This window comes from Paenibacillus qinlingensis, from assembly GCF_031455095.1.
Classification (GTDB): Bacteria; Bacillota; Bacilli; order Paenibacillales; family NBRC-103111; genus Paenibacillus_E; species Paenibacillus_E qinlingensis_A.
In genome coordinates this window covers 230,686-288,356 of record NZ_JAVDSB010000004.1, presented here as the reverse complement: position 1 = coordinate 288,356, position 57,671 = coordinate 230,686, and the positions used below count along the sequence as shown (strand labels likewise).

The window sequence follows — 57,671 nt, the reverse complement described above, 5'->3', positions numbered from 1 at the left end:
TAAATTGAGTGTTTATGTGAATAAAGCTGCCGGAAAAACAATGAAAGCGAAACTAAAGCTGGGTGTACCTGTGGAGACCGTTTCGTCCCTCCAGTTGGATAGCACCTCCTACGAGTTAGCGGTAGGGCAAACCCACCAATCGGTTGTAACGGCTGTCTACAATAACCAAGTGCTAGGTCCTGTAACCAATGGTGTGCGTTATGTTTCCTCCAATCCAGCCATTGCTACCGTGAGTGCCACTGGTTTAGTTACCGCTATAAGCAGCGGGCTTGCGGAGATTACGGCGATTTACGAATGGAAGTCAGTGAAGGCCATTGTCGTTATCCCAGGCAGACTGACCGATGAACTCAATACTTTTAATCTGCTGTATAAGAACGGAACCGATATGAAGATTGACACGGCAAATAGTGATAAGATGTACGGAGATATGGGGCGACTCACTAGGAGAACGAGCACGGAAGAAGCGATTGTCTATCGAACACCACTCGAAATGACCTCCTATCAGATTACGAGTTACTTCTGGCAAGGAGAACCAACGGTTGACTTTAGCGTGTACGGATCGGCGGATGGTATTACTTATCAGCCGCTTTCCATGGAAAAGATCAACGTTGGACCACAACTTCCGGATAGCACCTACTGGAGTAAGATCGTGTATCAATCCACCTCGATTCCATCGGGGCTGTCTTATCTAAAGATTGCTTTCCGCAACACAAGTGTAAATCCGTGGAACCCGCAAATTGGAAAAGTAGAGATTGATTTCGGAAGGAATAATTGAAGTAAATGATTTCATAGGGTGCCTCCTGAATGCTGGGGGGCACCCTCTTTCATTTTTTTAAATGAGAAGCTATTTTACTTAAAAATAATGCTAATAATTCGAAACAATGTGAAGGTAAGTAGGGGCAACATCGCGGTAAAATGAGACTATCTAATCGAAGGAGGAATTACTCTTATGGTAGAACAAACAATAGATATCCAGGCACTGGTTCAACAATTTCAAACGGACGGATATGTCATATTACGCAATGTGCTTAGTGCAGAGAAAGTAGAGCTTCTCAATTCAGCGGTGGATCGGTTGATATCAGCGGAAGAGGAGAGCTTAAGCTATAATTGGTATCATTCGGTAGCTAGAGACAAGGAGTTTCTCTCACTAATCGATGAGCCTACGGTGACGAAGTTGATGGCCAACATACTGGGGTACAATATTCAGTTGCATATTTCCCATCTGACTGTGCGCAAGCCGAATCCCAATGATCAGAAAACGGGAACAGCGAGTTTCATTGATTGGCACCAAGATGGACCTAGTCCGCATTTCCCTTCCATCGCAGGTTTGACTTCCTTGTACTATGTGAAAGCTTGCTATATCTTAAGTGACATGAGCCAACCTAATCGAGGAAACACCAAAATCATCCCAGGCAGTCACAATAAAGCAGGATACAAACCTGTACAGGGAGATGTGAATGTTCCTTTGGACGGTGAAGTTCAGGTTTGCGGTAAACCTGGTGATGTATTTATCTTCGGTCAAAACTTGTGGCATGCCGGCGCCCCGAACCGCTCAGAACATACGCGTCGCCAACTGTTTATGGGATATAGCCCGATTTGGATGCGACCTATCGACTACCATAAGGCTTCGGATGAACTGCTGGAAGGAGCTAATCCGATACAACGTCAGTTATTAGGGGACATCAGTAGTAATTACTTCAAATATTACGTGCCCGAGCCATCCATGGTGCCCGTGAAGCAGCTGTTGCTGGCCGAGGACAATGATAAGAGCGTGTATATGTAAAATAGTATGAACCATGCGTCGCACGCTAGCGCACAAAAATTGTGCGCAAGGGAAGTGACACGGTCGCCCGTCGCACGCTAGCGCACAAAAATTGTGCGCAAGGGAAGTAACGCGGTCGCCCGTCGCACGCTAGCGCACAAAAATTGTGCGCAAGGGAAGTGGCGCGGTCGCCCATCGCACGCTAGCGCACAAAAATTGTGCGCAAGGGAAGTGGCGCGGTCGCCCATCGCACGCTAGCGCACAAAAATTGTGCGCAAGGGAAGTAACGCGTTCGACCGTCGAACGCTAGCGCACAAAAATTGTGCGCAAGGAAAGTGACGCGTTCGCCCATCGCACGCTAGCGCACAAAAATTGTGCGCAAGGGAAGTAACGCGTTCGCCCATCGCACGCTAGCAGAGGAAGCAGGTTCATCACTCTCCTAAGTGATGAACGAAACAAAGAGGATGTTTCCAAAAGTCTAATTGTCTTTTGGAACATCCTCTTTGTACTTAAATACGATCTCTAGTCACGCCCTCTATACTGCTTCGGGCTCATACCAGTATGCTGACGGAACACTCTGGAGAAATAATTAGAGTCATTGAAGCCGCACTGATGTGCGATCAGAGTAATCGAATAAGTTGTGATGTCTAACAAGTTTTTTGCTTTTTGAATTCTTAATTCTTTGATATATTCGGTGATCGTTGATCCGGTGGTTTCCTTGAATTGATGGCTTAGGTAAGTTTCGCTGCAGAAGCTGATACCTGCCAGAGCGCTTAATGTGATTGGGTAGGTAAAATTTTCTTTAATATAGTGAAGGGTTCGACTCACGATAAAGCTTCGTTGATGAGCTTCAGCGCGCTGATCCATGCTTTGTCCGTGATGGGTGTTTAACAGGAAATTCTCGTAAAGAAGAATCAAGTATTGGGTCAGCATCCCGATATGGGTATGCAACTCCCCGATATTAAGATCGAGTGGACGAGTGGCAGTAAGAAATCGTTGCTCGAGTTCGTTAGGATTTAAGCCATACTTGGCTGCCTGCGTCTTTAGACGTTGTGAGGCGGCCTCGAGATCTGTGCTGAATTGTCCAACGCACAGGAAGGCAAGTAATCGTCCCTTCCAATGAATAGGGAATCTTAGTTCTTCAATACCCATATAACAAGAGCCGTATAAAGGTGTGGCTGACCTTGTACACATACGGCATAATACTTTTTTGTTGCGGGCACATGCTTGAAAGGTAGCCTCAAACCTCTTCACGTAATTACAGAAGGGATTATTGTGATATAGATAAGGCGAGAATACGATGGATAGCGAGCTATCCATTTCGCTAAGCCCAGCGATGTCGTGCAAGTTCAAACCGACAGAATAACGATCGCAGACGAATTGAAAATAGGTTTTAATCCGCTCGGCCGCCGACATGTCTACTTGAGCCAGCTGATGATTCAGCTTCTCAAACTGCATTCAAGTCCCCTCCTGTCTAGAATTATAACCATTATAACAAGCGATAATCCCCTTGAGTAGTATGAACAACAAACAAAGCGCCATCCAAGGAACAAGGAGGCGCTTTGTTTGTTAATGGCGTTAAGAATCAGACATGACTATGACTTAAACCAGCAACTTGGGGCAAGTCGTACAGTATTCCTTGATACTGGAGACCTCATAGTAGAAGCAGCAAGTTTGGCGAACCCGTATAGGCGTAGTAGAAATGGATGAGGTAGTCGGTTTACGAAAAAAGCGGCCCAATGGATTTTCTTTTTCCCCGAATAATGCACCAGGAGCCTGATGAATCAGATACTCGAAGTCTGCGCGGAACGGCTCAGGTTGTCCCCCTTGTACCCCGATTCGTTTCTCGTATAACGAGTACACACGAACCGCAACATTTTCCCATAAGATCGATTTAGGTACGTTGGCCACGCTAGACATGACTGCTATTATTTTCCCTATATTCTCTGCAAAAAGGGATGAAATAACCTCATTGCGCCAATTAGGCCGTTGGTCAGCTTCTGGCAGTGTAACGTCAGTATCGGAAAGACTGACATACGCAAGCCAGGAGTGACCAGGTGAAGAGGCGAGAGAGCAATTGTCGGCAGATAAATCGAGTCCCTTGTTGTACACAGTCATGGCGTAAAGCAGCGGAATAGCGGTTAAGGCGGCATATCTTTTGAAAAATTGCGAAGCTGTGATCATCCTCGATGGGGACTGTAGAAGCACTGTCAGATGGTCCAAATAATTGGAGCATAACTCCTTATCGAGCAAGTCCAAGGCTCTCACCGAATAAGCAGGACGGGATGCCTCATATTCACTCAAGCCAAATTGCCCACTCAAGTAATCCCATTCACCCTGCGCAAGCCGTGACTGCTTGTTCATACTCAACCTCCTAGGTCTCTCTGTTTAAAATGATTTATTTAAGCGCAGCAGCGATCTGATCCACAATTAAATTGATGGCAATGGGTCCATAATAACCGATCCACTGCGCTGTGTTTTCCGAATAGACGTGGTTATCCTTAACGGATTTCAGGTTTTTCCAGATCGGCGTATTCTGAAATTGCGTCGTTAGCTCCAGATTCGTCTCGTCTTGAAGCAGGAACATATGATCAGCATTCAACTCAGGGAGAACTTCAAAAGAAATCATGACACTTGTCTCTTTCGCGTTAACGGACATTTGAGGAGGAGTCAGGCCAAGATCGTTGTATAGGATTTGTGAAGTTCGATGTGCAGTCGTTTGCAGACGAATCAACTTATCTCTAGGACGGACCAAGGCAACCGTTTGACCATTCATTTTCTTTGCCAATGTTGTTTTTAGATCGCTTACTTTTTGCTTATAGTTAGTAACGATTTGTTGAGCTTCTTGCTGCTTATTCAAAATTTGCCCGAATTTCAATAGTACGGTCTGCCAGTCCTCCGTGCGCTGTAGGACAATCGTCGGTGCGATTTTCACTAAATTATCGTAGATCTTATTATGAGCATCCGTAGCGATGATGAGATCCGGTTCTAATCCAACAATTGCTTCCATATTTGGTTCCAAATAAGTGCCAAGTAACGGGATATTGCTCATTTTATCGCCCAAATAGGGAGGGAGACCGTTGTCGGTTTCGGCAATTACGCTGCCCGTCGGCTTAAAACCTAACGCTAGCATTTGATCAGCGAACTGAACGTCAAGCACGACAATTTTCTTTGGAACTTCCTTGAGTGTCATTTCACCCTTTAAATGCTGAATGGTTACCGGTGCTGCAGGGACGGATGGCGTAGCAGTAGCAGCTGGATTCGTCGTCGTTCCTGTGCCAGCATTGTTGCTGCTTTGCGTGGAGTTGCTGGCGCATGCGCTCAAAAAGATAACGAAACAGAGTAATAAGCTAAAGGTCGATATAAACTTCATTTTTGAAAACATATGATATTATTCCTCCAATTTGTTGAGAATGAGACTCATCGTCATCTACAATACTATAACGATTCATTCAGTGATCTTCCATGGATATTTGCGCCAATCTGCATGGATTGTGGCGACACCAAAAAACACTGTTGTTAGGATCAGCACATCCTGAACGAACAGTGTTTGTATGTGTAAGGAATTACTTGGCATCTAAGAAAGCTTTCGCTACGGAATCAACCACGTGATTCATCGCGATCGGGCCGTAATAAGCAATCCATATGCTTGATTTGGCGTGATATATGTGATGCTGCTTTACGGCGCGTAGACCTCTCCATGTCGTCGTAGTCTGAAGCTCATCCGACCAAGATTTATAGTGGTTGTTGGTCAATACGAAATAATGGTCCGCATCCACTTCTGGCAAACCCTCCAAAGAAATCAACGAGCTCGTCCTTTTGCGGTCAATCGCTTGTTTAGGCGGATTCAGCCCCAGATCAGTGTATAGAATCGCCGCCGTACGATGGGCACATGTGTGCAGTCTAATCGCATTGTCTAACGGCCTGATCAATGTTACCGACTGTCCAGACATCTTGGCTGCAAGTTGCGATTTCAGCCCATTAATTTTGTTTTTATAGAGCTGTATGACCTGTTCCGCCTCCAACTTCTTACCCAGGATCCGCCCGATGGTTCGCAACGTTTCTCTCCAGTCGCGATTTCGCTTCAGCATAACGGTCGGCGCTATCTGCGTGAGGCTGGCAAAAATGTGGCTCTGGATCTCGGTGCAAATGATCAGATCGGGTGCCAAGGAACGCAGCGCTTCCAGATCAGGACCATGCATTGTGCCCAAGACTGTCACCTCACGAGGCTTTCCGAACAGATACTCTGGAAAGTTACTTAGATCATCTGGGTCCATGACGCTGCCGGCGGGCTGTTCACCTAACGCCAGAAAATGGTCCAAAAACTGGGGATCCAGCAGAGCGATTTTCTCAGGCTGTCGCTGGAGTATCAGTTCACCTTTTAGATGGATAATCGTCGGTTGTGAGCGATGGAAGGGAGCATGCATCGGACTGCTAACCGTTAAGGCTTGTTGCATGGATTCTCGATACATGCTTGGAGAAACGCCAGTGTAGCGTTTAAATAATCGGCTGAAATAGTAGTTATCCAGATAACCGACAGCTTCGGAAATATCCTTGAGTCCTGCCTTCGTACCGCTAAGCAATTCCTTAGCCTTGTCGATACGTATCTGCATCAGGTAGTCAATCGGCCCAAGACCCAGTCGCTTATTGAACATCCGTTGCATGGTTCGCGAACTGCTGTTGAATAGCATAGCAAGTGTGTCGGCTGTAATCGGTTCGGCATAGTGTTCATCTATATATCTAACAGCTTGCAGAACCATATCTGGTGAATCCTGCTCCATTTGCTGATGCTGCAGTTGTCCCATTAGCTCGCAAATCAACTGATAAAATAACGATTTAACCTGCAATCTCCCCATAGCTTCAGGCTGTTCCCATTCTTGCTCCATACGGGATAAAGTGTTGAGCAGCGGAGCTGCATGACTGACGACACAAGCATATTGGCTATCAAACGGTTTTGTACGAGCCAGCAATTGAATCAGATCTTGACTGCATGGCAGCGGTAGAGAAGCTTTATACATAATGAGGTAATATTCGAAAGAATCAGTGATGTCGGTGATAGTAAGCACAGTGCCTTTGCCTGCGTGACACACATAGCCATTCTCCACATGATGCTCATTCCCATCCAGTAGGAGCCGAGCACGACCTTTTACGATGTATAAAATTGCACTTGACGCAAGCTTGGATGTCTGCAAATATTCGCTGATCGGTCGTTCGGACCGCTGAACATCAATTATTTTTAACAATGCCTGGTTCCAAAGTATAAGGTGATTTTCCACAATCATAACATGATGTCAGCTCCTGTTAGGTCCATCTTTATTCCTTTGAGATATGCTATCATCTTACCACTATCCGAATGAGCATAGTACATGTTCCTTGCCAAAAACAAATGAAAGAGTGCCGAAATTTTGAGATGTTCGGCAGGTTGCGGAGCAGTAGACTAAAGAGGTGGAAAGGAGCGTGTGTGTATGCCGTCTCTATTGGGGCATAACCTGCGATGAGGGCGCTGTCATCGTACTATTTTGTGCAAGCGCTGCTCACGGTCATTGCTCTGTATTATTTGCCTCTGTTCCTCCAGCATGAGGGCTATACGGTTGTACAGGTAGGGTTGCTCGTATCCGCGGGCGCTATTGCCTCGATCGTGGCACCGCCTCTGTGGGGAGTGGTGGGAGATCGCTGGCGCAAGTTGAAGCCGCTGCTTCTTATCCTGCTGGCGTTGTCACTAGCTGCAGGAAGCCTGATGTTCCGCATGGAAACGCTGATATCGGTTTTCGTCGTTTACGCCTTATTCATGTTCGTGTATTCTCCGCTTACACCGTTGGCGGATACGATGGCGATTGCCTACTCGGCACGCAGGGGCACGAGCTATGGGAGCATTCGGCTGTGGGGCTCCGTCGGGTTATCAGTAGGCAGTCTGTTCTTCGGAACGATCTTCAGCTATTGGGGCATCGCTACGCTTCCAGCTGTATTTGCGACAGTGATCGTACTGTTGATTTTCGTCGGGACACAGCTTCCGAGCGAGGGGAATCACCAGGTGAAGTCGATGCAGCTTCGTCATCTCAGGGAATTACTGAGCGACCGAACGTATCTGGGTTTTGTGGCTGCAGTGACAGTCATGGTCATTCCTTTTCGTATGAATGATCAGTTGTTCAGTGTTTATATGAAAATGCAGGGCGCGACGGATTTTCAGATCGGTCTAGCTTGGGGGGCAGCCACGTTATGCTCGATTCCAGCCTACTATGGCTCGGGATGGCTGCTCCGGCGGTATGGGGAAACGCAGCTGCTGGTGTTTGCCGGGTGGATGTTCGTCCTTCGCTGGATCACTCTGGCATGGATGAAGGATCCGCTGTGGCTGATACTTCATCAAGCGATGAATCTTGTGACCGTCCCCATCCTCTATGTCGCAGTCGTGCTGCAAGTTTCCAAGCTAGTACCGCAGCATCTGCAGACTACGGGTCAAGCGGTGTTCACAGCGGTATTCGCTGGGGTAGCCGGATTGATCGGAAGCACAGTTGGAGGTTGGGGAATGGGACGCTTCGAGCCTAACGTCGTGTATTTGGCAGGCGGAGGACTCGCTTGTATCGGTACACTACTAACAATGGTGTGGTCAAAAAACAGAGGCGAGAGGAGAGTTGTACATGGCACAGAAAGCATTTTGTGAGAAACAGGATTTTGAAACGGCAGGGGATCGCGGTTACGCGGTGTACCGAATTCCGGGGTTAATTACAACAAAGCGAGGAACCGTAATCGCCTGGTATGATGCCCGCAAGGGTAGAGGGAGTGACTGGGATCCGATAGATATCGTCATGCGGCGCAGCTTTGATAACGGTGTCACTTGGGAGGCACCACAAATTCTTGTCGGATATGAGCGCTACAGTGTGAAGGAGCCGATCAACAATCTGGTGTTGTTTGCCGACATGGAGACAGGGGACGTGCACTGCTTGTACTGCACGAATTATGAACGACTCTATGCGATGAAATCCGACGATGAAGGGTCATCGTTTAGCGAGCCTGTCGAGATTACTTCTGTCATGGAGACGTATCGTTCCGAGTACGACTGGAAGGTTATTGCTCCCGGTCCAGGACACGGCATCCAGCTCACGAGCGGACGTCTTGTCATACCGGTATGGTTATCTCTAGGTACGGGGGAAGAGTTTGGAAATGGAAAAAAAGGTCATCGTCCATCCGATGTCGTCTCCATCTATAGCGATGATCACGGGAAGACGTGGCATCCGGGACAATTCGTTGTGCGCTCTTCGGACGCCGTGCTGCATCCGAATGAGACCGTGCCGGTGCAATTATCAGACGGCAGCGTATTATTCAACGTGCGAACCGAATCCGATACGTTCCGTCGCTTGATTACTACCAGTCCGGATGGGGCGACGGCATGGTCTCAGCCTTATTATGACGAGGCGCTGCCGGATCCGATCTGTTTCGGGTCCATTATCAAACTGCCGGAGCAGCAAGGGGTTGACGTCGCGCCGATTCTGTTCGCTAACTTGTCTGATTTGACGGGACCCCAGCGGACAACCAAGGTCAGTGAGCAGCTGACCGTTCATCCATACGCTCGCAGGGGCTTAACCATCAAGGCGAGTGTGGACGATTGTCAGACCTGGACGGCGTGTAAGTCGCTGGAGCCAGGACCCGCGCAATATTCTGACCTAGCGGTAGCAGCCGACGGTTCGATCCTGTGTCTGTATGAAAGAGGAGCGAAGACCGAGCAGGCGGATGAGCGAAAAATGACGTTAGCCCGGTTCAATTGGGCTTGGGTCATGGAGACGTAGAAGGTTTCATGCTTGACGCTTCCGCCGATACTCCAACGGCGTGCAGTCCTTCAGTTGGCGAAAGATACGGGAGAATGTCTGCAGTGATCCGAAGCCAACCTCCAGTGAGATGGCGGACACAGGCAGTTCGGTCGACCAGAGCAAGCTGCTGGCATGACGAATGCGGACTTCGTGCAGAAAATGAACAAAGTTCTGTCCGAGCTGCTTTTTGAATAATTCGCTCAGATGGGTGGCGTTGAAGTGAAACTGCTGGGCAAGCTCAGTTAGCGTTAAAGGCTCCCGGTAGTTGGCATGGATATGCTGAATCACTGGCCAAATGTTCTTGCGGTTGGAACCGGTGCCAGCCATGACAGGTACTGCGGTCGACTTCTCTATTAGCGGCATGCTCTTCAGACGGAGTCGATCGAATTCAACGATGATTTCAATCAGCATCGCTTTCAGCTTATATTTGCGCCAGGGACTATCGCTCATGTATTCGTCGTACATCGCTGCGAAGAGTTCCGTCATTCGGCATATGCCATTCGGATCTAGATAGATGTAGGGGGCCTGAGCCTCGGACTGCGCATCAAGCCAAGCTTGGAAGCCCCAATCGGCTTCATTGCTTCCAGACAGCAACTCGATGTCGAAGTTGCAGGTATACATCATAGGCAGTACTGTAGGCTCATATTGAAGTTCGTGAATTTGATAGGGGAGTAGCATCATCATCGTGCCTGGCTTTAACGTGTGACGCTGGCCATTGATGGTTTCTACACCGCCGCCTTCCACAAACAAGCTGAGTTCGAGAAAATCATGCCGGTGAGGCGTAATATGGGTTTGCTTATGTCGGTCAATTTTCATGAAGAATGGAAATGTCGAGTCAGCATTCGGATATTCAGTTAAATAACGAGGATATTCCGCCAAGAATAAAGCATCCCTTCCTAATGGAGCTATGATGTCATCATTATAACAAAAATAGAGTATACAGGAGTGAATTCCCATGACAAACGATACATTGGAAAAATTTAAAGGTACCTTCACAGCCCTTCTCACCCCTATGATGGAAGATGGGTCCATTGACTTTGCATCTCTCGAGCAAGCTGTGGAGCATCAGCTGCGTCAGGGAACGAAAGGATTTTATGTAGGCGGCAGCACAGGGGAAGGTTTCTTATTGACATTGGAAGAACGCATGCAAATATTGGAAACTGTCGTTCGTGTGAATGCGGGCCGTGGCACGGTGATTGCGCATGTGGGCTGCATCAGCACGCGGGAGACCATTAAGCTTGCGAAGCATGCAGAACAGATGAATGTCGATGCCGTATCGGCAGTTGTGCCCTTCTACTACAAGCTGTCTATGACAGAGATTAAGCGCCATTATGAAGATGTCATGGCTTCCACTCCACTGCCTATGATAATATATCATTTTCCAGGTGCGACCGGCGTTAGCTTAACGATGGACTTCTATGAGCAGATGTCGAAGCATCCGAAATGTATCGGCGTCAAATTCACCTCGCTCAACCTGTTCGAGATGGAGCAAATTCGCGCTAAGTGCGGTAAGGACTTCCTGATATTCAACGGACATGACGAAGTCTATACGGGAGGCGCCATTATGGGTGCGGACGGAGCAATCGGGAGTACGTTCAACATTATGCCAGGGATTTTCGCGAAGCTGTTCAGTCTGGCGCAAGCGAAGCAATGGGAAGCCATGCCCGTTCTTCAGTCTCAGGCCAACGAAGTTATTACGGAACTTATATCCATTGACGTGATGGCTTACGAAAAGTATGTCATGTACTTACAGGGTGTCTTCCGTACGCCGTTCATTCGTCAACCGCTGAAGCAATTGACGGCGGACGAGAAGCGGAAGATCGAAGCATTCTTTCAATCTAATGAAGTGTTAAAGGCGGACACACTCAAACAGTCCATTGGCTAGGCGTAAGTAGAGCGGCACTATAATAGAGGATAAGCTTTAGGTGCATAAATTTTTGACATATCAAAAATTTATGTACCTTTATCAAAATCGTATGATGTTCTCGCCGGTAAAAACGATGATATACTCACTTGGCACAATCGAGATAGCGCTTACAAAAATAGAAATTAAGGGAGGTATTACCGTGGTTTCAAGCAAAACATTTGTAAAGACAGGCATGATCACAATGGTATCCATCTCAGTGCTCGCAGGCTGCAGCTCCGGTGGAACCACCGGCGGGACCGGTGAGAAAGGAGCAAGCGCTAATGGCGGGACAAAGGCGGCTCCGGCGAAAGTAACGTTCTATTCAAACTCTGGCGCACTGAACGATATGCCACAAGGCAGCGATGCTGCGCGTCTTGATGAGGTCAAGAAGCTGATCTTAGAACAAACTAGCATAGATGTAAGCGCTATCGTTCCTCCAGCCAATGCTGATACGGCAAAAGAAAAGCTGAACCTGCTTCTTTCTTCTAATGATGAGGTCGATGTGTTTCAGGGCAGTTGGACCGATTACGCCAGCAAAGGCGCAATTACTCCTCTGAACGATCTCCTTGATAAGTATGGACCCAACATTAAGAAGGCTTGGCCGAAGGAATCCTGGGATATGATGACCGATAAGGACGGCAAGATCTGGGGTATTCCCCGTCTGACGCTGACGGCTGCTTATCCGATTTATCTTCGGAAGGAATGGATGCAGAAGTTGGGTCTGCAGGCACCGAAGACGATTGATGATCTGGAAGTGATTCTGAAGGCTTTCAAGGAAAAGGATCCTGACGGCAACGGCAAGGACGATACGATCGCGATGTCAACGAATCTTGAAGGGCTAACGATGTCGCTGGCTGCAGGATTCGTTGATGGAGGCTACGGCGACTGGCTTGATCCGGCAGATAAAAAGGTGAAGTCGGTTGAGTTCGCTGCTGGCTATAAGGATTTCGTGGCGAAGATGGCAGACTGGTACCAAAAGGGTTACATCTATAAGGAAGCCTTCGCGAAACACGATGCGCTGGAACTGCTGAAGACAAACCGCGTCGGCACAGCCGCTCGCTGGTATTCACATACGACACTACAGTTACCGAAGGTGCAAACGAGCATGCCAGAGATGGACTTCACCGCCGTGCCTAGTTTGACAGGTCCAAAAGGGAAGACGCAAACGATTAATCCGGCTGGTACGGGCGGTACACTGATCAACAAAAAAGCGAAAAATCCGGAAGCTGCGATCAAGTTCATTAACTGGATTTATCAAGATATTGAAAATTATACCATTACTCGTTACGGTATGAAGGATAAGGATTGGAAATGGATTGAGCCGAAGAAAATCTATGAACTCAGCAAGGATCGCAAGTATGCCGGCGAATTCTCCTTCGGTATGGGTCTTCCTAACGAAAACCTAGTTGATGTTAACGACGGTACGAACAAGATGCATAAAGATTTCCTGCGTTCCGAGCTTTTGAAACTGGACTCCGGGAAGATGCCTTTCGATTACAACATTGTGTATGACACGAAAGAATTAACGGACAAAGTACCATCCATGAGTGATATCAAACGTTTGCGGGACGAAGAAGTGACGAAGTTCATTATGGGTGCGCGCCCAATGAGCGATTGGGACAAATTCCTCGATCAGTTGAACAAAGCAGGTATGACCAGTCTCATCGATGCGAAGACGGAGCAGTACAATAAATTGAAGAAGTAGCTTGAATCCAGCATTCGTCTCTTCTATGTGTCAAGTGCAGGGGATGCACATTTTGTGCATCCCCGTTGTTTATTCATCGGAAGGAGGAGGGAGCGCATGATGACCAATAATCCGTCACTGAATCCCGCAACTATTCAATCGAAAAAAAGAGGAAGCCGCCGCTTGGTGGCCATACGTCACCATAAATTTTACTATTTATTAATTTTGCCGGGCCTGCTTTATTTTCTAATCTTCGACTATGTCCCGATGGCGGGCATTGTCATTGCCTTCAAGGATATTTCCCCCTTTGACGGCATTCAAGGAATTATAAGCAGCCCTTGGGTGGGCTTCAAGCACTTTAAGAACTTTATGGATTCCATTTACTTCTGGAATGTGCTCAGGAATACTTTGGTGATTAGCGGTTATAAGTTAATTATCGGTTTCCCGGCGCCGATCATTCTGGCATTGCTGCTGAATGAGGTCAAGCATCAAGTTTTCAAGAAGTTTGTGCAAACGATTTCTTACTTGCCTCATTTTTTATCCATGGTCATTATTTCAGGATTGGTGATGAACATCTTGTCCACGGACGGAGGTTTGGTTAACGAGTTGCTCCGCCTGTTTGGTAAGGAACCGATTCATTTTCTCGGCAGCAACGATTACTTCCGCAGTGTGCTTGTAAGCTCGCATATCTGGCATCAGGTGGGCTGGGGAAGCATCCTGTATTTGGCAGCACTAACAGCCATCGATCCACAGCTATATGAGGCAGCGATTATTGATGGTGCGGGGAAGTGGCGCCAAGTATGGCATATTACGCTCCCAGGCATTACGCACGTCATCGTCATCTTGTTTATCTTCAATGTAGGCGGACTGCTCAATGCCGGCTTCGAGCAAGTGTTTCTGTTGTATTCCCCGCCTGTCTATGAGACTTCGGACATTATCGATACCTTTGTGTACCGCCAGGGACTTATTCAATTTCAATATTCCTTCGCTACAGCCGTTAACCTGTTCAAAAGTGTGTTCGCAGCGATCTTGATCCTCGGCACGAACTATTTGAGCAAGCGGCTTGGTCAAGAAGGCATATGGTGAGGTGAGCATCTAGATGAAACCAACTAAGGGTGAAAAGCTGTTTGCGGCGTTTAATTACGCGTTTCTTGTGCTGCTGTGTGTGCTCTTCCTTGTTCCCTTCTGGACGGTATTCGCCACATCCTTTGTGAGCGAAGCGGAAGCGGTTCGTCGAGGCGCATTCATTCTCTTCCCGGAGCAGTGGAATTTACTGGCTTACCGGATGTTCCTGAAAGATAGCAACTTAATCTTTCATGCCTATCAAGTTACCTTATTCCGTGTCATTGTCGGAACCGCGCTTAATCTAATTGTAACGTCCATGCTCGCTTACGGACTGGCGCGCCGGACTCTGCCCGGCCGCAATGCGATCGTGACCTTTATTTTCGTTCAAATGGTCTTCTCCGGCGGGATGATTCCTACTTACTTGCTAATGGATGCCATCGGCCTAAAGGGTTCGATATGGGTATTAATTATCCCCGGATTGGTCAGCGCTTGGAATATGTTCATTATGCGGACGTTCTTCATGAACATCCCCGCAGAAATCGAAGAAGCGGCGATTATGGACGGCGCTAATGCGGCAGGCATTCTGTGGCGGATTATCTTGCCTTTGTCCAAGCCAGCATTCGTGACAATCGGTTTATTCTACGCAGTAGGTCATTGGAACGCTTGGTTCGATGCTGCGATTTATCTGAATGATGTGAAACAGTACCCGATGCAGCTGATTCTGCGCAACATTCTGTCCTCAGGTATTTCACAAGAGGATCTTATGCCAACCAACGAGATTCCACCACCTGCTGCTACGATTAAGGCAGCTGCGATTATGATTAGCACGATTCCAATTCTGTTCGTATATCCGTTCATCCAGAAATACTTTGTCAAAGGTGCGATGATCGGGTCAGTTAAAGGGTAGTAAATGTGTAAAGTTGTTCTTGAACGGTGATAGGGTTAAAATGAACAAACGGAGGCTATGCAATGAGATCCAAGCCTAATATTCTGATTGTCATGAGCGATGAGCATGCGGCCCACGCTACGGGCTGCTACGGGCATCTCGAAGTCAAGACGCCGCATATGGACCGGCTGGCCGCAGAGGGGATCCGGTTCGACAACGCCTATTGCAACTCGCCGATGTGCGTTCCGTCCCGTATGTCTTTTCTTACAGGACAGCATGCGTTCAAAGTGGGGGGATGGGATAATGGTTCGCCGTTGTCTTCGGTGACACCAACCTTCGCCCACTACTTTGAAGCCGCTGGCTATGAGTCGGTGCTCTGCGGTCGCATGCACATGGTTGGGGAAGACAGGCTGCACGGGTTCGGCAAGCGTCTCTATGACGATATGGACAGCTGGAAGAGCTATAATCAGACACCTAAGCGGACGCCGGAGGCGAGAAGGGGAAGTAATTCCCACGTCACGCAGTGCGGTCCGGGACAAGGGTCTTGGCAAGAATATGATGCTAACGTAGCTGATCTGACAGTTCGCTATTTAACGTCCAAGGCAGCTGCAGAAGAGGAGAAGCCATGGCTGATGGTCAGCGGTCTCATGTTTCCTCACTTTCCACTGATTGCACCCCCGGCATATTACCGGATGTACGATCCGCAGCAGCTGAAGCTGCCGTCTTGGACAGAGGAGACGCTGGAGGATCAGCACCCGGCGATTCGCCAGATGCGCTATGCCTTCCGCAATGATGAACAAGTGCCGGAGGAGACCGTTCGTACGGCGCTCGCTTCTTACTATGCTTTAATTACCTTAGTTGATGATTACTTAGGCCGGATGTTGGACGTGATCGATGGATCTTCGCTGAAGGACAACACAATTGTGGTGTATATTAGTGATCACGGCGAGATGGCCGGACAACACGGCATTTGGCAAAAGCAGTGCTTCTATGAATCGTCGGTGAAAATTCCGATGATTATTCGGCTGCCGGAATCCTTAGGAGGACGCAGCATCTCTCACAATGTAAGCTTAGTTGATCTCATTCCGACGATCATGGAATTAGCAGGAATTCAGCCCCCATCTCGACTATCGGGGCAGAGCTTGCTGCCGCTGATTCAGGGAGACCTAGAGGGGGCCCCGCGTGTCGTATTCAGCGAATATCATGCACAGGGGATGCTCCAGGCTGCTTTTATGGTGAAAAAAGATCATTTCAAATATAACTATTATGTCGAGTATCCAGAACAACCGGAGCTGTTCCAGGTGGATAAGGATCCGGGTGAGCTAGTGAATCTGGCTGGGCGTGCAGATATGGCGGGCAAGCTGCAGGAGATGCATCGCGAGCTGCTGTCAGTTGTTGGTGATCCTGCGGTTATCGATGAGCAGGCCAGACGCAATCAAGAGAAGAGCGGCATTTCACGCTGCTACTAATCGCTAACAAATAAGAGGAAGGAGGAAGTCTATGCGTCATCTGTGGCGTGCGCTGTTTGCAACGATGAGGGAAGGCAAGAAGAAGAGATTATCGTTCACACGGCTCATCTTATGGATGTACGTCGTAGCCCTCGTTCCTATTTTGACGATGTCTGTTATTTCCTATATTCAGGTAAGCCAAACCTTTCGATCCGAGGCGGAACAAACGAGTCAACAGTACGTTGGGCAGACGATCAATGCACTGGAAATTATCGTCGAACAGATTATGGACACTTGCCGCCAGCTTACACTGAATACGACCTTCCGCCGATTTGAAATTTTCCCGCAGGGGGATTATTTTGAGAACTTAACAGGGGAAATTCCTCCTGATGATTTGCAAGAGTCGTACCGTTATTATGTCGAGAAATCAAGGGCGATGGACAGCATCTCCATGTTTATGCTCTCTAGCCAATTCATTGATTCACTGTACTTTTTTGATAGCGGGCAAAATAAAGTGCTTGCGTTCGGCGATCGCTCTGCGGCGGGAACGTTTTTCCTATTTGATCAGTTTTATGATCAGGATTGGCGTCCCTCATTGAAGAAGCAGGAGCTTCCAGCTCCTGTCATTCTCGATTCGCGAAGAGCGAAGACGAGGGATGGAAGTTTCAAGCACGTGCTGACGGTCATTATGCCGACCGGTGTGGGTGATAATGCTTTTGTCGTGAATCTGAACGAGAAGTTGATGTACAAGGAAGTACTGAACCGGCTCAGTGGTTCAGGCAGGGTCTATCTGCTCTCGAACAAGGGACAGATTCAGCTGCATGAAACCGATGACGCTCAGAGTCCTGCGGTCGATAGCTACTTGGGTAAGGAAACGGAGCAAATCGAATACGGCAAGAACGGTTCCTTTAATCTGTCGATTGCGGATGTTCCGTCGCTTGCAATCTACGCTTCGAGTCAATGGCTGGGCTGGACCGTTCTTCATGTCGTTCCGCTGGAGGGCTTGGACCGTTCGTTGAATTTCCTAAGACAAGTGATCATCTATATCGGGCTGATTATGCTTCTCATCGCTGGACTGATGGCCTATATGTCGTCTAAACGGTTGTATAGGCCGGTTAAGGAAACGATGGAAGAGCGGGACTTGTATAGGCTTCGCTGGGAGGAGTCCCTTCCCGTATACAAAGAACGATTCGTTTACTCGCTGCTGAGACCGAACAAGTACTCGCTAGAAGAGATACAGAGCAAGCTTGCACAGTTAAAAATACCACTGGGGCCTGGTCCCTATGAGGTTATGGTTGTCGAGATGAAGACGCAGCGGAGTGGAGAATCAGAGGGGACGCTCGAGGCTGATTTCCACCGTATACAGGTGAGGGAACTCGTGGAGACGGCAACGGCCGGCTTCGAAGGATTCTCCGTCTGGGTAGACGAAGTTCAGATGGCGCGGGTGTTCTCAGGAAGCAGTGCAGCGGAGAACGGGGAAGTCAGCATCGCGCAGGTCGTGTCCGACCGACTTCGTGAGGCTTCACCAGAAGCGCTGACTGTCGGCTACGGTGGCGGCTGTGCGGAGATTAGCGATTTGCCGCAAGCGTATACGATGGCGAGGGAAGCACTGCTCAGCAGCCTGAATGCGCAGCAGCCTGTAGTGGCGAATGAGTTCGCATTCCCGCAAGCGAAGGCGGAGCTTCTGTGCGACTATATCAAAGTGGGGAATGCGGATCAGGCGATTCAGGTGATCGACGCCTTGCAGCTGGAATTGCAGGAGTACTCCGGTTATGCCATAGATGCGCATCGTGCTTTGGGCGTACAACTACTGTCGTTTATGCTGAACCGGCTGAACGGACAGCAGCCTAGAGCGGGGAGCCCCTTGATCCCGGAGGAGAAGTTGTACTTAGAGTTGATGCAAATAGCCGACCCCGATAGCATGTATGCCTGGTTCAGAAGGATGGTGAAGCTAGCGTCGGAGGAGCACAGCGATTCGGATCAAGAAGACTCCAAGCAGATCAGCCATATCGAGCGGCTGCTTCAGATCATCGAGAATAACCTCGCAGGCGAATTATCCCTCAGCTCCTCCGCTGAAGCACTCAGCCTCAATCCGGCCTATGTAAGTCGGTTGTTTAAGCAGACTACGGGCCAAACTTTCATGGAATATGTCACGCGCATTCGTATGGAGAAGAGTAAGCTGCTGCTGGCGGAGAGCGAGATGAAGGTAGGAGAGATTGGGCGGCTAGTCGGCTACAATCAGGATTATTACTTCATCCGGCTGTTTAAGGAGCATACGGGTGTACCCCCGGGCGAATACCGAAAGCGAATTCGAGGAGTGAAACAGCTGTAAACCGGCTTGATGCGGGGATACAGCTGTTTTTTTGTTTCTAACAGTAATGATTACGATACACACTTGGCGGTTGCCCGGTGTGTTTTTTATACGTTTTAGAGAAGTGATGCAAACTGATGAAGCCGCAAGCATCGGCGATTTCACCCAGCGTCAGCTTGGTTTCCTTCAACAGCTGCTGCGCGTGTTGAATGCGTAGGCGGAGCAAATAATCGTAGGGGCCGACGCCGAACTTGGTCTTGAATACGGCTGAGAAGCGAGAACGAGACAAATTAGCTCTACGCGCCATTGCTTCAACTGTAATCGGTTCGTTGAGATGCAGGTTCAAATAGGGCGTAATCCAGCTCAATGACGTCGGTCCTTGCTCGATCGGCTCCTGCTTTGTTGGGGAAAATTGCTCAATCATTTGCAGCATAAGTTCGCCTGCAAGGTGGTTGGCTCTAGCTTGCGCCATAGGCTCATAGGAGGTCCACATGCCGATTAACTTAATGAGAGAATCCCGAAAATAGGCCGGATTGGAAGGTTGAAAAACAATGGGCATATTCATTCCGCTAATGACATTTAAATTGGGCTGAATCAGATGCTCGTGCACCGTAATGTCTACAATCCCTGGAGGGACGGGAAAGCCGTCGCCACGCAAAGGGTTATAGAACAAGTCTAAGTGAATGAAGGGCATAATAATGCCTGGCTTTGCAATGTGGTGGCTGTGCAGGACGTCTGGCTGCAAGCAGCAGAACGAGCCAGGCTCCATCACGAACTCGGCATCCCGTGTGCGAATCACACATTGTCCTTCTTGTACATAGATGAGCTGGTAATCGAGCAGCCGGCGCTCAAGCGGCAGGGTGGTCCGGCTGCGAATGCCGTAGTCTGCTCTACGGATATAAGGGCATAATGGGAACTGGTTCAGCCAATGAGTTGCATCCGTCGTCTTCATAAGGTTCATACCCGTACATCCTTCCACTAGTGAGTTGTAAGACAGGACGATTTGACAACAATGAAGTGGTATAGGATAAAGCATAATGGTTCATTTTCCCTTATTATAATAACAGAAGAAGGAGGATGATGACATGGAAAACCTAATGAATAAATCAATCGACTCATACAAAGAGGACGGATACACAATCATTGCAGGAAAGCTAGGGCAAGCGGATTTGACACCAATGAGGTCCGTGCTGTCCCGAGCTGTAGATGAAGCGGCTGCGAAGTTGGTGCAGACGGGGCAGATCGAGCATGGCTATGAACAATTGCCTTTCGAGAAGCGCTGGCCCGCCGTATCTGAGGCTGCCGAAGGCCGAGGCGGCATTAACTGGGAGAAGGATATATTCACACGCGAACTGTACGAGCTGGCCACCCATCCGACTATTATTAATACGTTGAGACCGCTGCTTGGCGAAGATATCATTTTTAACGGAGACTTTCATATACGTCCCAAATTACCGGGCAGCAATTATTTCCCATGGCATCAGGACAGCCAGTATTACGGCTTACCTACCGGTGAGATGCATATTATTACGGTGTGGATACCGTTTGTCGATGTGAATGAACATAATGGATGCTTGTCTATGATGCCAGGAAGTCATACGTGGGGCGGTGTCATGGCGAGTGGAAGAGATGCCAAAGGGGAGATGCAGCCAGATAGCGACCCGGCGGAGCGCGGGACAGAGATAACAGTTCCGATGCAAGCGGGAGACATGGCGCTGTTCCATAATCTGACCTATCACCGCAGCTTGCCGAACTCGTCCGATGGGGCGCGTTGGTCCGTCGATTTGCGCTATAGCGCGGCACCTCGTGAAGACATGTCTGCGGCAGAGAAAGAGGGGTATGCGTTTTTCTTGGGTAAGCTGCAAGGCATGGGCTTCCTTACTTTCACGGCGGCTGGCCCGAACAAGGAATCCTGGGAAGAGGTTGAGCGCAAATTCCGTGCTTTGCAAGAGAGTAGGAAGAAATAAACACAACCGATATGCTGGTTATAGGCTGTCCTATAAGTAGATTATTCTACGATAGGACGGCTTTATTTTATTCAACACTTAGGGCAGGGGGATCCTAGATGCCTTATTTGCCGAAAATCCGCTGAAATCCAATCCGAGGGGAACGTAGATGCGCTATTTATCCAGTTTTCGTTATTAATTGCGTTTTTTAGACGAAATAGGGAACTGTAGTTCCCTTTTGATAATGATGTTGCCTATTTATCCGCAATTAGGACATCGTCGTTCCCTTTCGAGGAAGGGCAAGAGGGACAACCTTTTTACAATGTGCATAGTTGGCTCACTCCTGTTGTCACAGATCAGCACCCTAAAACGTCATATGGATATATATGTAAAAAGACGAGGGAGGAGCTGAGTACAAATGAACCTCGCATTATGGATAGCAACCGGGCTGCTCGCTGTTGTAGCCCTGGCAGGTGGTACTAGCAAAACGTTTATGTCCAAGGAGAGACTGGCTAAGTACCCTGGAGGGGGATGGGTCAAGGGCTTCCCTGCTAGCTTCCTCAAGAGTATAGGGGTCCTCGAGATCTTGGCAGCGGTAGGCCTAATTCTTCCCGCTTTACTCAATATCGCACCATTTATGGTGCCGGTTACTGCGATCTGCTGGGTGTTGGTCATGATCGGTGCGATCATCATCCACTTGCGCCACGGCCACGCCAAGCCAGTGGTGGCGAACCTGATTTACCTCGCGCTGGCAGTATTCATAGCGTGGGGCCGATTTGAATAGAGCAAGGCAGTCAAGGACTTCATGTCTAAGACTGCCTTTTTCCGTTTGTCTTCATTTTTGTACATTAAATAATTACCAAATTATTTTAATAAATTACATTTTATAAAAATTTCTAAAACGTATAATTACCTTCATGAGACATCGCACGAACAACTGAATGGGAAGCGAGATGATAAAAGTGAAAGCGGTTTTAAGCGGCTATAGAGAAAATGTTAAAACTACGAAGAAAAACAAATTCCTACAGCATATCAGAAGAGATGCGCTCTTATATTTACTCTTACTGCTGCCGATGGCGTATATCGCGATATTTAGATATGCCCCCATCTATGGCGTGGTGATGGCTTTTCAGGACTATAACATTTTCGAGGGAATTAGCGGTAGTGAGTGGGTTGGCTTGGATGTCTTCAAATTCATTTTTGAGCAGAATAGCTTCTACCGTGCGCTGAAGAATACGCTTGTTTTAAACCTTCTCGATCTGGTAGCGGGTTTCCCGGCACCTATTATACTAGCTATTCTGATAAACGAAATTCGGCATGTCAGATTTAAAAAAGTAACCCAAACGATCCTCTATTTACCCCATTTCTTATCATGGGTCATTATTGGCGGTATGGTCTACCTGATGTTTTCATCGGGCGGGATGGCGAATAGTGTCCTATCTAGTCTTGGTCTTGGTAACATTGAGTTTCTTTCTCAGAAAACCAACTGGCTGATCATGTATTTAGCAATTGGTGTGTGGCAAAGTGCAGGATGGGGAACAATCATCTATTTAGCTTCAATCATTGGTATTAATAAAGAATTATATGAGGCTGCAGATATGGATGGGTGCAGCAGACTTCGCAAGATATGGCATATTACGTTACCTGGCATGAAGCCGACCATTATTATTTTGCTTATTTTGCAAATTGGCAGAATGATCTCGATTGGATTTGATCGGCCATTTGTTATGGGGAATTCCTTGGTAAGTGAATACTCCGATGTTATTAGTACATTTGTCTACCGAATCGGGATTGGGTCTGGGGATTTCTCGCAGGCAACAGCAGTAGGCTTGTTTCAATCGGTAGTCGGATTAGTATTTTTATTGGCAGCCAATTATATTGCCAAAAAAATTGGTGAGCAGGGAATTTGGTAAGGAGCTGAGCTTGTTGATGAGGAAGAAGAGAATTAATTTCGTTGATTTAGGTATTATCGTATTCATTATTGGTGTATCTATTACCTGTCTTGTTCCATTTCTATATATGATTGCGCTTTCGTTAAGTTCAAATAGTGCGATTACGTCACAGAAAGTCACACTTTGGCCGGTAGAATTTACACTTGAAACCTATAAAACGATCTTGAGTGATGTCGAGATGATCTATACACTGGGGTATTCCATTGTACTTACTATTATCTTTACAGTCGTTTGTATGTTTTTAACGATTTGTGCTGCGTATCCGCTTACAAAGAAGAGATTGAAGGGAAGAAGCTTCTTTCTATCGGTCTTGGTCATTACCATGTACTTCAGCGGTGGACTAATTCCAAGCTATATGTTGGTCAAAAATTTAGGCATGATGAATTCCATCTGGAGCTTAATTTTGCCTGGTGCAATGAGTGTGTTCAATTTAATTATTCTAAAAACCTTCTTCTCATCACTTCCAGAAAGTCTGGAAGAATCGGCATCCATGGATGGTTGTAACGAACTAGGTATCCTATTTCGAATTGTTCTTCCGCTTTCTTTACCGTCTATCGCAACGTTAAGCCTCTTTTACGCGGTGGACAGATGGAATGGATTCCAAGATGCACTCTTTTATATAACCGATAAGAATTTGTATCCGATGCAATTAAAGCTGTACCAAATCATTACGGCTAATCAACAACTAGATACCCAGCAAGGTGAAGGCAGTGTCGGTGCTTATATTGTTCCGGAGTCATTGAAAGCGGCTAGTGTCATGTTTGCAACCGTTCCGATCTTAGTTGTGTACCCGAAACTTCAGAAATATTTTGTGGATGGTGTCATGACGGGGGCTATTAAGGGCTGAGAAATAGGTTACACCAAGAAGTTGTTTTTCCAAAAGCATGAAAGGTGGTGAATCTGTTACCGATCAGCTAGGATTAGATCATTATGTGAACGCTATACGAAATGACTATGAGATAAAGGTGAGGTTGAACGATGAAAATAAAAAAAATGATGGTTATATTGCCAGTTTTGACACTACTCACTAGTGGATTAGCTGGATGTAGCAGCGATAATAAAAATGCAAGCGAAGCAACGACAGCGGCAACTACGGCAGGGGCAGCTTCAGCAAAGCCATCAGGACCACCGACAACATTAACAGTTGAGATATTTGACAGAGGTATTCAGGGGCAGCCTGATCTGAACAATAATACGTGGACAAGGTATATCAATGATAATTTTGGTAAGCAAAATAATGCGATTGTAAAATTTGTTCCGGTTCCGAGATCACAGGAAATTGATAAGCTCAATGTATTGATGGCAGCTAATGAGGCGCCTGATATTTCGTTTACCTATGACAGCCCGACCATCTCCAGATACTCGAAAGTGAATGGTATTCTTCAACTAGATGATTTATTAGCTAAGCATGGTAAGGAATTGACGAATTATTTAGGGAAGACCGTTCTTTCCTATGGACTCTTTAATGGAAAACAAATGGCGATCCCTGCGAAAAGAACTTCACTGGCATGGGGCGGTATGTTCATTAGAAAGGATTGGCTAGATAAATTAGGGATGCCGATTCCTACTACGAAGGACGAACTGTACAATACGCTAATTGCGTTCCGAGATAAGAATCCAGGCGGCGTGAATGGTGTGATTCCATGGGGATTAGCAGCAACAGGTTTTAATTATAACACTGGAAATTTAAGTGAATCCTACTGGGGGAAACAGTCAGAGGAAGAATTCGTTACAGCTCCGAACTGGTTAAAACCTGGAAATAAGGATGGACTAAAGTTTCTCAACAAGCTCTACAATGAGAAATTAATCTCCCCTGATTTTGCGTTAGACAAAACAGCCAAACAAGCGGATGCCGATGTGACCAACGGTAAAGTCGGGTTCTTCAGTGCAAACTGGGATTATCCATTACGTCAAAATATCAGCGTACCTTTAAAAACAAATGTGCCTAACGCAAGTTTTGTACCTGTTGATGTCTTCAAGAATTACGAAGGGAAATATAAGAAAATTGCGTACAATGAAAATGGCGTGAATGTCTTTATCCCTAAAAGCAGTAAAAATGCAGAGTTGGCTATTAAATATCTAAACTGGATGTCCGATCCTAAAGTATTATTCTTCCTCCAATACGGACTTGAAGGTGTCAATCATAAGATGGTCGATGGTATTCCACAAGTGATTAATCAAACAGGCGACAATATGCAAACCAGCTATCTCAATCTGGATCTTACCTTGGTTGTTAATGGTGTTGAGCTAGGTGATCAGCAGAAGAATATTAAAGCTCTAGCGGCGTCGGCGCCAGGACTTGAAGCAGTAGCCGAACAATCCTATAAAATTAACACGACGGACACCTACACAGGTTATTTCTTTGATACGCCAAGTGAATCCAATATTAAGTTCGGTAAAACACTTGGAGATATGAACAAACAAATGACAGATAAACTTATCGTTTGCAAGCCAGCTGAATTTGATGCTCTGTACGATAAGCTAGTTGCTGAGTATATGGCAGCAGGCGGGCAGGCAGTCATGGATGAGAATGTGAAAATCTACAAAGCGATGCAAGCAAATAAGAAGTAGTCAAGTAAAAAGCCTATGGACATAACACCGTTATGTCCATAGGTCTTTGTAGTAACATACTAGCAAACTTGTTATCTGGTTGGTAAAGGGTTAATATTTGTTGAATATGGGACATCGGATCAAGGAGGTACTTATGTATAGTGTAATTATTGTAGATGATGAACCATGGGCGATTAAAGGAATACGGAATGCGTTTGATTGGGAAAAATACGGATTTGAAATCACAGGTCAATTTACAAGTGCCCATAAAGCCATTGAATTTATAGGTGAAGCGAGTCCTGATCTCGTTATTACAGATATAAGAATGCCTGAAATATCCGGTCTTGATCTAATGAAGAGGACCAAAGAAATGGGATTGGATGTTGACTTTGTTGTTGTAAGCGGTTTCGCTGAGTTTGCTTATGCGCAGGAGGCACTTCGATACGGTGCGCTAGATTATTGCCTAAAACCGTTAGATATTGAGATGGCAGATCCGTTAATAGAAAAGCTGGCCTTGCATTTTTCGAATAAGAGAGGTGTAAGAAATAACCTGATCTTAGAGGCACTAACTTCATCGGATAAAAGTGAAATGAATCGTTTAACACACCTATTTGATACCTCAACAAACGACTACTTTCGGGTCGTTATTATGTACGCCAACGGGGAGAATAAGCATGATCATGACCTAAAGGCTCTGCATTTTAGACCTGCGTTGGAAGTTAGTCTGGGATCAAGAAAGACACTGTATATTCTCAAAAGTGAAAGCATAACCGATTTGGATGTTCGTTTTGAATCTGCGGATTTGACGGATTTAGATGTAAAAACAGTAGGAATCAGTTCCATTTCCAATCAGTATGATCAAATGGCAAAGCTAATTAAAGAAGCAGATATCGCAGCGTCAACCGTATTTTTAAATGAAGTCAATGGTAGCTATGAATATGAACAGAAGCTTAATTTGGTTAAGCCGTATATAGATGGTATTTCTACAATTATGCAAGAGAAAAAGTTTGAAGACATGGACGACATCATGGATAGGCTCATGTTGTATTTTAAACAAAATAATCTGGGGATGGGCGAAGTTGTTTATTTATGGAATCAAGTCGTCAGTAGCTTGGTTGGCAGCTATTACGAAGAATTACAAGACATGGAACTTGATTTCCTCAATTACTCGGAATTGAAAGAGCGCTTTGAAACCTTTGAGTCGTTGTGCAGTTTCTTAAATGACATTGTGTGCTATCTCAAGCAACTGAATTATCAGTCTACGAATGAAGGGGATAAAAACGTATATTTCAGCCAAATGGTGAAATACATCGACAATAACTTTCAGAGTGAGTTGTACCTGAAAGATTTATCTGTGAAATTTTTAATCAATCAAGTCTATTGTTGTCAACTTTTCAAGAAAAATTTAGGCAAAACCTTTTCAGAATATGTCACGGATTTGAGGATAAAAAAAGCTTGTGAGCTTTTAAAACATACGGAATGGTCCATTGATGAAATTGCAGCAAAAGTAGGCTATATGGATTATTATTATTTCAATAAAGTATTTAAAAAGCATAGTGGGATAACACCTACGAAATTCAGAAAGAGTTGAGGGTTGGGGTGGGGCGTTTGCAGATTAGTAGACTGAAACTAAAACATCAGATCCTACTGATATTTTTATTTTCTATTATAATTTTTACAATAATGGAATTTTATTCCTATATTAGCTTCTATAATTTGACGCAGAACCGAGCTGCCAATTATGGGAATAAGATTATTGAACAAACGAGTCAGAAGATCAATTCCGTTTTTAATGATATAAAAGTCAGCACGAACATAGCTGTTGATAATAAAAAGGTACAAGAGTTTACCATTGTTGATGATGATTACAAACGGAATTTTGATATAGGCACTTATGTCATTGAACTCATGGAATATATGAGATCCTTTAACACTTATGTTAGTGGCATCGTAATTAATGACAATCATGGGCGACGCGTTCATAGTAATGGTAACCATGATATCTTTTATTCCAATCAATACGAAGCGTTTATCCGTACCTATATAAATAATTTGGATGCTGATAAAAAAGGGCAATTTACAAACCTATTAAAAGATGAAAAAACAGGAAGTGACTATTTCTTTTATATAGCACCCATTATTGAAGCGATTGGCGGGGTTCAATTTTCACAGCGGACAGGCTATTGTTCCATTATGGTGAATACGGACAAGCTTAAGGAGCTTGTGGAAAATACGGAGTTAACGCCTAACTCTACGTTGTACATTTTGAACAGCAACAATGAGGTCATCGTATCTAATAATGCCAATTTCCGCGGCGTTTTGTACGAGGAGATACTTCCCGTAGATCGGAGCCGTTTAACCAACGGGGTAAAAACGACAATTAATAAGGAAGAAGTAATCGTCCAGGAAAAAGATTTGGAGCAGGCAGACGGCTGGCGTATTGTAAGTATTATCCCTGTGCAAGAGTTGACAACGGATATGCATGCGATTAAAAACATTAGTATCATAGCTGGCATTGGCATCATTGTAAGTATGCTTATTATGGGATATTTTTTCTTTAATAATCTGACACGGCCTGTCATGGGGCTTATCGCAGACATGAAGAAGATTGGTAAGCGAGATGTGGGCTTCCGAGTCAAGGTACGTTCAACGAATGAAGTTGGCGTTCTGGCCTATGATATTAATAGTATGATGGATAAAATGGAAGAGATGACAAGCGATATATTTAACACACAGATTCGACTCTATGAGTCAGAGTTGAGCAAAAAGCAGGCGGAATTCTCGGCTTTACAAAGTCAAATCAATCCGCATTTCCTGTATAATACCTTAAATTGTATAAGCAGTATCGGACTTGAATACGGCAGCAAGGAAATCGCGCAGATCACGTCGAGCATGTCCAAAATATTCCGTTATAGCATTAAGAATGACGAGCTTGTTTTAATCAGTGAAGAGATTCAATGTATCAAAGCTTATATGAACATAATCTCCATTCGATATGAGAGCAAATTTTCGATGGAAGTGGATGTTGACGAAAAGCTATTGGATATGAAAACGCCAAAAATGATCTTGCAACCCATTGTTGAAAATGCGGTCTATCACGGACTTGAACGTGTAGACGCAGGCGGACATCTACGCGTAAGCGGTCATATCGATGCGAATGGCGATGTCTGTTTTCAAGTATCGGATTCGGGATTAGGCATCGATACAGAGGGGCTCGCAAGCATTAAAGCGAAGCTTAATATGGACCATTCGGAGCGAGTGAGCAATAGCTTGGAAGGAAAAAGCATTGGTCTTTCCAATATTAACAATCGGATTAAGCTGCTGTTTGGCGAAAGCTACGGCGTAGAGATCGAAAGTCAGATGGGGACTGGCACGACAGTGATCGTGAAGATCCCGACGATATGAAAGTAAGAGCAACACTAACCACTTAAGATACAAAGTGGGCTGTGTTGCTCTTTTTTTTATAAATCATGCGTATTTTTATGCTTTTTTTATACGGGTACCCTAGAATCTTTACACTGATTTTATAGGGTTCGGCGTTACAATGATTCAGGAAAGGGGGGATGGTCATGCAAAGTGATTTTTTGCTGATCGCTCCGTCTACGAAGGCAGGGGAGGACTTTATGAAACATGTAAAGTTGCTGGGTCTTCCTTTTATTGCATTAACGAATAATAAGATGGAAAGACTCAAGTTAGAAGGACAAGGAGTGAAGCAAATTATCCGTGTGGATACATCCGAACCGGCCAAGACGATGATTCCTGACTATCCGATAGGGAACGTCATTTTGTTTGAGGAGAGCTTGCCGCTTTGCTGCCGCTATATTCAGATTTGTCGCAGCTGGACCTCGGGGCGTATCTATGTGGTTACGCAAAGCACGAATCCAAGGTTGATTTACAAAGGGTTAGGTGCTGATTATGTCATTTATTCCAAAAACGGTGATGTGAAGTTCCTTCTATCATCGCTGCAAACCATACATTAGGATCTGATCGATTTGGAGGAGGTGTGCTATGTACAACGATGTAACGATGATTTTATTAATGGCATTAATTTTTTTGGGTTTTTGGGGATTTATGAAATTTTGTGAAAAAGCATAAGTGGTTAATGGTAGTGAAGCTTCAACACCTCAACATGTAGGAGGGTAATTATATGATTGTTATTGGACTCATTGCTTTAGCTATCATGGTGTATCTTGGTTTTGTCTTAGTGAAGCCAGAAAAATTTTAGAACATATGTAAGCAGGGGGAGAACCTATTATGGGAATGGGATTGTTACAAGTCATCATCACACTCGGCATTATCATGTTGTTGGTAAAGCCTGTGGGAAGTTACTTGGTGAACGTATTTGGATCTGAAAAGAGTGGCCTTGATCGCGTGTTTGCTCCAATTGAGCGTATCGGCTATCGCATTATGGGTGTTAAAGAAGAAGAAGCGATGGGCTGGAAAAAGTATGTCGGAGCCGTACTCCTAGTTAACTTTGTCATGATGATTCTCATGTATGCTGTTTTCCGGCTGCAAGCTTATTTACCCTGGAATCCAGATGGCATGGGTAATGTGTCTCCAACGATTGCTTTTAATACAGCAATTTCATTTATTACGAATACGAACTGGCAAGCCTACAGTGGTGAAAATACACTATCTTATCTTTCGCAAATGGTGGCCATTACATTCCCGATGTTTACATCGGCAGCAACGGGATTCGCGGTTGCGGTCGCCTTTATCCGTGGTTTGATCGGCCGTCAGGATAATCTCGGTAACTTCTACGTGGATATAACTCGCGCGATTTCACGTGTATTTCTTCCACTGAGCTTCATCGTAGCTTTGATTCTCGTATTTCAAGGCATTCCGCAAACCTTGCTGGGTGCTGTTCAAGCGACAACGATTGAAGGTGCTGGGCAAACCATTACACGGGGCTTAGTCGCTTCGCTAGAATCGATTAAGCATATAGGCACCAACGGCGGAGGTTGGTTCGGTACGAACGCGGCGCATCCTTTTGAGAATCCAACACCATTCACGAACATGATTCACATCGTATGTATGATGTTGTTGCCTACTTCGCTCGTATATGCCTTCGGTTTGATGATTAAGAACAAAAAGCAAGGCTGGACGATCTTCGCGGCGATGGGAATTATCTTTCTCGTTATGCTCTCGACGGTTTTCTATGCAGAGTATAAAGGTATTGCAGCCGTAGATGCGTTAGGCGTACACGGCAACATGGAAGGCAAGGAAGTTCGATTTGGACTCTCCGAAACGGCCCTCTTTACAGCTGTAACCACGGCTGCAACGACGGGGAGTGTCAATGCGATGCATGAGTCGCTGACACCACTCGGAAGTATCGTACCTTTTGCAGAGATGATGTTGAACAACGTGTTTGGCGGTAAAGGTGTTGGTTTGCTGAACGGTTTGTTGTACCTGATATTATCGGTCTTCATCTGTGGACTAATGGTGGGTCGTACCCCAGAGTTTCTGGGGAAGAAGATCGAAGGCAAGGAAGTCAAATTAGCTGCCATTGCGATCCTGATTCATCCGCTTATCATTTTGGCGCCAACGGCGTGGGCATTGATACGACCGGAGTCCGTCACTTCCATTGCGAATCAAGGCATGCATGGCCTTTCTGAAGTGCTATATGCGTTCACCTCAGGCGCGGCGAATAACGGATCTGCCTTTGGTGGTCTGAGCGCGGGCACGAACTTTTATGCCATAATGATTGGTTTGGTCATGCTGGCAGGTCGATACATCTCCATTATTGCGATGCTTGCGATCGCAGGTTCACTTGCGACCAAGCGTGTAGTTCCAATTACGACGGGGACGCTTCGCACGAATACACCTTTATTTATGGGGATTTTAATTATGATGATTCTAGTTATTGGTGCTCTAACGTTCTTCCCGGCGCTGGCATTGGGGCCGATTGCTGAACATTTGGCTGCGCGTTAAGGATAGACGTAATAGAGAGGGAGGATTTGCATGACCGTGGAACGTAAAAAAACATTAACGAAAGAAATTGTAAATCAAGCAATCGTGGATTCGTTTAAAAAGTTAAACCCTTGGGTGATGATCAAAAATCCCGTCATGTTCGTTGTTGAGGTAGGTACAGTGATTACGCTGCTGCTCTCCTTCGCACCAGAGCTATTTGGCTCATCGGACGTTGGTCGGGGTTACAATATTACGGTGTTCCTGATTCTACTCTTCACCTTATTGTTCGCAAACTTCGCAGAAGCTTTGGCGGAAGGTCGAGGTAAGGCACAGGCGGATTCCTTGCGGAAAACGAAATCAGATACGAAGGCTCGTCTGGTACAAAAAGATGGATCGTATAAAGAAGTGTCTTCAACAACTCTTCGTAAGGGAGATATCGTTCGCATTGAAATCGGCGAAGTTATTCCGTCCGATGGAGAAATCATTGAAGGCTTAGCTTCCATTGATGAGTCCGCGATTACAGGGGAATCTGCGCCCGTCATTAAGGAGGCAGGAGGCGATTTCTCCTCCGTAACAGGAGGAACGCGCGTGGCTTCTGACTATATCGTCGTCAAAGTCATGACGGATCCAGGCGAATCGTTCTTGGATCGCATGATTGCCCTCGTAGAAGGGGCTAAACGTCAGAAGACCCCGAATGAAATTGCCTTAACGACGCTGCTTGCCGTATTGACGTTAATTTTTCTCATTGTTATTATGACGATGGTTCCAATGGCGCAATATTTGAATGTGAAATTAGAAATTTCCACGCTAATAGCTTTACTGGTTTGTCTTATTCCGACGACCATTGGCGGTCTTTTATCTGCCATTGGTATCGCAGGTATGGACCGTGTCACACAGTTTAATGTACTCGCTATGTCAGGAAAAGCGGTTGAAGCAGCCGGAGACATCGATACGATGATACTGGATAAAACGGGGACGATTACCTTCGGGAATCGGATGGCCGCTGAGTTTGTACCGGTAGGTGGCCTGACTGCCAAAGAGGTAACTTTCGCCGCGCTGCAAGCTTCGGTGAAAGATGAAACGCCAGAAGGACGTTCCATTGTGGAACTTGCGAATAAGCTTGGTGAATCCTGGCAAGCTGGGGCGTATGAAGGAGCAGAAATGATCGAGTTCTCTGCGGAAACGCGCATGTCCGGACTCAACATGTCGAATGGCACACAGATCCGTAAAGGTGCCGTTGATGCCATTAAGAAATATGTAGCTGCACTTGGCGGCAAAATTCCGACTGATTTAGAAACGATCACGAATCGTATCGCCAAAGCAGGGGGCACTCCGCTGGCTGTTGCCATTAACGAGCGGATCTATGGGGTTATTTACCTCAAGGATACGGTGAAACCGGGCTTGAAGGAACGTTTTGCTGAGCTGCGCGGAATGGGCATCAAAACCGTGATGTGTACAGGGGATAACCCGCTGACAGCAGCTACGATTGCTCTTGAGGCTGGTGTAGACGAGTTTATTGCTGAGGCGAAACCAGAAGATAAGATTGCTGCGATCAAAAAAGAACAGCAAGAAGGTAAGTTAGTTGCCATGACGGGTGACGGAACGAATGATGCGCCTGCCCTAGCACAGGCTGACGTTGGTCTGGCGATGAATTCAGGCACGATGGCTGCCAAAGAAGCGGCCAATATGATTGATCTAGATTCCGATCCAACGAAGCTGCTATCGGTGATCTCCATTGGTAAACAACTGCTGATTACGCGTGGAGCGTTGACGACATTTTCTATCGCTAATGATATTGCCAAATACTTCGCGATCATTCCTGCGATGTTTATCCTAGCGATGCCTCAGCTGCAGGCTTTGAATATTATGAATCTGGCATCGCCGGAGTCGGCTATTCTATCCGCATTAATATTTAATGCGATTATCATCCCTCTTTTGATACCAATCGCCATGAAAGGTGTTAAATATCGGGCTATGTCAGCTAATAAACTATTATCACGGAATGTTCTGCTCTATGGTGTCGGTGGTGTGGTTGTACCGTTCATCGGAATTAAAATCATTGATCTGGTGCTTCATGGATTAAATATCGTCTAGAGAGAAAGAGAAGCGAGGAGATATCGTATGAAATCGGTTTTTATAGCATTACGTGTGTCTTTATTCTTTATGATCGTCTGTGGGCTGATTTACCCGCTTGCAACGACAGGTGTTGCTCAAGTCCTATTTCCGAAACAAGCGGACGGAAGTCTGATTGAATCGAACGGAACGGTGATTGGATCGGAGTTACTGGCCCAAAGCTTTGAATCGCCAAAACTGTTTCATCCACGCGCATCCACAGCCAACTATGATCCGAAAGCTTCGGTAGGTTCTAATATGGCAGTAGCTTCGAGTGATTATGCAGCCGCCATAGCGGAGAAGATCGATGCGTTGAAACAGGAAAACCCCGCGCTAACCGAGATTCCAGCGGATTTGGTTACGATGTCGGGATCCGGATTCGATCCGGATGTATCACCAGAAGCGGCCAAAGCGCAGGTTCCTAGAATTAGTAAGGAGACAGGAATCGCAGAGAATAAGCTGAATGATCTTGTTGACCAGTTGACCAAAGCTAGACAGCTCGGCGTGTTCGGTGAGCCAAGGGTCAATGTCATGGCATTAAATATAGAATTGCTTAAGCAAGTGAAATTGTAAGAACGTGAGCAGACAGCCACTCTCGGTAGATGAGAGTGGTTTCTGCGCTTTTGTAGATGGAGAAAGAGGAGAGAGGAGGATGTCGGTTGGATGGTTTCAAAAGGAAAACACCGGAAGAAATTCTGTTATCCATTTCCAAACTGCACCGCGGCAGCCTAAAAATTTATATCGGCGCTGTCAGTGGATCTGGTAAAACGTACCACATGCTCAGGGAAGGCCATAATCTCAAGCAACAAGGGATCGATGTGGTCATTTGTGCGGTATCCACGCTCCAAAGACCAGAAACAGTGGAACAATTAGGTGACTTGGAACGCGTGCCGAGCATTCATTGGATGCAAGATGGCAGCGAGCAAAAAGATTTAAACATAGATGCCTTAATCGAAAGGAACCCAGAGGTTGTCCTCGTGGATGGCTTAGCTCATCTGAATCGACCCGAAGCTCGCTTTCCAACCAGATTGGAGGATATTAAATACTTACTGTCTCATGATATTAGTGTCATTACCACGGTTAATGTTTATGAACTAGAGGGGACGATGGAGGTTGCCCAGAAGCTTACGGGGATTGAAGTAGGTACCTGCGTACCCTCTGATACGTTGGAATTGGCTGATGAGGTGCGATTGATTGATGTAACTCCGGAAACGATTTTAACGCGTTTGGAAGAAGGGCACTTAAAGGGGAATAAAGCATCCGCGATATTTAAGAGAGGTAACTTAGGCGTACTTCGAGAGTTGGCGCTTCGCCTAGTCGCAGAAGATGTTAACGATTCCTTGGAAGAACATCGTGAACAAATGGGATATCTGGGTCCTTCTGGCGTATCAGAGCGGATTCTAGTAACGACACAGTATCACTGGAACGGCTCCATTTATGTACGCAGAGGGCAACAGATTGCCAAACGATTAAATGGTGACCTCCATGTTGTGACGCTGTACAAACCTGGTAAACCGCTTACAAAAGAGGCAGCTACCTTTCGAAGATCCATCATGAAGCTTGTTGAAAAAGTGGGGGGGAAGTTTGAAGAAATCCCGCTGCGATATCGTCGCTGTATTCCACAGAAGCTAGTGAATTACGCGATGACGCACAAAGTCACACGGATTGTATTAGGTCATTCGAAGCAGACGAAATGGCAAATGTTTTGGCAAGGTTCGGTAATCAATGGACTTTTAAAAAGAGACTTAAATATGGATGTATTTTTGGTTGCGGATCGCGCTGCTCTGGAGGGGGAACGTATACTTCCTGCCCATATTACGAAGGAGAAGGAAGCATATACGTATAGACGCCTGAGTCAACAAGAGGTCGAGGCGAAAATCGAGAAAATTCGGCGAGGCCGTTTCAAGGTCTACATTGGAGCTGCCCCTGGTGTGGGTAAGACGTATACCATGCTTAGGGAAGGGAATGATCTGCTCAAGAAAGGCATTGATGTCCTAATCGGATTACTTGAAACGCATGGGAGAAAAGAAACCATTGAACAGGTCGGCGCGCTTGAGAGCGTACCTCGGGCACAGATCTCATATCAGGGCGTAAAGCTAGAAGAGATGGATACGCAAGCGATCATCGCTCGAAGACCAGAAGTGGTGTTAATTGATGAATTAGCGCATTCCAATGTACCTAGCTCGAAGTATAAGAAACGTTTCGAAGATGTGCTGGAAATTCTGGAAGCTGGCATATCTGTGATATCAACGGTGAATGTGCAGCATCTGGAAAGCTTAAATGACGCAGTGGAACAGCTTACCGGAATTCGGGTTAGGGAAACCGTTCCCGATAGCATTTTGCGTACGGCGGATGAAGTGCAGCTCATTGATGTTGCTCCTGGAGCTTTACAGTTACGCATGAGAGAAGGCAAAATTTATGCGATGGTCAAGGTCGATCAAGCATTGAACAATTTCTTCAAGACGGGCAACTTAATTGCCTTGCGAGAGCTTGCGCTGCGCGAAATTGCGGATGATGTGGATGAACGATTGGAATCCATGGAACGGAAAAGCTCGCTTCGCGGTCCTTGGCGAAGAAAAGAGGTGATTTACGTATGCATCACGGAGATCTCACATGCGGATCGTCTAGTCCGACGCGGTTTTCGAATTGCGCATCGCTTGAAAGCCGTATGGCACGTGAGTTTCATCGTGGTGGGCCAAGCGCAAGCGGAGCAATGGAAGCCCCAATTAGAAGTGCTGGAGAAGCTGACGGTTCGGTTAGGCGGTGAGTTTTCCTATAAAGAGGTGAATAGCTCTAAGGAAATTGCAACAGCTTTTGCCATCAAAGCGAATGAAGCGGGAGCGACCCAAATTATCGTATGGAAAGATACAGTGGTTAAAAAGTTAGTGCCATTAATCAATTCGATGGATGTGCTAATTATTTCTGACTATGATAAGCGGCAAGCAACGGGGAGCAGGTGAATGGGTTAAATACGAGAGGTTGTCTCAAAAGGTGATCTAGACTTTTTGGGAAGCAGGTTCATGATCTTTGAGTCATGAACCTGCTTCCTTTGCTTCCCGGAATCTAACTGGATATTCTCCATCTATTTGAATAGAATTTCTAGAATTCGAAAGGTTAACTGTATTTCTACAGTTAATTCCTTTCAATTTACTCATATCTTCAAACTTCATGCAAATTAGCTGTAGTTTTTCCATCTAATCCTGCAAACAGGTCACATTCGGATAAATTAGCTGTAGTTTATACATCTAAACACGTAGTGGCAGCTAGGAAGAATAACCGAGAGGTTTAAAGGTAGTTTGAGACAGCCTCTTTTCTAATCATTTATACATGCAAATCACGTTTCTTAAAGGAAACATAGGTTAGGATCGTTAGCCCAACAATCAAAACCGTGGACAACATGACATAACTTATATCCAGACCTCCACCATACATCACATTCTTGGCTTCATAGTACTTAAAAGGTGTGAGGTACTTCAAAAATTGCAGGGTATCATTCAAGTCAATCGCAATGGACAAAAGAAATGATAGGAGAAGGATGGCCGTCGCAAGGGACGCAGCCTTTTTAGCATTGGTATACACGGCGGCAATCGCCGTTCCTATGACTAAAAAGAGGAGCTGCAGAACAAACATGCTAATCATCACGATAGCGATATTACTTTGGACAGCTTCGCCATGACTATACTTGCCTACGATAAGCAAACTCGAAACCCACGTAATGATGTTGAAAATGAGAATATTGACGCAGGCACTTAGCAATTTCGCCGTGATGACGGTGCTCCTGGATACGGGTTTCACAAAAAGAAACTCCGCCGTTTTATCGCGTTCTTCCTTGGCAATAATGGTCGCACCCAGCATGGCTGCATGGATCGTGGCCATGACATACAAGTACAGCACGAGGATGGCGAAATATCCACTTGCCTTCGATAAGTCCAAGGCACCCGCACCCATGATGACTTGGAGTGATTTGGGCATTTCAGCGATCAGATCATTGATTTGTCCAGTGGAAGCCGTAGCTTCATACTTGGCCATCCCACTGGCGAGTAGGAAGATGATGCCGATGCTCCAAAAGAAGATAGACTTTTTATAAACGTTCAATTCTCTAAGAAAGATATTCATGTAGGACGATCCGCCTCTCATTCATGTTATACAGCATGGACGTCTCTTCTCGTAAATAGGAGATAACTGACTAGCACGAAAACGAAGATAATTCCGGTTGCAGCCAATAAATAAGCAGCTTCATAATTCGCATGATGAATAATAAATTTCGTATCGAAATATTTAAATGGCGATAAATATCGCTTAGCCCCACTATCATTTGTTGCAATGATCATACCGATAAGGAAGAAGGCGAAGACCGTCCCCAGCGACACGGATAGCACAGCTTTTATTCTAGGGAAAACAACGGATACTAAGATGCCTATAGCTAGAAAGATGAGCTGAACAAAGAACAATGTACTGGAAATCATAATGAACAGGTTGCCGGAAAACGGATCTGGGGATAGTTGAACCGCCGTAATGATTGCCGTGATCGTATAAATAGCTGATGTAAGCAGTAGTAAGACAACGGCTGCCAGCAGTTTGGCGGTTAGTATGCGTGTACGGCTAACGGGCTTCGTCAACAGAAAATCGGCTGTTTTCTCTCGCACTTCTTTGGAGAGGATTGAGGTTCCCAGAATCATCGCTTGAATGGCGCCACAAAGGGTTATGTACATGAAAATATACGAATAAAAGCCTAGAATCGACCCGAAGCTCTCAATTTCAATGCCGAGTGCTTTTCGAATTCCCTCAGGATACCCTTGCAATATGTTTGAGAACTCTGAAATATCTTTGGAGATGGAGGGGAAAAGGGATAAGAAAAAAATGACAATCAACATTAAAGAAAGCGTCCATATGAGGGTTGTTTTCCTGTAAGCCTTCACTTCGTGCAAAAATATGTTCATTGTCCGATTAGGCCTCCTTTTCGTAGTAATGCATGAAGATCTCCTCAAGATCCGGTTCCTCGATCCAAAGATTCTCGATGTCAATGTCAGCAATTCGTCTCATCACATGATTAATATCGCCTTTAAATAAGAAACTGGTGGAATGCCCCTTCACTTCAATATGATTGACGCCAGGCATTTGGAAGTAATTCGTGTCCAAGATATAGGCAGAATCGATCTTAAATTTCTTGTAATTGTTTTCTTTTAGCGTGCTAATTTTCTCGACGGCAACAATCTTTCCTTCTTTAATAATCGCCACGCGATCACACAACCGCTGAACTTCACTTAAGATGTGGGACGAAAATAATATCGTAGCCCCTTTCTTATTTTGCTCTTCGAGCAAATCAAAAAACTTTTGCTGCATGAGCGGATCAAGACCACTCGTTGGTTCATCAAGAATAATGAGCTTTGGTTCATGGAGCAGTCCCTGAACAATGCCCACTTTCTTTTTATTACCTAAAGACAAATCCTCGATTTTCTTCGTGACATCCAGATCCATGATCTCAATTAATTCTTTCATTTTCTTGGAACAGTCTTTTTTGTAGAAGCTTGCAGAGTACTTTAACAGATCAATTACTTTCATGTTGTCATAATAAAACACTTCGGATGGCAAATAACCGATCTCTTGCCGAATCTCAGGGGCGAACTTGACGCTGTCTTTTCCAAAGATACGAGCAGTACCGCTTGTTGGATAAATGAGAGACAGTAACGTTCGAATGGTTGTTGATTTCCCAGCACCATTGGGTCCGATAAAACCGAAAATTTCCCCTTCCTCAATCGTAAAGCTAACGTTGGATATCCCTCTTGCGTTCCCATAGGTCTTCGTCAGATTATTAATTTCGATTACGCTCATCTGGTGGGCCTCCCCGATTTAGTTGATAGTGAACATAGCAAAAAGAAGCCCAAAGGCGTAGAGAAACTCTACTCTCGGACTTCTTCAATGAAAGAAGGTAAGGGTGTGGTTCTCTCTCAAAGCACTTACGAGGTTAGCTGTCGGATTCGGACTTGAGAGCGTCCTACCTAGACTTGTTACAGTCCAGGATTCACCCCGTGAAGCCAAGTGTCACTTGAAATGGCTTCGATTGGTTCCCCCGTTTCCCAAGATGGGAATTAAGTGTTTAATATTGGAAATATTCATTTGTTAAGTGAATCATACGCCGATCCATGTGGATTGTAAAATGCAAACTTACCCGATATTTTCGGTTTTTTGACCCTCTAGCCGAAAGGCAGTCGATTTCATGAGATGGCCTACTCATTTCTAACGAATTCTACAACGTGACTTCTTTTTAGAGGGATATCAAAGACTTTCCTATGACCAGATGGTAAAAACTGCGAGATATTTTCATAAAAAAGGAAATAGTAGTGCACGCTACAAGTAACGAACGTGGTTGAAGGGGAATATCCCAATGAGTGAACGCGATTTGGTCAGCAAGCTAATCAAAAAGTTAAGTAGAAAACATCCAACAGTTCACAATCAAAGTCAGAATCCGCAACCATCTGAGATCGAAGCAGATCAGCATAAACTGTATAGAGATTTAGAGCAAAATGAAGAAATGCTACGCTCGATTTACCATAATTGCTCAGACGTGGTTTTTCGATCTGTCCGAATTGGTGGAAGAATTAAAGCCATTTTAGTGTATATAGAAGGTTTATCGGATGCCCTAGCTGTAGATGAATATGTCATTGCACCACTGATCCGGGAGGATTCTGAGCAGAATCATGAGGTTTGGCAGTTCGTTGAGCGAAGAATTTCCGTCTCTGAAGTCTCTGAAGTACATACGTTTAAGCAATGTGTCGATTATATCTCCAACGGAAATCCGATTCTCCTGTGTGACAAGGAAGCGAAAGGGCTTGCTTTGGGATTATGCAAATGGGAGAAGCGCGGCATAGAAGAACCTGTCGCTGAAGTGGGTATCAGGGGACCGAGGGAAGGCTTTACCGAAACCTTACGAATCACGACCTCTCAAATACGTCGAATTATTAAGAGTCCTAAGCTCAAAATGGAAGCGATGAAAATGGGGGAGTACACGCAGACAAATGTTGTCCTTGCTTATATAGAAGGACTTGTGGATGAATCGCTATTGGTCGAAGTCAGGAATCGACTACAACGCATTCGGATAGACGGGATCCTAGAGAGTGGCTATATCGAGGAATTGATTGAGGATGCGCCTTACTCTCCTTTTCCTCAGCTGCTTAGTACAGAACGCCCCGATGTGACTTGTGGCAATCTGCTGGAGGGGAGATTCGCCATACTAATTGAGGGAACGCCCTTTGTTTTAATTGCTCCCATTAGCATTTTTTCCTTGTTTCAATCAGCGGAAGATTATTATCAGCGCTTTGTCATCTCTACTTTAATTCGCTGGCTTCGTTATGGTTTTATCCTGATTTCACTCTTGCTGCCATCCGTGTATGTAGCGCTGCTTACGTTTCACCAGGAGATGGTGCCAGGCTCTTTATTGATCAGCATGGCTAGCGCGCGTGAAGCCGTACCTTTCCCAGCGCTCGTTGAAGCGATGTTGATGGAAGTTACCTTTGAAGCGCTTCGTGAAGCGGGCGTACGATTGCCGAAGCAAGTCGGCGCAGCCGTCAGCATCGTCGGAGCACTCGTCATAGGACAAGCGGCCGTTCAAGCTGGTCTGGTTTCTGCTCCGATGGTCATCGTGGTTGCGATTACGGGCATCGCTTCCTTTTTGGTTCCGCGCTACGTCTCCGGAATTGCCATTCGTATGCTGCGCTTTCCGTTGATATTTCTTGCCGGCACGCTGGGGCTTCTGGGGATTATGATGGGGCTCATTGCCATCGTGCTTCATATGTGCAGTTTGCGCTCTTTTGGCGTTCCCTATTTGTCTTCCCTCACATCTCCAAAGCTGAGTGAAATGAAAGATATTTTGATTCGGGCTCCATGGTGGATGATGGATAAACGCCCACACTTTACAGGGCAGGATTACAACGAGATTCGGCAGGCGCCTGGGCAGAAACCAAGTCCTAAGCAGGATAGTGAAACGTAATGGAAAGAGTGGTGAATCTACATGCTGGAGAAGGGGCAGATATCCTCCTTTCAGTTAGGAATTATGATGTATCCGACTGTGTTAGCAACTGGCTTTTTGGCTCTGCCGACGATAACATCGCATTACGCACATAATGATCTTTGGATGACACCACTCCTCGCCTCCGCGAGCGGGTTCATTGCCATATTTGTTGCGATTAAGCTGCATGAGTTATTTCCGAAGCAGACGATCAGCCAATACAGCACACACATTATCGGGAGAATTCCTGGATTGATCTTAAGTTTTTTCTACGTACTTCTCAATCTGCACGGGGCAGGTCAGATCGCTCGGCAATATGCTGATTTTGTTAAGGCCTGTTTTCTATTCAAAACACCGCTTCTTATGATCATTTACGCCATCATTCTGCTTGCGGCTTTCGCTGTACGAGGTGGTGTGGAAATGCTTGCGCGAAGTGCTGTGATTTTTACACCTGTCTTTATTTTACCCTTGTGCATCTTTGTGCTGCTTATTCCCAACATGGACATCAAGAACATTCTTCCTATTTTGGAAAAGGGCATTGTACCAGTGTTGAAGGGAACGGCAGCACCACAGGCTTGGTTTAGTGAGTTTTTTCTAATATCCTATTTCCTACCGTACTTAAGCGATTTGAGCAAATCAAGGAAATGGAGTGTGATCTCACTTTCAATCGTGGTTGTAACCATGATCTATGTCGACTTGGTTTCCTTATTTTTATTTGGTCCCGATACGGATAATAAAATATATCCTGTCTTAATCGCGATTCGTTACATCAGCGTGGCTAATTTCTTCGAGAACTTGGAATCTCTGCTATTGGCCATGTGGGTCGTCGGGAATTTCATTAAAATTAGTATATTTTATTATGTTGCTGTACTTTCCATCTCACAAAGTTTAAAGCTTTCCGATTACCGTCCTTATGTCTTTCCGTTGGGTCTGTGTATTCTCGTTTTTAGTTTTTGGGATATTGAGAGTTTTTCGCATTTAAGCGTATTTTTGAAAATTGTAAATCCGTTCTACGTCTCCTTTTTCTTTGTACTCATTCCGTCGCTTTTGCTTGTAGTGGCTGTTGTTCGCAAAAGGATAACGACGAGTAAAGGAACGTAGACAGATGAAAATAGGATGGAAGATATGCCTATTACTCTTATCTATTTGTGTGCTTGCAGGTTGCTGGGACCGTACGGAGCTCAATGATTTAGCGTTGATTTCTGCCTTGGCTTTGGACCAAACCGAGGATAACCAAATTCAAGTGACGGCTCAAATTCTTGTTCCACAGAGCCAAGACGGCGCTGGCGTAAGCGGAGCAAGCGGCGGCAGCAATGGAGCGGCTAGGCACACGGTCATACGGACTGGCAAAGGACTCAATATGTCAGATGCCTTGTCCAAGCTCCAGCGAGTCGTGCCTAGGAAGCTTTTTTGGGGACAATGCAAAGTGTTTATTTTCAGCAAATCTTTGGCGGAAGCGGGTATCCATGATCATTTTGACTTTCTGATTAGACATCCTAACCCTAGAGAGCATGCCTATTTGCTTGTCAGCGATGGAAAAGCGGCGGATGCACTTGAATTATTTCCTCCCATCGAACGCACTTCGGCGGAAGTTATTCGCAAGTTAACTGAGTTGCAGATTGGTATCAAAGTGACCATGGAACAAATGAGCATGATGTTAAAGAGTGATTCGCAATCGGCCGCGCTTCCCTTCGTCCATATTCTGCCGCTGGCCAAATCGTCAGCACCGTTTCAGACCATTCCCTACATCATGGGCACTGCTATTTTCAAAAAAGACAAGATGGTTGGGGAAATATCGGAAAAGGAAACGCGGGGCTTACTGTGGATCATAAATAAAATAAAACATTACACGATTACTTTTACTATGGATGAAAAGGATAGCGTCATATCTTTAAATCCCGTTACTGCGGATATTAAATTAATTCCTAACATTGATGGTGATACATGGATCATGACGATTCAAGTCCGTACGGAAGGTACCATCGTGCAGAACAGCACGCACATGGATCCGATGAAGCCAGAAGTCATTAACAGTATGAACAAGGAATTTGAACGTGTCGTGAAGGACCGTATCAAGTTGGCACTTCAAGTGGTTCAAGATCAATTAAAGGTGGATGTGTTCAACTTTGCTAAGGTATTTCACAGGAAATATCCCAAGCAATGGGCGCAAGTGAAGGATAATTGGGAGGCGTTATTCCCAAAAGTTGAGGTAAGGATAGATGTCCAAGCTAACATTCTCAGAACGGGGCTTGTTAACGCACCGGGAGGCGTGCCAGAAGAGGTGGAATAATATGAATGGCTATTTTTTCAGTTATGTCACATTAAGTGTGTTACTGATTACTGTGTTTCAATGGCCGAAGCTAAAGCAAAAAACGAAACAAGAAAAAGCCACATTCATTATTATGCTCCTTCTTGTATGGGGGCTATCTATGTTGGATCTGCCCCATTCACCAGGTCCAACTACGTTGATTAGCTTAGTCTTCAAGCCATTCTCTGAACTGATAGGCTTGTAGGTATTGTTTGAAAGATGGCTGAAAGGTTTATTGATTAGTGGGGGGCACATGTTTCTCCCCCTGATTGGGTAAACCAAATAATGGGATTTCAATTTCATGCTAACTGCCAATACAGATAAGGAGTGATACTTCATGACGATACAGACATCACACAAAGCATTGATGATATTGCCAGACTTGAAGGACAAGGTTGCCTTAATTACAGGCGCAGGATCCGGTATCGGACGTGCAACCGCTGTGCTGCTGGCGAGGCAAGGGATGAAAGTATGCCTTGCTGATTTGAAAGATGAGCGGTTAGAGGAGACGAAGCAAGAGATAGCATCAGCAGGTGGCCAGGCGATTACTGTCGACATCGACGTTTCCGATCCGGGCCGAGTTGCACAGGCTTTCGAGCAGGTAGCCAAGACCTGGGGACAGTTGGATATGGTCTTTGCCAATGCCGGTATCAACGGTGTTTTGGCGCCGATCGAAGACATGGAGCCAGAGGATTGGGATCGTACGCTTTCTGTCAATCTAAAGGGGACGTTCCTTTGTGTGAAACATGCGATTCCTAATATGAGAGAAAACGGAGGCAGCATCGTCATCACGAGTTCCATTAACGGAAGTCGCGCGTTCTCCAATTTTGGGATGTCGGCTTATAGCTCGTCCAAAGCGGGCCAAGTGGCATTTGCCAAAATGGCTGCCTTAGAATTGGCCCAGTACCGAATCCGCGTCAACGTGATCTGCCCGGGGTCCATCAAGACCAATATCGGAGAGAATACACAGCCGACGCCGGAGCTCGAAAAAATAAAAATTCCCGTCAAGTATCCAGAGGGGAGTCAGCCGTTGGAACACGCGCCTGGGCAACCCGAGCAGGTAGCCCATCTCGTCGCTTTTCTTGCCTCAGATGCTTCTAGCCATATCACGGGCACGGAACTTTTCATCGATGGCGCGGAATCGCTGCTCTAATCCTTTCAGTTGAAGCACAAAATCTCCCGTGATCATGATCACAGGAGATTTTTTTATTGGGGTTCCAGCTCCAATGGTAAAAAGGCATATTCACCGTTTCTTATCATGTCACATTTACGAATGGGAATGGGATATTTGAAAAGGGGACCATCGATGACGGTGGTATGAAATTCGCCGCCTTCTCCACAGGGATCAATCCCCCGATCGACAAGTTCTTGGACATAGGCAGGGGTTAGTATGCGTCCTAGATCGTCTTCACGCATATTTAAGGATAAGTTAACTGTCACAATAATGGAAATAAATCCCGTATTTATGAACGTTTCCACAGTTTCGCGATGATCCATTTGCCAGAGAGGCATTCCCAGCTGTAATCCAGCTTTTGCCGACACTTCGTCTTGCCAACAGCCATGAGCTGTCATGTCCAAGTCTCCGGTTACTAACACTTCGGCTCCTTGCTGCTTGGCATTCTCCAATAGCCCAATAAACACTTTTTCGTAATCAGCCCAACTGGCAGCCGCCGTAAATACGGGTAATCCAATAGAGTCAGCTTGGGCAAAAATAACCTCAGGAGGCATGCCATGGGATCTGGATCGTTTCCCTTCTTCCTCGAGCATAACGATGAGTCCCATGGCTTCGCCGACCTTCATTGCCTGATAAAGAGCTAACATGCTGTCCTTGCCACCGCTAAAAGAAGCGATAAACTTGCGCCCTTCGGCACCATTTTTCCAATTCGTCACTGTCGTCATTCCGATCATTCCCCTTTTTATCTAAGAAACCAAACCTTCATAATGATATCATCCTTTATTTCATACATGGCAACAGCTTCTAGCACGGCGCCGCCTTCTAATCGTCCCGTGATTTCCTCATGATCGATGACATATTTGCCATGATGAATTCGTTTATCCACCGTTGCATGCATGTTGGGGAAGGTTTCAAACAATTTTTGATAGCGCGCTCTCATCGCCGCTTGTCCTTCCATGGTGAGGGTATCCGGAAAATCATATATTTTCACATCTTCGCTATAGCATCCCATGAACAGGTCAATATTTTTGTCGTTATAGGCTTGCAACTGTCTTTGTACAACTGAATCTGTCATCGTATTTCCTCCATTAACGATAGTTCGTATATTATTTATTCATATTACTCATAAGCTTGTTATTTAAGCAAATGGAAAAGTGAAATAACCGGCCTTGCGGCCGGCAGGTAAATCAGTTTAGTTATCGTCCAACTGCTTGCCAAGCATGTCCAACATGATAGTGGTACCGTGTTCACGCTGAGCTGGTGTGTCGTGACCATCCAAGAAGACGCCTTGCTCCGTGAAAATCAGCTTCGTACCCGCAGCCTCTGACTTGAACTCCACGGTTGTGACGGATGTCGACATCCGCTTCTCGTCCATATCCAGCGTATAACTATATACGATACGTTCGTTCGGGACAATGTCATGATAGCGAGCATCGTAAGTAAATACGGGTCCGTCAGGGGGACCACCTTGACTTTTTTCCTCACCACCAACACGGAAATCGAACGTATCTGGTGTGGAAAACCATTGCGCTTTCAATTGGGCATCGGCCCAAGAGGCAAACACTCGCGCTGGTGAAGCTTTATATATACGTTCGATGACAAATGTGTTATGTACGGCAAATCGTTCACTCATGAAAGTCAGCTCCCTTAATTGGCATCGTCGGAATGTCCATCAACAAGGTCGCCAAGCAGATCCAGCCGGCGTTCCCATGTCATTCGACGTTCGATAATAAATTTTTCATGACTCTTTTTCATCATGTCCAACAATGTTGTAAAATCATCAACCGTCACCGGTTGTTTCAACTGCATGAGATTTGATACGTATGACAACTCGCTCAGCAAATTCTGCTGTATCTGAATATTTTCTTTCAGACGAGCCATTTGCAACGATACAATTTCCAATGGACTGAAGTGTTCGCCGGTTAGTACGGATTTCACTTCATCCAGCGATAAGCCTAGCTCTTTCAGCGATAAAATTTGCTGCAGCCGCGAAAGATCCGCTTCACTGTATAGCCTGTGTCCCGAATCGGAATGCGCCGAGGGGGAGAACAAGCTAATTTGATCGTAAAACCGTAATGTACGTATTGTGAGTCCCGTGAGTTTAGCAAGTTCTCCCACTTTCCAAAGCTGCTTCATAATCATCTCCTTTTTGATTGCGCTAGCTGTTTACCGGTAACTATACTATAATTCATGACGTAACGTAAGGTTCAAGTATGTACGAGATTTTTTTGTCATTTATTTGTATGATGGAAGTCTAAAAACAATATCGCATGTTAATAGTAAAGTTAACTAATTAATGTAGGGGAGGAAGCTGCATGGAAACTTTTACGGAGTTTATAGAGCGTATTGATAATCCTCAGCATCGAGAACGGACGGAAGAAGTTTTAACTTGGGTAGCGGAGCAATTTCCAACGTTAAAGCAGAAAATTGCCTGGAATCAGCCGATGTTTACGGATCACGATACGTTCATTATTGGCTTCAGTGTATCGAAGCAGCATCTGGCCGTTGCTCCTGAAAAGGCAGGCATGCAGCGTTTCGCTGAAGATATTGTGGGGGCTGGCTATGATCACACGAAAGAACTAATCCGTATGAAGTGGAATAGCCCGGTAGATTATGAATTGCTTGAGAAAATAATCGCGTTTAATATCGAGGATAAAGCGGATTGTTCGACTTTCTGGCGGAAATAGCACGGGATAATACGATACAGAAAGCAACTGAAGGAGGTCCCCAAACCATGTATGTGGCCGGGCACCTCTTTTTTATTTCACCGAATGAAGATCACTTAAATAATGCTCTGTATTTGGTCGGCGAGTATCCGGTTTGATCTTTGAACACACGTCCAAAATGGGTGGAACTGTCGAAACCGACCATTTGGGCAATGTCCGTGACACTGGTATCGGAATCGCGCAACAGTTTCTGAGACTCCAGGGTTCGAACACTATGGATGTATTCCACGAATGTGAATCCGGTTACATCTTTAAATACGCGGCTTAGATGGAAGGGGCTGATGTAGAAATTCTTAGATATCAATTTCAATGTCAGATTTTCCATATAGTTAAGATTAATATATTTGACGATGTCCGAAATTTTTTCATGCATCGGTGTGACATGTTTAGGCGCTACTTTTTGGGCCTTGTCATTTCTTCGCTTCAACCAGAGTAAAAGCTCCAGAAGCGTCACCTTCATGTATTCCAAATAGCCGAATTCCTTCTTGGTGAATTCACGCAGCATCTTGGCTAGTAAATCTTCGACAAAACTTTGCTCTGATGCTGTAAATTGACAAAGCTTCGTGTCTTTAAATACCTCCAGGATGGAACTGCTCAAATCGAAATGAGCATCTAGAAATGGGCGGTTAAATGCAATAATAATGCCTTCTCTGAAATTATTTTTGTGATCTAGGGATTTGTGAATGTCGTTGCGATCGATGAGAATGAGATTGCCCTTTTCAATGTAGTAGGATCGGTCCTTAATGAAGTAACCGCGTTCCCCTGATAATAAATAGTACATTTCATAGGTTTCATGATTGTGATAGGGATAATTTTCAAAGCTGCCCGTTTTTTGAGCACGTTGAACTAAAATATCATTCTCCAAGAATCCGAATTCCACATCCAATTTCGCCAAAGTCGACATCCCCCCTATAAAGGTATTGTAGCATGTAAATGTTTGGGTTCGCGATAGCTGCCGAGGAAATAATCGGGCAAAATACGTTGAGAGTCCCGCAATGGATGTTGCGAAAAGCAAGTGGGTTTATATTATGATTTTAATAAAAGGGAGGGTGACTTCAGGTCGGAATCGAATGACAAGGACGGTTTGAATATGGAAAGGAGAGGGAAGTTATGAAATTGCTTTTTAACAAGTGGTTGGCTATGTTCTTGTTAGTTGCAATCCTCATCCCTGCTTACCCCGGTGTAAGCCAGGCGGCTGTGCAATCCTTTTTTACCTCCACATCAACGACGGGCTCCATGACACTTAAGCTGTATCCGACTGAGAATGTAGAGACGGGTGTCTCGACATTGGTAACGTTTGGCATTCCTTTTACACGAGGCTCCGTCACACCTGCTAATTTGTCCAAAGTTCGTGTGCTCAAAGCAGGCGTAGAAATTCCCGCGTTCGTCGAGATGCAGACCCCATGGAGACACATAACCAATCCTTCAATAGACGGAGCTTCCGTACGTGTTGCACGCATCCAAATCCATACGGCTTTTAGTGTCAGCTATCCGAATTATGAATCGATTACGGTAGAATGGGGCACAACGGCACGAACTCAAAACATAAACGCATTTGAAGATCCGAAAACGGCATGGCATCAAGTCGCAACAGGGTCTTTTTCTCTTGCTGATAACGTAGTTGAACCTGATGTGTATGTGGTGCTGCCTAGAGATGTGCTGTCGAGTGGCGTATTGAATCCACTGCGCATGACACCTATAGATCCCAGTATCTCAGACACGAGAGATGACCCGTGGTCGATGGACGCGACGGAGCATTGGAACGGTTTTGAAGAGGCGGATTATGCGTTCAAAAATAATTTCTATACGAGTATCAATGAAGACGACCCCCTGGTCGCCTCAGGCAACCTTAATCCGTATAAGCAATCGGGTACTCCGTCTGAAACGTGGCTATACGACCGATCTTCTACGATGTTCGACCTGTATTTCCGGAGCGGTTCCTTTAAAGCGCTGCGGGAAGCTGTGAGGAGTACCCAATTTTATAAGAATCAAATTTACGATAATACGACAACCCCTACGAAGGCCATCGGATTGTTCAAGCTGAAGGTAACGAGCCCTGGTTCAGGCGCAGGCGGCAACAGCGCGATGTACTCGTATAACGAACCTTTTGCGTACGACTACTGGCTGACCGGCGAGAATGACGTGCTGAATCCCATCGAATGGATCGTCAATGCGCATGAACAAAATGATGAGGATACGCGTTGGGGCCCATCGCTAGTTACTTGGACAGAAAGACATACAGCCTTTCGTTTATTGTCCAATCTTATCGCCTACGAGGTGTTTGGCAGCTCTACGTACAAGAATAACGTCTTATCCCAATCCGCTGATTTCATCTGGCATCAGAATGGGGCAGGCGGGGTATTGCCCGGAAGTCGGATCGACGGCGGTTTGTATCATTACGGAAGTCAGCATGGCGATGGGGTGTCGACGGATCTCGTAGCCTCTTCTTGGATGACGGTACTGGTACAGCAATCCATGATTCGTGCTTATGCGTTTACGGAAGATACGAACATCGCTGGTTTTATTAAACGTGTGGGTAACTTCTTGAATACCACGGTGAAAACCGATCCATACCACATGTATGATACGTATGCAGGAGCGCTTGCCTATCCGGACTATATGATGAAATACGATGGTACGACGGATTCCGTCAGCGGATACAGAGGAAGTGCTGGCAATCCGCATGGCGGTTCTACCATTGAGCATAATTTAAATGTCGGTACGGGCGTTTTATGGGCCGAATATTTCAATCAATTGACCGGCGGTACTCCTAACAGTGCGATGACCCAGTTGTTCGCCGATTTATATTATGGTTACGATATCGGCAACAATTATTGGATTCGACCCGCTGCACCTGCTAGTGGCGCAACAGCTTTTCGTCTCACCCCTTGGAGGAAGTGGGCTTGGGAACATAAGAACGGAGCCAGCATGTCCTGGTTAGCCAATCAGCTTGGTGTCAATCTGGCGCTTCCACCGGAAGTGTCCATAACGAATTTATCCAACGGTCAGGTAATAGCTGCACCGGCAACGGTAGGCATCGAAGCCTCTGCAAAGCCTGGAGATGCCCCCCTTACAAAAGTGGAATTCTTTAACGGTGCAACTAAGCTTGGGGAAAAAACGTCTCCGCCCTATAGCTATTCATGGTCAAGTGTCCCAGCAGGCACGTATAGCGTCAGTGCGAAAGCAACGGATACGAACGGGAAATTTACGGAGGCGGCAAAGCAAATTCGGGTTGTTGATACGACGGGTCTGACCAATTATAAAGCGGCAACGCTTAGCGGTCAGTTCAAAACCTATCCGCTAGGCAATCAGACGGGTACCTTTACCGTGGAAATGGATGCCGTCCCGTTAGCTTCATCTGTTGACGGCGGCGTTGGCTTCTCCCTTGGCTCAGCTGCAGGTTCATGGTCTAATCTTGCTGCAGTTGTGCGTTTCGGTACTGTAGGTAAGATTGAAGCGCGCGATAATCAGACTTACGTTGGCCCTGGAACGCCAATTACGTATACGGCCAATCAGCCGTATCACGTGCGGTTGGTTGTCAATGTACCTGCCAAAACATACAGTGCCTATGTCACGCCACCTGCTTCATCGGAACAAACCATTGCGACGAATATCGCGTTCCGCAGCACGCCAGTTGCAGCGAGCTTGGATACGTTGAACGTAATCGGAGATATCGGTGGATTGTTAGTGGGGAACGTCACCGGCGGTTCCGGCGACATTACGCCGCCTACGGTCACGATGACTTCGCCAAGTGGCGGGACCGTAGGCGGTGTGATCCATTTATCCGCCAATGTGGCGGATAGCGGAGCCGTGGCCAGTGTGCAATTCCTAGTTGACGGCTTACCGGCAGGCAATCCCGATACAGCTGCACCGTATGCGGTATCCTATGACGCTTCTGTACTAAGCAATGGCAACCATTTGTTTACAGCGGAAGCCTTAGATACGGCGGGCAACTTGGCCGTTGCATCAGCTGTAGCAGCCATTGTAAGCGGCGGTGGGCAGGCGGATACAGTGTCGCCGACGGTATCGATCACATCGCCAACGACAGGTTCAACTGCCACTGGAACGATTGCGCTGGCCGCTAATGCAGCAGACAATGTCAGAGTTGCGGGTGTTACTTTCTATGTAGATGGCAAGCCGGTTAACCAGGAAGATACCACTTCGCCGTTTGAATTCGCGTTTAACACATCCGGGCTTGCACCGGGCAGTCATGCTATAACAGCGAAAGCACGCGATACGTCAAATCGCATGACAACTTCCGCTGTGGTTCAAGTAAGTGTTAACGATTCGATAGCACCGCAAGTGGTCGTGACTGCACCGCAAATCGGACAGACGATTTACGCAAGTTCCTTCCATTTCGGCACCGTGGCGAGTGATAATATCGGTGTGGCGGGCGTGAAATTTTATGTGGACGGCAATCAGGTCGGTAGTGAAGATACGGTTGCACCTTTCAAAATGACGCTTACAAGCGGAATGATTTCCGCAGGCAGCCATTCCTTAACAGCAACCGCCCGAGATGCGGCTGGTAACACGACAACATCTGCACCTGTCAGTATAACGTTCTATCCGGACACGACGTCACCGACGGTAGCCATGACGGCTCCGTCTGGTGGAGCAGGCTTGAGCGGCTTTACCGTGTTGACGGCCAGTGCTTCGGACAATTACGGTCTGTCTTCGGTCCAATTCCTGGTTGACGGTCAACCAGTCGGTCAGCCAATCACAGTAGCCCCTTATACGATGGTCTACAACACAATGGGTGTGTTGGATGGGAACCGCACATTCAGTGCAAAAGCAACAGACCTAGCTGGTCTAGTAACTACATCTACAGGTGTAATAGCAGCTGTGTCTAACAACAGCGGAGGTTCAGGAACCGTCACCTTCCAGCAGGGGGTTAATGGCTACAACTTTACGAAGGATGTTAGTTTAAGCAGTCAGTCGAGCGGTACGATAGCAGCGAGCAAGACGGCAGTAGATGTTAATATGTACAATCAAATGCAGCAAGCATCGCCGTATCAAATGAGTGGATTACTCCGCTTCGACCAGATCGCCATTCCGCTCGGAACAAAGGTATCTTCCGCTAAGGTAACACTGCGAATGACGCCGAATGTGGCCGGAGTTACCGTAGAAGGGCGTTATCTCCAGAATGCTTGGAATTATGATTCCGCACAGTTAACTTGGAATAAGCGGGATACTTTGTTGAATTGGGCGGTTCCAGGTGGAAGAGGCGATGGAACGGATTTCATAACGGGCAAATCCTTTCAGATTCCGTTAACCGCTGGGGCGCAAATCAAGGAGGTTGACCTCGATCCTACTGTCGTACAATCGTGGCTGGATAATCCTGCTCAGAACCAGGGGCTGCTGCTCTACGTATCTAATCTGACGGGTACAACAACCAAGTTTAATAGCTCCGAGAATACGACGGCGAGCTACCGTCCAGCGTTATCCATTACGTTTGAACCAGATGCAAGCGTACCTGTGACAGACACCTATCGTACAGGTGTGAACGGCTACACAGGAACCAAAAACATCACGATTCGATCTTCCGGCGGTCCTTCTTCCTATACGGGGACAGAAATGTCGATCTACAATAAGACCGATTTAACAACGGGTGCCTATGAAATCGAAGGGTTGCTGCGTTTCGACGGCATTAGCCTGCCTGTCGGCAAGACGGTCACTTCGGCGTCTGTGAAGCTTACGATCAATTGCGCTTTCTGCAACAATTATTCGATACAAGGCTACTATTTGAACAGTGAGTGGGGAGCGACGACAGCTACATGGGCGAACCGCATAACCGGCACAGCCTGGCAGACGCCAGGAGCACGGGGAATGGGGACCGATCTGATCAGTGGTAAATCGTTCTTAATCACGGGCTTTCCAGCTTCGGGCGCTTACGTCAAAACGGTTGAACTGGATCCCGTGGTGGTTCAAGGGTGGCTGGATAACCCGTCCTCGAATCACGGCCTTGTCCTCTACACCGTAGAGCCTGGCAAAATCCCGAAAATCTACACGTCTGAGCATGCGACAGAAAGCAATCGACCAGAATTAAGCATTACGTACCAGTAATAGTACACGTAAGAAGAGGCTGTCCAAAAGGTTGAAAAGATCACTTTCCATAAAAACTGAGGAGCTAAGTGGTCTTTTACGCTTAGCTCCTACTTTTCGTGGAAGACGCGCAGCAGAACCCTTTAACACTGGGGTATTCTTCCTAGCGGCGTTTCGTCAAGCTAGCAAAATATGTTGAGATAATATGAAGGTAAGCAATTATTGTAAAGAGATTCGTTATTTATTGCAGTATACTAAGACAAGAGTCAAGGAAATGGCGTAATTGTAATGAATGTCTTCCTATTTTGAATTACAATAAGGGCAAGCAGCCGTTGGCAGAGGCGGATACATAGGAAGGGGAGATCATCATGTCTGCAGAGCTTCGTGCTCAGGAAAGCAGTCAGCGAGTGATACGTAAGACCAAATCTACATTTTTTGCTCGTCTTTGGCGAGAGCGATTCATCCACTTTCTAGTGCTTCCGGGCCTACTGTACTTTGTTATTTACAAATATATTCCCATGTTCGGCTTACTGATTGCTTTTCAAGATTACAGTGTCTTTACAGGCTTTTGGGGAAGCGAGTGGGTCGGATTCAAACATTTTATTGTCATGTTTAATGATAAGGAAGTGCTGCGAGTTCTATGGAATACCCTCTTTCTAACCTTTCTCCAGATTCTAATTGCGTTTCCAGTGCCTATTCTTCTTGCCTTAATGCTGAATGAAATCAAATACGAGCCTTTCAAACGAGTTCTTCAGTCCATCGTTTATCTACCTCATTTTTTCTCCTGGGTTATTGTCATCGGTCTAGTCACCCTCTTTCTTAAGAGTGAGGGAATCGTAAATAAACTCATCATCGACGTTTTTCATATGAAAGGCATTTCTTTTTTAACCGAACCCTCCTGGTTCATGCCGTTAATTGTGCTCGAAGGGATTTGGAAAGAAGGCGGTTGGAGCACCATTCTATTTTTGGCAGCCATTGCGGGCATTAATCCTCAGCTCTATGAAGCAGCTATTGTAGATGGAGCTAATCGGTTTCGGCAAATTTGGCACATTACGCTGCCTGGCATTCGCACAACCGTCATCCTCCTACTCATTCTTCGTATGGGGAATGTGTTGGATTCCGGATTCGAGCAAATATTCCTGATGTTAAATGCGTTCACAATGGAAGTTGGTAATGTACTGGATACTTACGTGTACTTTAAAGGGATTCAAGGGTCCGAATTCAGTTTTGCAGCAGCCGTAGGGTTGTTCAAATCGATTGTTGGTTTCATCCTCTTACTTCTGGTGAATAAGCTCGTCAAGAAACTGGGAGGGCAAGGCATTTTTTAAGTGTTGGAAACGATCGGAGGAGCTTATTTTGATCAAAAGGAAGATAGGTTCTCGGCTGTTTGATGTAGCAAATGGAGGCATTCTCGTTCTCGTTGCGTTATCTACCATGATCCCGTTTTTATATATTATGGCCGTATCGTTTTCGACGAACATGGAGTATATGACCCGCGACTTTTACATTTTCCCGCGAACGTGGGTCTTGGACTCGTATCGACTCATCTTTCATTCCTCCCAATTCGTACATTCATTGTTTGTTACCGTGTATATCACGGTATTCGGTTCCTTGGTGAATCTGATTTTGACAGCGACAATGGCTTACGGGTTAACGCGCAACGCGTTCGGTCAGAAACAGATCTTGTTTCTCGTCCTGTTCACGTTAATGTTTAGCGCGGGGTTAATCCCGACCTACCTCATCGTGAAGGCGACAGGATTGTTGAATTCTTTCTGGGCGGTCATACTGCCGACGGCGATTAGTTCCTTCAATTTAATTGTCATGCGGCAATTTTTCTCTGAAATTCCAACTGAATTAAATGAAGCCGCCCTCATCGACGGAGCTAACGAAATGCAAATGTTTACTCGAATTATTATCCCTTTATCCAAGCCTGCATTAGCGGCATTCGGCTTGTTCTATGCGGTTGCTCACTGGAATTCTTACTTTTCTGCCATTTTGTATATAAACGATCAAGCAAAATGGCCGATACAAGCGGTTCTACGGCAACTCGTCGTGCTTGGAGAGACCGCATCTACGCTAAATAACACGGATTCTTTCTCCTTAAAGTATTCCGTACCTGAGGAGCAAGTAGGGATGGCTGCAATTCTAGTAGCAACGCTGCCAATTCTGCTCGTTTATCCGTTTCTTCAAAAGCATTTTACCAAAGGGGTGTTGCTGGGATCTGTGAAGGGGTAGTACATGTAGGAAGAGTAGGGAGTCTGCTTCGAAACGTTGTCCACAATGATAATGGAGGGGTCAGAAAATGGTCGTGAAAAAATGGCTAAGCCTTACAGTTGCTGTCAGTACGTTAGTGATCAGCGCCTGTTCCAACACGCAAGCTCCGAAGACTGCGGATGCAACCAATTCGCCGTCAGTAACAGGCACACCACAAGCGACAGCATCAGCAGCACCTGTAGATGATAAGTCCAAGAAGCTTACAATTACTTTTATGTCTGGCATGTCAGGTGTTGTTCCACCGAATGACGGCGCTGCCGTCAAGTTAATTAATGAGAAATTCAATGTGGATTACAAAGTAACTCTCTTTCCGCGGACAGATGCTACGACCAAAATCAATACAACGTTGGCTGCCGGTGACATGCCTGACATTTTGAACTGGGATGGGCCGAATTTAAACAATTATGGGCAATTGGCCAAACAGGGGGCATTTCTTCCACTGGATGACTTCATTAAAGATTATCCTTCTATGCAAATAGTGCCGGATTACGTGTGGGACGCGATGCGGATTAACGGTAAAATCTACAGTATTCCCCGGTATTTCCCGGTACAGTACGGCGCTACGCCGATTATTCGGAAAGATTGGCTGGATAAACTGAATTTGAAAATGCCGACTACCTATGAAGAGTTAAAGCAGGTTGCGATTGCTTTTACGACCAAGGATCCTGACGGCAACGGCAAGAACGACACGTTTGGCATCATGATGCAGTCGCCAGGCCCTTCCCCTGATTTGGGCATGGGGGCGTATTGGAAGCCGGATGCTTGGTATCATAAAAATAAAGATGGTTTGTACATTCCAGGCGTAATTAGCGATACGAATAAGGAACTCTCGAAGTGGATTGGTGATGTATACAAATCGGGAGCCATTTTTACCGATTGGGCAGTCACGAACTCAGCCGAAGCCAAGAAGCAATTCTTCGCAGGTAAAGCCGGTATCTATTTATCACAGCCATACGATGTTGGTCCTGCCTCGTTTACGACGATGAGGGGACTGTTTCCAACAGCTGAACTGGCGGCGATTCCACCTTTCAAAGCACCAGACGGTTCCCAATCTTACTTGGGTCAACCAGGCTGGTCCGGAAGGTTCGTACTGAACGCCAAATTGAAGGATGACCCGGCGAAAGTCCGTCGTATCCTGAGCATGCTGGAATACTTCCGTACGTTTATCCCTGTTGAGAAGCGAAATGCTGACAATAAAGATTACGATTGGCTGCTAGGCGGTAAGGATGTTGGATACAAAGTCGTTGACGGCAAGATCTTATCGGAATGGGGGAAAGGTCTATCTCCGATTGAATACTTGGAAGATCGATTCTGGGCACCGAGCGATGAGGCCAATGAAGTGACCAAAGCGGCTGCCGTAACGGACCCGCTGCAAAAAATGGCGGTTACATCCCTAGAACAGATGCATAAGGATACCAAAGTATTTATTAATCCCGTTAACCGTGTTGCATCCGAAACGTTTAATGCGAAGTTTTGGACCAATGTTGCGAAGTTTAACGCGGAAGTGACCAAAATGATCTATGGTCAGCGCTCTTTCGACGATTGGGATAAAATTGTAGCTGAGTTTTTAGCAGACGGCGGGACACAAATGATCAAGGAAGTTAATGATGAAATGGTCAAAGGTAAGGTAGTGCCTGAGTTTAAATAAGCTCGCCAAGGGGAGGACGGACTTCGTAAATGAAGTTCGTCCTTCTTCTTTTTTCACCGATTGCGAGAAAGCAATATATGTAGAATATGACGTGGATCTAAGCAATTGAAGTGCAGAATGTAATGAAAAATTGCTATAAAATGAGATCAATATCCGGATT

General features: G+C 45.9%; 47 protein-coding genes and 1 riboswitch (1 of these 48 running past the window's edge). Of the genes, 33 read left to right on the top strand and 14 right to left on the bottom strand.

Features of this window, described 5'->3' with window-relative positions:
• A protein-coding gene (locus J2736_RS14600) for a polysaccharide lyase family 8 super-sandwich domain-containing protein (RefSeq protein ID WP_310499331.1) crosses the window boundary here: on the top strand, positions 1-775 show its 3' end. Its footprint begins 3,773 nt before the window's first position; the window shows 775 of its 4,548 coding nt (coding positions 3,774-4,548); its start codon lies off the left edge, out of view; it ends in the stop codon at positions 773-775.
• Positions 776-949: 174 nt separating this feature from the next.
• Positions 950-1,783: a phytanoyl-CoA dioxygenase family protein gene (locus tag J2736_RS14595; protein WP_310499330.1), complete on the top strand. Its 834-nt coding sequence runs from the start codon at positions 950-952 to the stop codon at positions 1,781-1,783.
• 501 nt (positions 1,784-2,284) lie between these two features.
• On the opposite strand, the gene J2736_RS14590 is transcribed toward J2736_RS14595, so the two are convergent.
• From J2736_RS14590 to J2736_RS14575, 4 genes are all read right to left on the bottom strand, one after another.
• Positions 2,285-3,220, bottom strand: coding sequence for a helix-turn-helix transcriptional regulator (locus J2736_RS14590; protein ID WP_310499329.1), 936 nt, complete (start codon positions 3,218-3,220; stop codon positions 2,285-2,287).
• A gap of 144 nt (positions 3,221-3,364) precedes the next feature.
• Entirely contained in the window at positions 3,365-4,126 is a 762-nt protein-coding gene (locus J2736_RS14585; protein WP_310499328.1) for an IucA/IucC family C-terminal-domain containing protein, read from the bottom strand.
• A gap of 34 nt (positions 4,127-4,160) precedes the next feature.
• Positions 4,161-5,135, bottom strand: coding sequence for an ABC transporter substrate-binding protein (locus J2736_RS14580; protein WP_310499327.1), 975 nt, complete (start codon positions 5,133-5,135; stop codon positions 4,161-4,163).
• A 193-nt stretch (positions 5,136-5,328) separates the two neighbouring features.
• Positions 5,329-7,044, bottom strand: a complete 1,716-nt coding sequence (locus tag J2736_RS14575; RefSeq protein ID WP_310499326.1) for an AraC family transcriptional regulator — start codon at positions 7,042-7,044, stop codon at positions 5,329-5,331.
• 212 nt (positions 7,045-7,256) lie between these two features.
• Here J2736_RS14575 and J2736_RS14570 point away from each other — a divergent pair, with 212 nt between their 5' ends.
• Both J2736_RS14570 and J2736_RS14565 read left to right on the top strand, forming a co-directional pair.
• The gene (locus J2736_RS14570; RefSeq protein WP_310499325.1) at positions 7,257-8,420 is read left to right on the top strand and encodes an MFS transporter; all 1,164 of its coding nucleotides are present in this window, start codon (positions 7,257-7,259) and stop codon (positions 8,418-8,420) included.
• Complete coding sequence (locus tag J2736_RS14565; RefSeq protein WP_310499324.1) at positions 8,398-9,543, top strand: sialidase family protein; 1,146 nt, start codon at positions 8,398-8,400, stop codon at positions 9,541-9,543. Before J2736_RS14570 ends, J2736_RS14565 begins: the two co-directional genes overlap by 23 nt.
• 6 nt (positions 9,544-9,549) lie before the next feature.
• On the opposite strand, the gene J2736_RS14560 is transcribed toward J2736_RS14565, so the two are convergent.
• Positions 9,550-10,443, bottom strand: coding sequence for an AraC family transcriptional regulator (locus J2736_RS14560; protein WP_310499323.1), 894 nt, complete (start codon positions 10,441-10,443; stop codon positions 9,550-9,552).
• A 76-nt stretch (positions 10,444-10,519) separates the two neighbouring features.
• Between J2736_RS14560 and J2736_RS14555 the strand changes: the two genes are divergently transcribed.
• The 6 genes from J2736_RS14555 (at position 10,520) to J2736_RS14530 (ending at position 18,885) form a co-directional block, all read left to right on the top strand.
• The gene (locus J2736_RS14555) at positions 10,520-11,449 is read left to right on the top strand and encodes an N-acetylneuraminate lyase (protein WP_310499322.1); all 930 of its coding nucleotides are present in this window, start codon (positions 10,520-10,522) and stop codon (positions 11,447-11,449) included.
• Positions 11,450-11,630: 181 nt separating this feature from the next.
• Complete coding sequence (locus J2736_RS14550) at positions 11,631-13,175, top strand: extracellular solute-binding protein (protein ID WP_310499321.1); 1,545 nt, start codon at positions 11,631-11,633, stop codon at positions 13,173-13,175.
• Positions 13,176-13,271: 96 nt separating this feature from the next.
• Complete coding sequence (locus J2736_RS14545) at positions 13,272-14,240, top strand: ABC transporter permease (RefSeq protein WP_310499320.1); 969 nt, start codon at positions 13,272-13,274, stop codon at positions 14,238-14,240.
• A gap of 13 nt (positions 14,241-14,253) precedes the next feature.
• Entirely contained in the window at positions 14,254-15,126 is an 873-nt protein-coding gene (locus J2736_RS14540; RefSeq protein WP_310499319.1) for a carbohydrate ABC transporter permease, read from the top strand.
• 62 nt (positions 15,127-15,188) lie between these two features.
• Positions 15,189-16,574 (top strand): sulfatase-like hydrolase/transferase, encoded by a 1,386-nt coding sequence (locus tag J2736_RS14535; protein ID WP_310499318.1) that lies wholly within the window; start codon positions 15,189-15,191, stop codon positions 16,572-16,574.
• A gap of 31 nt (positions 16,575-16,605) precedes the next feature.
• Positions 16,606-18,885: a helix-turn-helix domain-containing protein gene (locus J2736_RS14530; RefSeq protein WP_310499317.1), complete on the top strand. Its 2,280-nt coding sequence runs from the start codon at positions 16,606-16,608 to the stop codon at positions 18,883-18,885.
• 37 nt (positions 18,886-18,922) lie between these two features.
• Here the strand turns inward: J2736_RS14530 and J2736_RS14525 are convergent, their stop codons facing one another.
• Positions 18,923-19,825, bottom strand: coding sequence for an AraC family transcriptional regulator (locus J2736_RS14525; RefSeq protein WP_310499316.1), 903 nt, complete (start codon positions 19,823-19,825; stop codon positions 18,923-18,925).
• A 124-nt stretch (positions 19,826-19,949) separates the two neighbouring features.
• On the opposite strand from J2736_RS14525, the gene J2736_RS14520 reads away from it, so the two are divergent.
• From J2736_RS14520 to J2736_RS14465, 13 genes are all read left to right on the top strand, one after another.
• Complete coding sequence (locus J2736_RS14520; protein ID WP_310499315.1) at positions 19,950-20,831, top strand: phytanoyl-CoA dioxygenase family protein; 882 nt, start codon at positions 19,950-19,952, stop codon at positions 20,829-20,831.
• A gap of 397 nt (positions 20,832-21,228) precedes the next feature.
• Positions 21,229-21,594 carry a DoxX family protein gene (locus J2736_RS14515; RefSeq protein ID WP_310499314.1) on the top strand — a complete coding sequence of 122 codons (366 nt, stop codon included), beginning with the start codon at positions 21,229-21,231 and terminating at the stop codon, positions 21,592-21,594.
• Positions 21,595-21,763: 169 nt separating this feature from the next.
• Positions 21,764-22,723, top strand: a complete 960-nt coding sequence (locus J2736_RS14510) for an ABC transporter permease (protein ID WP_310499313.1) — start codon at positions 21,764-21,766, stop codon at positions 22,721-22,723.
• Positions 22,724-22,739: 16 nt separating this feature from the next.
• Positions 22,740-23,609, top strand: coding sequence for a carbohydrate ABC transporter permease (locus tag J2736_RS14505; protein WP_310499312.1), 870 nt, complete (start codon positions 22,740-22,742; stop codon positions 23,607-23,609).
• Positions 23,610-23,740: 131 nt separating this feature from the next.
• Positions 23,741-25,333: an extracellular solute-binding protein gene (locus J2736_RS14500; RefSeq protein WP_310499311.1), complete on the top strand. Its 1,593-nt coding sequence runs from the start codon at positions 23,741-23,743 to the stop codon at positions 25,331-25,333.
• A 133-nt stretch (positions 25,334-25,466) separates the two neighbouring features.
• Positions 25,467-26,903, top strand: a complete 1,437-nt coding sequence (locus J2736_RS14495; protein ID WP_310499310.1) for a response regulator transcription factor — start codon at positions 25,467-25,469, stop codon at positions 26,901-26,903.
• Between the two features lie 92 nt (positions 26,904-26,995).
• Positions 26,996-28,717, top strand: a complete 1,722-nt coding sequence (locus tag J2736_RS14490) for a sensor histidine kinase (RefSeq protein ID WP_310499309.1) — start codon at positions 26,996-26,998, stop codon at positions 28,715-28,717.
• A gap of 164 nt (positions 28,718-28,881) precedes the next feature.
• Positions 28,882-29,292 (top strand): hypothetical protein, encoded by a 411-nt coding sequence (locus J2736_RS14485; RefSeq protein WP_310499308.1) that lies wholly within the window; start codon positions 28,882-28,884, stop codon positions 29,290-29,292.
• Between the two features lie 167 nt (positions 29,293-29,459).
• Positions 29,460-29,537: a potassium-transporting ATPase subunit F gene (locus J2736_RS34325; RefSeq protein WP_379171775.1), complete on the top strand. Its 78-nt coding sequence runs from the start codon at positions 29,460-29,462 to the stop codon at positions 29,535-29,537.
• A gap of 35 nt (positions 29,538-29,572) precedes the next feature.
• Entirely contained in the window at positions 29,573-31,243 is a 1,671-nt protein-coding gene (gene kdpA / locus J2736_RS14480; protein ID WP_310499563.1) for a potassium-transporting ATPase subunit KdpA, read from the top strand.
• A 30-nt stretch (positions 31,244-31,273) separates the two neighbouring features.
• Positions 31,274-33,316, top strand: coding sequence for a potassium-transporting ATPase subunit KdpB (kdpB, locus tag J2736_RS14475; RefSeq protein WP_310499307.1), 2,043 nt, complete (start codon positions 31,274-31,276; stop codon positions 33,314-33,316).
• A gap of 27 nt (positions 33,317-33,343) precedes the next feature.
• Positions 33,344-33,907 (top strand): potassium-transporting ATPase subunit KdpC, encoded by a 564-nt coding sequence (kdpC, locus tag J2736_RS14470; protein ID WP_310499306.1) that lies wholly within the window; start codon positions 33,344-33,346, stop codon positions 33,905-33,907.
• Positions 33,908-33,993: 86 nt separating this feature from the next.
• Positions 33,994-36,294, top strand: coding sequence for a histidine kinase (locus J2736_RS14465; protein ID WP_310499305.1), 2,301 nt, complete (start codon positions 33,994-33,996; stop codon positions 36,292-36,294).
• A 361-nt stretch (positions 36,295-36,655) separates the two neighbouring features.
• On the opposite strand, the gene J2736_RS14460 is transcribed toward J2736_RS14465, so the two are convergent.
• From J2736_RS14460 to J2736_RS14450, 3 genes are read right to left on the bottom strand one after another with little or no spacing between them, the layout of a single operon-like run.
• A complete protein-coding gene (locus J2736_RS14460) occupies positions 36,656-37,450 on the bottom strand; it encodes an ABC transporter permease subunit (RefSeq protein WP_310499304.1) in 795 nt (264 codons plus the stop codon).
• Between the two features lie 26 nt (positions 37,451-37,476).
• Positions 37,477-38,274 carry an ABC transporter permease subunit gene (locus tag J2736_RS14455; protein ID WP_310499303.1) on the bottom strand — a complete coding sequence of 266 codons (798 nt, stop codon included), beginning with the start codon at positions 38,272-38,274 and terminating at the stop codon, positions 37,477-37,479.
• A 7-nt stretch (positions 38,275-38,281) separates the two neighbouring features.
• On the bottom strand, positions 38,282-39,166 hold the full coding sequence (locus J2736_RS14450; protein ID WP_310499302.1) for an ABC transporter ATP-binding protein: 885 nt from the start codon (positions 39,164-39,166) through the stop codon (positions 38,282-38,284).
• A gap of 106 nt (positions 39,167-39,272) precedes the next feature.
• A riboswitch (cyclic di-AMP (ydaO/yuaA leader) is annotated at positions 39,273-39,440 on the bottom strand.
• Between the two features lie 279 nt (positions 39,441-39,719).
• Here J2736_RS14450 and J2736_RS14445 point away from each other — a divergent pair.
• From J2736_RS14445 to J2736_RS14425, 5 genes are all read left to right on the top strand, one after another.
• Positions 39,720-41,321 carry a spore germination protein gene (locus J2736_RS14445; protein ID WP_310499301.1) on the top strand — a complete coding sequence of 534 codons (1,602 nt, stop codon included), beginning with the start codon at positions 39,720-39,722 and terminating at the stop codon, positions 41,319-41,321.
• 21 nt (positions 41,322-41,342) lie between these two features.
• A complete protein-coding gene (locus J2736_RS14440) occupies positions 41,343-42,440 on the top strand; it encodes a GerAB/ArcD/ProY family transporter (RefSeq protein ID WP_310499300.1) in 1,098 nt (365 codons plus the stop codon).
• A 4-nt stretch (positions 42,441-42,444) separates the two neighbouring features.
• On the top strand, positions 42,445-43,629 hold the full coding sequence (locus tag J2736_RS14435) for a Ger(x)C family spore germination protein (protein ID WP_310499299.1): 1,185 nt from the start codon (positions 42,445-42,447) through the stop codon (positions 43,627-43,629).
• A 1-nt stretch (position 43,630) separates the two neighbouring features.
• Positions 43,631-43,852 (top strand): hypothetical protein, encoded by a 222-nt coding sequence (locus J2736_RS14430; protein WP_310499298.1) that lies wholly within the window; start codon positions 43,631-43,633, stop codon positions 43,850-43,852.
• A gap of 132 nt (positions 43,853-43,984) precedes the next feature.
• Positions 43,985-44,800, top strand: a complete 816-nt coding sequence (locus tag J2736_RS14425) for an SDR family oxidoreductase (protein WP_310499297.1) — start codon at positions 43,985-43,987, stop codon at positions 44,798-44,800.
• A 53-nt stretch (positions 44,801-44,853) separates the two neighbouring features.
• On the opposite strand, the gene J2736_RS14420 is transcribed toward J2736_RS14425, so the two are convergent.
• From J2736_RS14420 to J2736_RS14405, 4 genes are all read right to left on the bottom strand, one after another.
• Positions 44,854-45,546: a Dph6-related ATP pyrophosphatase gene (locus J2736_RS14420; protein ID WP_310499296.1), complete on the bottom strand. Its 693-nt coding sequence runs from the start codon at positions 45,544-45,546 to the stop codon at positions 44,854-44,856.
• A gap of 17 nt (positions 45,547-45,563) precedes the next feature.
• Positions 45,564-45,896: a nuclear transport factor 2 family protein gene (locus J2736_RS14415; protein ID WP_310499295.1), complete on the bottom strand. Its 333-nt coding sequence runs from the start codon at positions 45,894-45,896 to the stop codon at positions 45,564-45,566.
• Positions 45,897-46,013: 117 nt separating this feature from the next.
• Positions 46,014-46,454 carry an SRPBCC family protein gene (locus J2736_RS14410; protein WP_310499294.1) on the bottom strand — a complete coding sequence of 147 codons (441 nt, stop codon included), beginning with the start codon at positions 46,452-46,454 and terminating at the stop codon, positions 46,014-46,016.
• A 14-nt stretch (positions 46,455-46,468) separates the two neighbouring features.
• Positions 46,469-46,957 carry a MerR family transcriptional regulator gene (locus J2736_RS14405; RefSeq protein WP_310499293.1) on the bottom strand — a complete coding sequence of 163 codons (489 nt, stop codon included), beginning with the start codon at positions 46,955-46,957 and terminating at the stop codon, positions 46,469-46,471.
• A gap of 179 nt (positions 46,958-47,136) precedes the next feature.
• Between J2736_RS14405 and J2736_RS14400 the strand changes: the two genes are divergently transcribed.
• A complete protein-coding gene (locus tag J2736_RS14400) occupies positions 47,137-47,508 on the top strand; it encodes an iron chaperone (RefSeq protein WP_310499292.1) in 372 nt (123 codons plus the stop codon).
• A 91-nt stretch (positions 47,509-47,599) separates the two neighbouring features.
• Here J2736_RS14400 and J2736_RS14395 read toward each other — a convergent pair whose 3' ends face one another.
• Positions 47,600-48,442: an AraC family transcriptional regulator gene (locus J2736_RS14395; RefSeq protein WP_310499291.1), complete on the bottom strand. Its 843-nt coding sequence runs from the start codon at positions 48,440-48,442 to the stop codon at positions 47,600-47,602.
• Between the two features lie 215 nt (positions 48,443-48,657).
• Here J2736_RS14395 and J2736_RS14390 point away from each other — a divergent pair, with 215 nt between their 5' ends.
• The 4 genes from J2736_RS14390 (at position 48,658) to J2736_RS14375 (ending at position 57,511) form a co-directional block, all read left to right on the top strand.
• Positions 48,658-53,610, top strand: coding sequence for an Ig-like domain-containing protein (locus tag J2736_RS14390; protein ID WP_310499290.1), 4,953 nt, complete (start codon positions 48,658-48,660; stop codon positions 53,608-53,610).
• 347 nt (positions 53,611-53,957) lie between these two features.
• The gene (locus J2736_RS14385; protein WP_310499289.1) at positions 53,958-54,917 is read left to right on the top strand and encodes an ABC transporter permease; all 960 of its coding nucleotides are present in this window, start codon (positions 53,958-53,960) and stop codon (positions 54,915-54,917) included.
• A 28-nt stretch (positions 54,918-54,945) separates the two neighbouring features.
• A complete protein-coding gene (locus J2736_RS14380) occupies positions 54,946-55,824 on the top strand; it encodes a carbohydrate ABC transporter permease (protein WP_310499288.1) in 879 nt (292 codons plus the stop codon).
• 67 nt (positions 55,825-55,891) lie between these two features.
• Entirely contained in the window at positions 55,892-57,511 is a 1,620-nt protein-coding gene (locus tag J2736_RS14375; protein WP_310499287.1) for an extracellular solute-binding protein, read from the top strand.
• Positions 57,512-57,671: the final 160 nt, after the last annotated feature.

What these genes read in the sequence shown, in the direction of transcription:
- J2736_RS14410 (WP_310499294.1), bottom strand. Translation starts at nt 46,454, where the DNA reads ATGAGTGAACGATTTGCCGTACATAACACATTTGTCATCGAACGTATA.
- J2736_RS14385 (WP_310499289.1), top strand. Translation starts at nt 53,958, where the DNA reads ATGTCTGCAGAGCTTCGTGCTCAGGAAAGCAGTCAGCGAGTGATACGT.
- J2736_RS14580 (WP_310499327.1), bottom strand. Translation starts at nt 5,135, where the DNA reads ATGAAGTTTATATCGACCTTTAGCTTATTACTCTGTTTCGTTATCTTT.
- J2736_RS14500 (WP_310499311.1), top strand. Translation starts at nt 23,741, where the DNA reads ATGAAAATAAAAAAAATGATGGTTATATTGCCAGTTTTGACACTACTC.
- J2736_RS14445 (WP_310499301.1), top strand. Translation starts at nt 39,720, where the DNA reads ATGAGTGAACGCGATTTGGTCAGCAAGCTAATCAAAAAGTTAAGTAGA.
- J2736_RS14430 (WP_310499298.1), top strand. Translation starts at nt 43,631, where the DNA reads ATGAATGGCTATTTTTTCAGTTATGTCACATTAAGTGTGTTACTGATT.
- J2736_RS14440 (WP_310499300.1), top strand. Translation starts at nt 41,343, where the DNA reads ATGCTGGAGAAGGGGCAGATATCCTCCTTTCAGTTAGGAATTATGATG.
- J2736_RS14525 (WP_310499316.1), bottom strand. Translation starts at nt 19,825, where the DNA reads ATGAACCTTATGAAGACGACGGATGCAACTCATTGGCTGAACCAGTTC.
- J2736_RS34325 (WP_379171775.1), top strand. Translation starts at nt 29,460, where the DNA reads ATGATTGTTATTGGACTCATTGCTTTAGCTATCATGGTGTATCTTGGT.
- J2736_RS14375 (WP_310499287.1), top strand. Translation starts at nt 55,892, where the DNA reads ATGGTCGTGAAAAAATGGCTAAGCCTTACAGTTGCTGTCAGTACGTTA.
- J2736_RS14505 (WP_310499312.1), top strand. Translation starts at nt 22,740, where the DNA reads ATGAGGAAGAAGAGAATTAATTTCGTTGATTTAGGTATTATCGTATTC.
- J2736_RS14405 (WP_310499293.1), bottom strand. Translation starts at nt 46,957, where the DNA reads ATGAAGCAGCTTTGGAAAGTGGGAGAACTTGCTAAACTCACGGGACTC.
- J2736_RS14490 (WP_310499309.1), top strand. Translation starts at nt 26,996, where the DNA reads ATGGAATTTTATTCCTATATTAGCTTCTATAATTTGACGCAGAACCGA.
- J2736_RS14575 (WP_310499326.1), bottom strand. Translation starts at nt 7,044, where the DNA reads ATGATTGTGGAAAATCACCTTATACTTTGGAACCAGGCATTGTTAAAA.
- kdpA (WP_310499563.1), top strand. Translation starts at nt 29,573, where the DNA reads ATGGGATTGTTACAAGTCATCATCACACTCGGCATTATCATGTTGTTG.
- J2736_RS14520 (WP_310499315.1), top strand. Translation starts at nt 19,950, where the DNA reads ATGGAAAACCTAATGAATAAATCAATCGACTCATACAAAGAGGACGGA.
- J2736_RS14415 (WP_310499295.1), bottom strand. Translation starts at nt 45,896, where the DNA reads ATGACAGATTCAGTTGTACAAAGACAGTTGCAAGCCTATAACGACAAA.
- J2736_RS14450 (WP_310499302.1), bottom strand. Translation starts at nt 39,166, where the DNA reads ATGAGCGTAATCGAAATTAATAATCTGACGAAGACCTATGGGAACGCA.
- J2736_RS14420 (WP_310499296.1), bottom strand. Translation starts at nt 45,546, where the DNA reads ATGACGACAGTGACGAATTGGAAAAATGGTGCCGAAGGGCGCAAGTTT.
- J2736_RS14455 (WP_310499303.1), bottom strand. Translation starts at nt 38,274, where the DNA reads ATGAACATATTTTTGCACGAAGTGAAGGCTTACAGGAAAACAACCCTC.
- J2736_RS14585 (WP_310499328.1), bottom strand. Translation starts at nt 4,126, where the DNA reads ATGAACAAGCAGTCACGGCTTGCGCAGGGTGAATGGGATTACTTGAGT.
- J2736_RS14570 (WP_310499325.1), top strand. Translation starts at nt 7,257, where the DNA reads ATGAGGGCGCTGTCATCGTACTATTTTGTGCAAGCGCTGCTCACGGTC.
- J2736_RS14515 (WP_310499314.1), top strand. Translation starts at nt 21,229, where the DNA reads ATGAACCTCGCATTATGGATAGCAACCGGGCTGCTCGCTGTTGTAGCC.
- J2736_RS14535 (WP_310499318.1), top strand. Translation starts at nt 15,189, where the DNA reads ATGAGATCCAAGCCTAATATTCTGATTGTCATGAGCGATGAGCATGCG.
- J2736_RS14555 (WP_310499322.1), top strand. Translation starts at nt 10,520, where the DNA reads ATGACAAACGATACATTGGAAAAATTTAAAGGTACCTTCACAGCCCTT.
- J2736_RS14590 (WP_310499329.1), bottom strand. Translation starts at nt 3,220, where the DNA reads ATGCAGTTTGAGAAGCTGAATCATCAGCTGGCTCAAGTAGACATGTCG.
- J2736_RS14540 (WP_310499319.1), top strand. Translation starts at nt 14,254, where the DNA reads ATGAAACCAACTAAGGGTGAAAAGCTGTTTGCGGCGTTTAATTACGCG.
- J2736_RS14545 (WP_310499320.1), top strand. Translation starts at nt 13,272, where the DNA reads ATGATGACCAATAATCCGTCACTGAATCCCGCAACTATTCAATCGAAA.
- kdpC (WP_310499306.1), top strand. Translation starts at nt 33,344, where the DNA reads ATGAAATCGGTTTTTATAGCATTACGTGTGTCTTTATTCTTTATGATC.
- J2736_RS14595 (WP_310499330.1), top strand. Translation starts at nt 950, where the DNA reads ATGGTAGAACAAACAATAGATATCCAGGCACTGGTTCAACAATTTCAA.
- J2736_RS14460 (WP_310499304.1), bottom strand. Translation starts at nt 37,450, where the DNA reads ATGAATATCTTTCTTAGAGAATTGAACGTTTATAAAAAGTCTATCTTC.
- J2736_RS14485 (WP_310499308.1), top strand. Translation starts at nt 28,882, where the DNA reads ATGCAAAGTGATTTTTTGCTGATCGCTCCGTCTACGAAGGCAGGGGAG.
- J2736_RS14425 (WP_310499297.1), top strand. Translation starts at nt 43,985, where the DNA reads ATGACGATACAGACATCACACAAAGCATTGATGATATTGCCAGACTTG.
- J2736_RS14530 (WP_310499317.1), top strand. Translation starts at nt 16,606, where the DNA reads ATGCGTCATCTGTGGCGTGCGCTGTTTGCAACGATGAGGGAAGGCAAG.
- J2736_RS14390 (WP_310499290.1), top strand. Translation starts at nt 48,658, where the DNA reads ATGAAATTGCTTTTTAACAAGTGGTTGGCTATGTTCTTGTTAGTTGCA.
- J2736_RS14435 (WP_310499299.1), top strand. Translation starts at nt 42,445, where the DNA reads ATGAAAATAGGATGGAAGATATGCCTATTACTCTTATCTATTTGTGTG.
- J2736_RS14400 (WP_310499292.1), top strand. Translation starts at nt 47,137, where the DNA reads ATGGAAACTTTTACGGAGTTTATAGAGCGTATTGATAATCCTCAGCAT.
- kdpB (WP_310499307.1), top strand. Translation starts at nt 31,274, where the DNA reads ATGACCGTGGAACGTAAAAAAACATTAACGAAAGAAATTGTAAATCAA.
- J2736_RS14510 (WP_310499313.1), top strand. Translation starts at nt 21,764, where the DNA reads ATGATAAAAGTGAAAGCGGTTTTAAGCGGCTATAGAGAAAATGTTAAA.
- J2736_RS14565 (WP_310499324.1), top strand. Translation starts at nt 8,398, where the DNA reads ATGGCACAGAAAGCATTTTGTGAGAAACAGGATTTTGAAACGGCAGGG.
- J2736_RS14495 (WP_310499310.1), top strand. Translation starts at nt 25,467, where the DNA reads ATGTATAGTGTAATTATTGTAGATGATGAACCATGGGCGATTAAAGGA.